Origin of the sequence: Paenibacillus sp. J23TS9 (assembly GCF_018403225.1) — a bacterium.
Lineage (GTDB): Bacteria > Bacillota > Bacilli > Paenibacillales > Paenibacillaceae > Paenibacillus_AQ.
The window spans coordinates 1,898,756-1,956,426 of sequence record NZ_BOSG01000001.1 but is presented as its reverse complement, the minus strand read 5'-3'; the positions used below and the strand labels follow the sequence as shown (position 1 = coordinate 1,956,426).

Below are 57,671 nucleotides of genomic sequence, written 5' to 3'. Positions count from 1 at the left end.
TTACCCATGCTGCCTTAATCCAAATGAGAAATGACGGAAGGGTAAAAGCGCTGCTGAATACGGATGATTTTCGAATATCTGCCATTAAGACCTATCTCAGACTTGGCTTCGTTCCGAAGCTCTCGCATGAAAGCCATGAGCCGAGATGGAAGGAAATAGCCAATCAGTTACAAGATCCTGAAATGAAAAGAACCATAACTGCGAGCATTTAACATCTCCGGGAGAACATTCAACCGCATTCCATGAATCCTGAATCAGCAGTAACCACCTTGGAAGAAGGCTGGGAACGGATTGAAACGGTAAAAGCCACCGGAAAGCATTACATGAGGGCCGAAAATTACTGCTTTATTTTCAGAATATAGGATGCGCTGATCTCTAAGAAGGTCATGTACGCCATCAGAATACGAATGTTTGAAGTGCTTTTCAAGGAGGAGTAGTTTTATTCCGCAGAATTATAAATATAGAGGTGTTGCATGAATAAAGAAGGTACTTTTTTTAGATTATTAAAATACATGGGCAGATACAAGCTGCTGTATGCCGGGCTGATCCTTACCATGCTTGTGAGCATCGTGCTGGATCTTTCCGTTGCCTGGTTCTTGTCACTCATTACAAATGCAGCAGTGAAATTTGAAGTAGACCGCTGGCCTATTCTGATTCTCATGGGTGCGGGAATGCTCATTTGCTTATGCCTGATTGCTTATTTCGATACATATCTCAAACAAAAAGCATCACTCAAAATTAGAAACGATATCCGCCGGGATACAATGGAGCATGCTTTACGTCTACCCCAGTCCTATTACGACCAGCATCATACAGGAGATTTGCTTGCTCGTTTTACAAGCGACAATCAGGCGGTAGGTGAAGCGAGCGGCAATGTGATTATGGCTTTGCTTAAAAATCCGCTGCTTGCCCTTTGCGCTTTTATTTATTTGCTGAGCATTCATTGGCCGCTCGCATTAATCACGATATCCATAGGTCCGCTCATGATTTTGGCTGGAAAAATGTTCGGTGAGGTCATGAGAAAGAAGGGCATACACCTTCAGGAAGCGATGGGGAGGTCAACCTCTTTTCTGCAGGATGTTCTCGGTGCCAGTATTTTATATAAAATATTTGGTCTTGAAAAGAAAATAGCCCATCAATATCGACAGTACAGCTCAGAAATTTCAGAGATTGAACGCAGTCAGGGCAAAATCCAGGGGGCCGCGAATTCGGTATCTCAGGGAATTGCTAATCTAACCTTTATCATTGCGATTTTGCTTGCCGGATTTTTTGTTGCCAAAGGGAGCCTCGAGGTGGGGGCCATGCTTGCATTTATACAGCTAATGAACTATTTGGTCCATCCGTTTTCCGCGCTTCCTGCTTTGTGGTCCGGTATGCAGCAGGCTTTAGCCGGGGCTGAACGGATATTTCAGGTGATTGATTTCCCTAAGGAGTATACGGAGCTTCCGCAAGAAAGCCACGCCAAAACATCTTTCAGCGAATTGGCTGTTTCTAATCTGGGGTTCTCCTATACGGATTCTGTTGACGCCCTTGCTCTTCGTGATGTTCGATTCCATGTGTACGCAGGTCAAACGATAGCGATCGTGGGAACCAGCGGAGGAGGCAAATCCACGTTATTTAAATTGCTGATGGGACTATATATCCCCACAACAGGATCGGTCGAAATTGATGGAAGGGACAGAGAGACTATAGGATTACGGGAATACAGGAATTATTTCTCTCTGGTTCCGCAGGAGTCGGTTCTTTTCACGGGATCGATACGGGATAATATGATGGATGGCAATCCGTCGGTGAATGAGGAGCAGATGATCGCAGCTGCCAGACAAGCCAATGCGTATGATTTTATTATGAAACTGCCTGATGGCTTTGAGACGGAGATTGGGGAAAGAGGTTCCAGACTGTCCGGCGGCCAGAAGCAGCGGATTGCCATTGCAAGAGCTATTTTGAGGGATGCACCGATACTTCTGCTCGATGAAGCTACGTCTGCGCTGGATAACGAATCCGAGAGGGTTGTGCAGGAGGCATTGACAAAGTTGATGGTTGGAAAAACGACGCTCGTCATTGCTCATCGTCTGTCAACGGTACAGAATGCGGATTTGATATTGGTGATGGAAAATGGGCAGCTTGTGGAAAAAGGCACGCATGACGCGCTGCTATTAGCTGGAGGAAGATATCATACCCTTTACCATTCCCAGATGGAAAAGGATGAGCAACGTTTAGTGATGGAAATATAAATAGGAGATCCCCCTCAAATGTCTAAGCCATTAGACTCTGAGGGGGATTTTTATGTTATTGCCCAGTTATACAGTTCAGGTTGAACAGCACATTCTTTGCTGTATTAATTCAGAAATTGTATAAACTTATCTGGATTGGTTCGTATATATTGACTAATTCGATGAAGGCTATCATCAAATGCAGCACAGAATTTTTCGAATAAGAGAGAGATTCCTGTGTGTAAAGTGTCCGGAGGGGACGAGGTAAGAGCCGCTTCGGTTTCTTTAAGAACTTCAATCATTACGGCTTCTTCAAAAAAACGTAAGCCTGCAGTGATCCCTGACCAATAGTCGGGCTCTTGCAAAAAATAATTCATCCATAATTGATAATCCTGCTCAGAATTCCTGGCAGGGTAGAGCAGCCTGAACATGAACAGGGATTGCTGGGCTTTGTTCAGTTTGTTAATCCGTTCTGCCTTCAATGATGGATGCTGACCGCGAACTTGTTGTATCGTTGGCTCAATGCAAGCCATCATAAGCCCCACGCCATCCAACTCTTCAAATTCCTGCTTCGAAAGTTCCACTAACAACATATAATCACTCTCCTCGATCTAATATTATTTTCAATTGATTCATAAGTCAATCTAAAACGCAAAAAAAATACTAAGGTTTTATTACAGCAACTGACGATTCAATGATTTGATCCAGCACTTTATTCAGTTGATCCGTTACATTTGCTTCAGAAATTCCTTGTGCTTCGAGCTCCTGCTTCGTTTGATCCAAATAAGCCATGCCTTGGGAAACAGATCCCCAAAATTGCATAGCCATCAAATGGGCATCTCCTTGTCGGATCAAACCTTGAGCGATTCCTTTTTCTATGGTTTTGGTCATCTGCTCCATAAAACTTTTGACCCATTTGAATGGTGGAATTTCATCGGGATTGTACAACAAATGCAAGTCCAGGCCAATTCTCATGTAAAAACGGGAAATTTCCGGTCTTATGATTACACGTTCGCATACGGTCCTGGCATAGCTGCCGAACAGCTCAAAAACAGGTATTTCTTGTTCAAAGAATACCTGGGTATATTGCTTGGATTCTTCCATCATGTATTCATAAAGTTCACGGAACAAATTTTTTTTGTTCTTGAAATAGTAAAAAACAAGTCCGTGCGCAAGCCCTGCTTGATTCGCGATATCCGCCATCTCAGAAGCTGCATAGCCTTTATCGACATAAACACGGATTGCTGCATTCAGTATTTCTTGCTTCCGTTGATTGCGTATTTGTTCATTTTGTTCCTTTGTACGAGGAGACATAGACGACTCACCTTATTTCTTTGACTGTAGGGTGCTTGTCGAAATTATAGAAAATACAAACTTTGTTGTCAAACTTTAGACATTGCGCTTGATGCGTTTTATAACGGATCGCACAGCTATGCTGCAGCCTCTATTGTCTTCATCAGATCAGGTTGGCAATCTGTTCCTTCAGCTTATCAGCCGATGCATGGAATTGCGCCAGTTCCTGGTCGTCCAGCTTCAGATCGAGGATTCCCCGTACACCTGATCGATCTACGATGCAAGGAACGCCCATATATACATCCGATACACCGTTGTAGTTGGTGAGGAGCGTTGATACATTAAGCACTGAGCTTTCATTCTGCAAAATGGAAACAATGATTCGGTCAAGCGCTAACGCAATCGCATAGGAGGTAGAGCCTTTTGCATTGATAATCTCATAGGCGGCATTTTTTGTCCGATTAAAAATATCCGTGCGTTCTTCATCTGTAAATTCGAGTCCAATCCCCGCGACGTTGGCAATACTCCAGAGGGGAAGCTCCGAATCCCCGTGTTCACCAACGATGTGGGCATGAATACTGCGCGGGTTGATCTGTTTATTCTGGCCAATCAAATACCGGAAACGAGCACTATCGAGTAGAGTGCCTGATCCCATAACCCGATGCACGGGAAAGCCGCTCTTTTTGAGTGTGACATAGGATAGGATATCCACCGGATTCGTGGCGACCAGAATGATGCCGTGATCATTGAACTTCACGATGTTTTGGATAATATCATCAAAAATAGCTGTGTTTCTCTTTAACAGATCCAGACGGGTTTCTCCTGGACGTTGATTCGATCCGGCGGCAATGACAATGATATCCGCATCCTTACAATCACTGTAATCGCCGGCCCACAGTTTCACTCCCCCCGCAAATGGAAGACCATGGTTCATATCGAGTGCTTCCCCCAGCGCCTTCTCGTGATTAGCATCAATCAATACCATCTCTGATACTCGCTCTCGCAAAAATAAGGTGTATGCGGTTGTCGAGCCTACGGCTCCCGTTCCGATAATGGCGACACGCGTAGGGCGTTGTGATTGGATGGATGTCATTGTTTTTATCTCTCCTTTGATGAATGATCGTTTTTTCCATAAAATCCATCTTTAATATAAAACTAAACATATCTCCGCTATTTGAATAAAGATCGATGTGATACAGAAATACGCCAATACTGCTGAATCAGATTGCCATTTTCAGTTTCATCGCATAAAGTATTGCAGCTTTAACCTTGGGACTGCGCGTTGTTGACACATTTCAGACACAGATGTATAATTCTCATTGTTGAACAACTGTTCAAAACGTACGTTCAAAACAAACGTTTAACGGAGCATCAAATTTCTATTGAACTGGATTTCTTTTTTATTATGATCGTTAAATTGCCCATTTTAAACCGCATTAACCATTAGACGTATTGATGTCTGCATGAAATTGACGCTATGCCAAACTAATGGTACGTTAAACATGCTTTAATTTGAACAACTGTTCAAAAGCAGAGGATGCATTAAATTAATAAAGCAGATTGCAGGCAGATGGGTGGTTTAACCTTGAAAAATAAAGAAGAAATCAAAGATAAAGACGTGAAAGTCGTTATTCTAAAGGCAGCTAAGAAGCTGTTTGCCCAAAAGGGCTTTGAAGGTACAACGGTAAGACAAATTTGCGATGAAGCTGGTGTATCCTTAGCTCTCGTATCCTATCATTTTGGCGGCAAGGATAATGTATTTTATGCACTGTTCGAACCACTAAGACAATATTTTGCCGAGATGAGCTATGAGCTTGTTGATCCCGTTTCCGATCTGCGTGTGTTCATTGAGAAGTTCGTGGAATACCGCTATGAGGAGAGACATTTGATCAGTATTCTTCAGCAGGAACTTATGATGAAAAGTCCAAGAGTGGAAAAGCTGACGTATGCTATTTTCCCGACTTGGGACCAACTTCGTCTTATTTTGAACACAGGCATGAATCAAGGAAAGATTCCTTTTCCTTCGATTGAGTTTGCTGTGAATTTCACGATGGGAACGATCATATCCTCTATGCTGGACCCGTATCTGAATCCGATGGAGAATCGGCAGGAAGTACCTTCGCAGCAAGCAGCCAACCTAACCGTACAGTTTATTTTTAAGGGATTAGGTATTGATTCCGAGTAAATATTTATTGAGGAGCTGACATCATGAAAGCAGCACACATCTATGGCGCTAGAGATATCCGGGTGGAAGAGATTGAAATTCCAGCATTGAAACCGGGTACGGTAAAGGTAAAAGTGGAGTTCGCAGGTATTTGCGGAAGTGATATGCATGAATATTTGGCTGGCATTTATCCCATTCGCAAGCAGCCTGTGCTTGGGCATGAATTCTCAGGCGTGGTCACTGAGATAGGCGAAGGCGTAGAGGGGATCATGATTGGAGACAAAGTCGCGGTGGAGCCTCTTATTCCATGTGGACACTGCGTAAATTGTAAAAGAGGCATGGTCAATCTCTGCACCAATTCTCAAGGCTACGGCTATTCCTTGTCAGGTGGATTCGCTGAATACGCAGTTGCCAGACAAGAAAATGTATTTGTTCTGCCCGATAATATGAGCCTAGAGCTGGGCGCGTTGGTTGAACCAACGGCGGTTGCCGTGCATGCGGTGCGTCAAAGCCAGCTGAACCTGGGAGATAATGCAGCCATCTTCGGTGCAGGGCCGATTGGTCTGCTTCTTCTGCAAGCGGTAAAGGCTGCCGGCGCAGGACGGATTTTCGTAGTCGAGGTATCGGAAGAACGCCGTGAGAAAGCGCTCGAGCTTGGAGCAACACATGTGATTAATCCGGTTACGACGGATGCCGTTCAGCTTATTAACGAATTAACAAATGGTGGTGTAGACGTAGCTTATGATGCAGCGGGCGTTCAGGCCACATTCGAGTCGGGTATTCATATTGTCAGACCTGGAGGGGAATTTAAGATCGTCAGCTTATGGGAAAAACCAGTGAACTTCAACCCCAGTCTCATCGTGAAAACAGAAGCAAAAATCAGCGGCTCATATGCATATAATAACTTATTCCCTGAGGTTATTAACCTGCTTGCAAGCGGTACGATCGATGGAAATGCGGTGATCACCAGTAGGATTGCACTTGATCATATTGTGGAAGAAGGATTTGAACAGCTGACCAAAGACCGTAAGCAATGCAAAATACTTGTGAATATGAATCTGTAAGTATAGAAGAAGATAAAAGGCCGAGAACGAATGTTTTTCGTTCCCGGCTTTTTATTTTATGGTATTATATGGATGCCCGAATTAAGTGAATGGAACTGAATCATGAACAGGGAAGAAATCGATAAGCCATAAAGGGGCTCTCCATTATTTATGGAGAGTTCTTTTTTTGTTGTTGGCTATAAGTGATCCGAACAGCTGTGAGCAAATAAACCGGACAATTGCATATGATTGAAATTAGGCAGCAAAAGAATCGGATTTTTTAACTGTTTCTTATCACCTCATCTCCTGACATATGGTACAATTTTCATGTTGCAGTGTCTTTACATAAAAAGATGTAGGCATTACAGCATTTTACTTAAGGCGGAAAATTGTAGCGTGATTCTTTATAGAGTAGTCCGATTACAGAGTAAGCCTTTGAAGAGTGTAATGAAGTGAAATATAAACGTAATAGGAGGGAAAGACAAAATCAAAATCAAAATCGAATGGAACCGATCCGGGAATACAACGTAGGTATAATGCAATGCAGTGATAACGGATTCACATCGCCGATGAGATAACCGTTGACTGGAAATCATATGATGCCGATAACAAGGTGCAAACGCAAAGCATACGGTTCAGATTTGCATGGATATGATAGTGGCCCAGAACCACTTATTTACTTCCGGATCTTTATGGAGGTAGAGGAGGAGTAAGTATTGAATCAAACGAAGTACATAAAACTAGTGGGTCTTATACTAGGTGTTTTGATTGTGAATATCCTAGTGCTCTCGCCCGGCTTTTTAGGGGTGGAGATAGGCAGAAATGCTCTCTCTACAGCATTTGCAATAACATTGCTGATCGCCAGCGCATTAGTCCTTCTATACGGGAGCTATGTCTTACTTTTTAAACAACCCGTTGTTTTGCCTGTAAAAGAAGTAAAAACACATGAGGACTATGTGGAGGCATTGAATCATTACAGACATGTGAAAACGCTTGAGGAAGACATAATCTTTGCCTTAGAGCAGTTGGAACGGTTGAAAAAAAAGAAGGCCACTTTGCTGAATGTTCTAAATCAGAGATTCGATGCCTCGGAGTTAAGTTACAAAAAGTTTGATTCCGTCACATATGAGGTAGAAAAGCTATTCTATCTTAACGTTAGAAGTATCCTGAACAGGCTGGGTGTTTTTGATGAGTCGGAGTACTTGAGTGTCATGAGTCAAAAGTCCACAAAGTTTTCCAAGGAGCTTCTTCAAGAAAAAAGGAACGTCTACAACGATTATCTGTCTTTCATGAAAAGTTCTCTGGATACGAACGAGGAAATCTTGTTGAAGCTGGATAAGCTGCTGCTCGAAATATCCCGCCTGGATAGTTTAGAGCCGGGGGATATTGATAATATGCCTTGTATGCAGGAGATCGACTCATTGATTAAGCAAACCAAATTCTATAAGCAATGAGAGGTGCAGAGTATGGCAAAAAAGAGTAAGTTTTTCCTAATATCCGGAATTTTATTGGTAATCGTATTTGCCCTTGTTTATGTGGGGGTCACCCTGACCTCAAATTTAGGGAAGACCAAAACGCAGGTGACAGCGGCTGATGCAGCGAAACGATTAAACAAGCTTTACTCCAATATCTCGGTGTCTATGGACACGCCGATCAAGGGACAAATCGACCTTAATCCGGTAGATGTGGCTGACTCCTTGCCGGAAATCTCCAAGTTCCCGATTACCGTGAACAACACGACAAATAATTTTGTGGAGATTTTCTCATCCCCTGAAAAGGGAGGTACTGGCGTTGACGGTTGGTTAACTGAAGTAGCCAACGAGTTTAACAAGGCTAATATTAATGTGAACGGAAAACCAGCGTCTGTTAAGATTCGTAATATCGCATCCGGAACTGGCGTTGATTATATTAAATCCGGCAAATACATCCCCGATGCGATTACGCCTTCCAATGAATTATGGGGCGAAATGATCAAGGCCAGTGGCGTCAAGACTCAGCTCGTTACTAAACGGCTTGTCGGAAATGTTCCGGGGATTGTGTTATCGAAGGCAAAATATGATGCATTAGTAGAAAAATACGGATCCGTGAATGTCAAAACAGTGACCGAAGCGATCGCAAACAATGAGTTTTCCATGGGATATACGGATCCGTTTGCCAGCTCTACAGGTTTAAACTTCCTTGTAACTGCACTTAATACATTCGACAGCTCGAATATTTTGGGTGATAAAGCCGTTCAAGGATTTGAGAAATTCCAGGCCAATGTACCATTTACTGCGTCCACCACCATCCAAATGCGCGATGCGGCTAAATCGGGTATGCTTGACGGGTTTGTTTTGGAATATCAAACGTTTGTTAACGCATCGGACTTGAAGAGCGGTTATGTTTTCACTCCTTTTGGTGTGAGACATGACAGTCCGCTGTATGCTTTAGGCGATTTGCCGCAGGAGAAGCTGGATGTCATTAAGAAATTTGCAGACTTTGTTGCTCAGAATAAATATCAGAATACAGCAAAAGAAAAGGGCTTTAATAGTCTGGAAGAATACAAGTCAGAACTGGCTGTAGTGGATGGCAACCTTCTGTCTTCCGCGCAAAAGTTATGGAAAGAAAAGAAGAATGGAAATAAAGCCATTGCAGCTGTATTTGTAACGGATGTTTCAGGCAGCATGGCGGGTGAACCATTGAATCGCTTGAAAGAATCTTTGCTCAAGGGTCAAAAGTTTTTAGGGCGAGATAATAGTATTGGACTTGTTTCTTATTCGAGTGACGTAACCATTAATTTACCGATTGGAAAATATGACACGAACCAGCAGTCCATGTTCGTCGGAGCCGTGGACAGTCTCCAAGCGAGTGGAGGTACGGCTACATTTGATGGTATCGTGGTCGCTTTAAAAATGCTTGAGGATGAGTTAGCTGTAAATCCAACGAGTAAGCCTTTAATCTTCGTGCTTAGTGATGGCGAAACCAATGAAGGGCATACGCTAAAAGACATCAAAAGTTTAGTTGAGACCTATAAGGTTCCAATTTATACGATCGGTTATAACGCCAACATTAAGGCGCTTCAAAGTATTTCGAGCATTAACGAGGCAGCTAGCATTAATGCAGATACTGATGATGTCGTCTACAAGATCGGAAACTTGTTTAACGTTCAAATGTAATAAATGCCTATTAGAGGAGGAATACGATGTCATTTTCAATGGAAGTAGCAAGCCCGGAAGAGATTAAGGCAGCGATTGAACAAGAGGTAAAGCCCGTTCCTGAGGAAGTCGCGAAGCTGCAGGAGCTGGCAGACTCCAACGTCGCAGCGATTATGGATCTGGATGTCGAGTCGCTTGAGAAGCGGAAAGAGATTCTGCAATCCATCGATAGTTTTGGCCTAAGTACAATGAAAATATCCTCGGATAAAAATGCGCTGTTACAGGTTTCAGTCGGTAAACTCTCAAAAACGGGAGATGAGGGCGGTGATGTTGCCAAAGGGCTGACTGAATTGAATATCCAACTGAGAGACCTGGACCCAAGCGTAGTTGACTTTGCTAAAACGGGATTTCTCGGCAAGCTCTTCAATCCGCTCCGTGCGTACTTCCTTAGATTCGAGAAGGCAGATAGCGTCATTGCAGATATTGTGGTTTCTTTGGATAAAGGAAAGCAGACGCTTAAAAATGACAACACAACGCTGGAGATTGAGCAGCAGACGCTTCGGGATTTGACTAAAAAGCTTCAAAAGGAAATTCAGCTCGGGGGATTGATGGACGAATCGATTGAATCGCAAATCGAGGCGGCCAAAGCACGTAATGAAAGCCCCGACAAAATCCGTTTCATCACGGAAGAAGTGTTATTCCCGCTCCGTCAGCGGGTTATGGACCTGCAGCAGATGCTGGTAGTCAACCAGCAAGGGATCATGGCCATCGAAGTTGTCATCAGAAACAACAAAGAACTGATTCGTGGAGTAGATCGGGCTAAAAACGTTACGGTCTCCGCGCTGAAGATTTCCGTTACTGTTGCAAGTGCTCTCTACAATCAAAAAATTGTCTTGAAGAAAATTGAACTCTTAAATCAAACCACGAATGAGCTGATTTCCAGCACGTCCAGAATGCTGAAAAATCAAGGGGCAGAGATCCAAAAGCAAGCACTTCAAAGCAGTATCTCGGTAGACACATTAAAACAAGCCTTTTCGGATGTGTTGTCAGCCTTGGATTCCATCAGCACCTACAAGCAGGAGGCTCTCCCTAAAATGCGGGATACAATCAATCAGTTCCGTGAAATGGCGGATAGTGGTGAAAAGCAGATTCAGCGATTGGAGAGAGGCCACAAGCTAGGTCTATAAGAGAACATTTACAGTCATAGATATAAAACCCCCATAATCTGCGATTATGGGGGTTTTATGTTTTCCAAATCAACAATATATAGATTTTATATATATGTATTAGAAATAATATATTATTTCTAAATGTCTTGTATCAGTATACTTAGGGTACATCAAGGGGGTGCTGATATAATGAAGATGCTTAGCATGAAAAAAAGTCTTCTGTTGTTGGTTGGAGTATTAAGTCTATTCCTCTCAGCTGCTTGTTCAAAGGAGAGCGGGGGAGAGCTTAAGGAAGCTCAAAAGATCAATGTAGAAGTGAATACTGTCCAAACTGTGCTTATACCCGGTCGTGCAATTCTCATAGATGCCCATTTGACCAATGGAAAGCAGCAAGTTAATGATGCCAGCGAAGTTAGTTTTGAAATTTGGGAAAAGAATAGTGTGAAACATGACACGATTACGGCAACTTCTTTGAAGGATGGTACTTACCGGATCAAAACGATGTTTTCAGAAGGCGGCGTATACTACGTAAAAGCCCATGTTGAGCATAAGGATACCAACATGACAACAGCTGAACAAGAATTGATCGTTAATGAGGATGAATTCAGTTAACTGACATTTTGGAGTGGGGCCGCTATAAGGTGCCCACTTTTTTGTTTTCATCAAGGCCATATTACTTTGGTACAAAATGGATTAATGTGAGTCATTCTCTTCTATAGGTTTATCTTTTTGCGCTATTAAAATAAAATCCCGGATGAATCCTTCAAGGGAATTTTTATCACGGGAACAAAGAACAATTTTATTCGTGAAACGGACTCCAATAACGTCCACCACAGCTAGTTCCATGCGTTTGATATATTGGCTTGCGATCAGAGATGAAACAAAACTCACCCCATACCCAGCGACCACGGCTTGAATCGTTTCATTGAGCCCATTAAATTGCAATTCGATCTTTGGCGCACTCACGTCATTTATTTTGCATAATTCAAAAAGTCTTTTTCTCGTAATACTTCCTTCCTCCCGCATGATAAAAGGTTCTTTCATCATTTCTTCGATGGAAATTTGCTTGTTCGCATACTTATGACTTGGGGCGACCACAAACTTAAATTCGTCTCTATATAATTCAATACAATGAAGGGATTGAGTATTAGGATTCGTAATTTCACCATTACCAAAAATAGCGATATCTGCTTCGTAATTCATCAATCTATCGAGTGCATGTTGTGAATTCACAGTTGAAATTTCCACTTCGACCTCGGGATATTTTTGTTTGAATAACGAAGCCCATTTGGGGATCAGTACGCTTGTTGCAAGATAATTACCGGTGATCCGCATTTTTCCCCTCGGATGATTATGGTAATCCTCAATCATAACCTCAATCTGGTCCGCTAAATTAAATAATTTCTCCGTGGGTTTAAACAGCTTTTGACCAAAAGTCGTTAGTACCAGGTTTCTGCCCTTTTTTTCAAACAAAATCACATTATATTGTTTCTCGAAACTTCGGATTTGAGCTGAAATGGCAGGTTGACTGATATTCAGCCTTTTTGAAGCTTCCGTAACACTGCCAGCGAGTGCAACATGGTAAAACAACATCATGGCATGCAAATTAATGGACAAACGGCTCACCTTCTATACATTTTGTTAATACATAACATAAAACAAATATTATTATTTTATACTGATCTCGTATCTCTATATCTGTGATATCGCTAAATTGGATGGCCCAAATTGATGATTAAATGGTTGGTGTCATGGGACGGACAATTCATTATAATGAGATTTGCTTGTAAAGGAGCTCATTTGGGAGGGGAAACATGCTCTGGTTAATGGTTCTTGCCGTGATCGTAATGATCGTCGGGTTTATAGTAACGATGATGATTGGTGAGTCGAAAGAGAATAAAAAGGAAAACTCCAATTATTTTAAGTTTACAGGAAAAAAGTGGATGCACCTCAGTTGGATTTATGTCCTCTGTACTGTCATTCTTGCCATCATTATGATTGTTGTATGGAAAAATTAGAAAACGATACGATGAAATGAAAAACAACCGCGGAGTTATCTAGGCTCGGCGGTTGTTTTAGTAGTTGTCTTAATTGTCGTTGTCTCTGAGGTTAGCAGGATAAGTTCTCGCAGCGCTTTCGCGAACCTTGCAATTCCAGGGCCTATTTCTTCTGCTTTCGGTCGTGCAAAAGTAAACCTGACGAAGCCCGAATCCGAGCCATAAACACTGCCAGGTACGAAAACGACTCCTTGTTTAATGGCTTCTTCCAGCAGTTTAGAGTCATTGACTTCGGGAATCAGCTTGCACCACATATGATGTCCGCCTTGCGGAATATTGAACTGAATCAAATCCGGCAGTTCTTTATTTAGTGCCTCCACAAGCAAATCTCGTTTAAAAAGAAGCTGCATTCGCAGGCGTTCCAAATGTGGTTCGAAGTACGACGATTTTAAAAACTGTTCTGCCACTTGCTGAGGGATCACGCTTAGGCCGAAATCCATCTGCTGTCTGGCATCTGCCAGCCTCTCCACAATAGAATGCGGAGCGACCATCCATCCAATACGAAGGCCGGAAGCTGCGATTTTGGAGAAAGAGCCGATATAAATAATGGAACCGATCGCATCCATTGATTTGAGCGGGGGCCGAGGGATTCCTTTATAATCCGTTAAGCTATAGGGATCATCTTCTACGATAGGGAGTCCCAGCTCGCTTGCGATTTCAAGCAATTGGCTCCGTCTTTGATCACTGAGGAGCGTGCCCGTCGGATTATGAAAATTAGGGTTAGTGAATATCATTTTAATCCGATGTTTCTTGTATAAGGAACGGATCTCCTCAGGACAGACCCCATCACGGTCGACAGGGAGACGGAAGAGACGAAGCCCTGCGGATTGAAACATGGGAAGCGAGTAACTATATGAAGGATCTTCAATCGCAACAGCGTCTCCTGGGGACAGTAAACATTGAGTAATCAGATATAGCGATTGTTGAGATCCGGATGTAATTAAAATAGATGATTCCGTCGTCTGGATCCCGCGATATTGATCTAGATATGCTGCAAGTGCTTGTCTGAGAGGAACATAACCTTGAGGGTTAACATAACCCAGATAAGAAGGATATGGATGCCCGCTCATCACCTTCGTGATTTCATCCAATGGTGCTAAATCCCCCGACAATTCCCCACTGGCAAAATCAATAAGCGACGGATTTTGATTCAGCGCTTCACGAATCCTTCGCAAGAACGGCAAGTTAGGCAAAAAGCTCCCGCCTTCGGCATACCGCTTCCAGTTTGGTGTATGCTTGGGCGTAGCTCCCCATTTGGTGTTGCTAACACGAGTTCCGCTGCCTGATCGACTTTCAATAATGCCCATCGATCGAAGCTCTGCGAAGGCTGAAATGACAGTGCTTCGGTTTACTCCGAGTTGTTCAGCCAGCTTTCTTTCCGATGGAAGTAAACTGCCCGGCGGAAATTCACCGTAGGAGATTCTTTGTTCGATATGGTCTGCTATTTGTTCATAAAATGGTTTTTTGTTTTGGCGGTCGGGCTTCCACATGATCTTTCACTTCCCTTGGTTGCAAAAATAATATAACAGTGATTTTCATCATATCACTAATTTTAAATTATTTTGCTGCCGGTTTTATATTAACCATGACAAATGTTAATGGATTCCTTGAACATGGATGATATGTATGAATATGAATTGGATGGATGGACTTCCGCCGTCATTAGTCATCCTCTTAATTTCTTTCTGCCCAATCGCCCACGTAGGAAGGCTATCAGCACATAATACAGAGGAATACCATTGATCATCACCCAGAAAGAAATGAAACCAAGTTCAGTCATATCCTTCTGAAACAAAGTGGTATTCCTTGAGTATTGAACTGCCGCAACGGTTGCTGTTCCTGCCAGAAGGGTTATTAAAGGTTTGTTCTCCTTAAACTTCAGAAGATGGCCAAGGCATGTTACTCCTACGTAGATCAGAAAAGCATCATGAACAATCATGGATGTAGCCCACAATCCAATGAACAAGGGATCCGCATTGCCGATTAGCCCGGTAAACGACGTACTTCGTATCAACTGAAGGACGGGGTATTTGAGCTGACTGGCGTAATGATTGCCGAAATTAAGCAGTACGAGCAGCCATGTTAACAGGACGGCAAATATGACAAGCGAATTCGCTAATAGTAGATTTCGGAGGGTGTTTTTATCAAATTTTAGTTGAGGCATAATGAACAGGAATATGAACCATTCACCATTCCAGGATATCACGCTTATGACATCAGAAAAGACGTTATGGAAATCATGATTGGTTACGAATGCCGGCAGCATCTGATAATTTGCATCTCCAGTGAATATCACTAAGATGAATATGATCCCGAGAAGAATAACGATAAATGTACCATCTGCAATATATACGAGCGTAGAAAATCCCCAACGGGCCGTGATCAAAATAACGATACCGATGAGAAGTAAAAGGAACCAATCTGGAGTCTCCCTCATATAGGCGCTCCGATAAAACATAGTGAACTGCTCCATATCCAAAGATACGTAATAGACACTCCAAAATACCAAAATGAGAAGAACTGCCCGATGACCCCATTTGCCTGAAATCTTCTCCCCAAAAGCGGTCCAAGCTTGCCCCGAAGCCATCTTACCCAGTTGGTAAGTGCAGAGGATTAATCCGAAATTAATGGTTCCCCCGATGAGCACTGCGATCCATCCCAGATATCCAGATGTAACAATGAGTGGTGGAATCATAAAAGCCAGCGGCATCGTTAGCATATAGATACAAGCAAACCGAAAAATTTGAAAAGATGTCGTGCGCATGAATACACCATCCTTTAGAAATAGTTATCGTGCTCCTGTATCATATGGATCATATCCAACCAAACAGATAAATAATCAATCGGTTTGGAGAAGGCCACCAGGGAATGACATTAGCTGCCGTATTCCATGCAAGGAGAAGCGAAAAAAGCCACCAGAATGCTTTTTTATGATTTGAAGATTTGTTTTTGATCTGTCTCCATTCGAAAGCAGCAAATAATGCAAAGCTAATGGCGATCATGATGGTACATCCTTTCTGGCAGAAGTAACAGCACTGATTTTCTAAGGCTGGTTGGTGATATTGATAACATCCACGTTGGCTTTGATTTGAACATGATTTGAAGTTCTATAATATTCAGGCCAGTTTTCATGTACTCTTTTCCAATACCGGGGATATTTCCATTCCAGAAGTAGTCCCAACTTTAGTACATCGGATCCCGATTTCTTGGTCATGCGCAGTGCGGAATTCAGCTCACTTTCAATCTTCGAATTGAGTAGATTTGTAACGATATGGCTTACTTCCGTATCCTTTCGCTGCTTTGAGTCTTTTTTATATATCATGTTTCCGGAGGTTTTGAGATGTATCATAAATCTCGGACCTTGTTTCGTCATTCTCACGCTTTTTGTGAATTTGAAATTATCAAATAATACACTTGCGCGGCTTTCACCGCCATCCCAAGTAACCGTATATGCTTGTCTTCCCAGCCGGCCTGCATTCCAAGCAATGGCTCTGGCCTCCTGGGATGGAAGAGTTCCTGTCAGCTTATCACCCTGGTATAGAGCAGCGCCCTTAATTCCTGCCCATTTCTCAGTTTTACCTTCACTAGGTATAGGCGTAAAACCAATCGACATTAAATTCGTGGCAAAACCGACCTGTGAGTAGCGAGCTATCAGACATTCCTTCACCTTGGTACTGAAAAAGTTATGCTGTAAGTTCATTTTACGAAGAACCTCTGCCGGCATTTGTTCATAGAGTGGTGTTAATTCAGCTACGTCCTTGGCCTTTCCCTCGGCTGTAGTCAGGAAAGAGCTAATATGGAAATTGGGCTCTTTTTCGATCCAGTCAAGTAAATCCCCGATTCCATCATTCGCAAAATCCTGGCCTACCATGATTTCACGGGTATGTCCAAAATTCAAACGCCTTGTAAGATCCTTTTGTATTGTTCGCATGGTGTCCGGTATCGTAATGTCAGATCTTGTGATCATGGCATAGGGTTTTCCGTTTGCGGCAGCGCTCCCAGCCTGCTGACCAGCCATCATACGGTTAGGTAAAGGACTGCTGATCGTCACCTCTACCGTTCCGGGCTTTTCACCTTTATCTACATAAATAGCAAGTACGAAGATTTGTTCATTCACTTCGATCTTGGACCAGCATCCGCTCTGGAGCAGTAAGATGACAAATACGATAAGCCATTTCAAAGACTTCATTTCTGCTTTTGTCTCCTTGTATTTCGAGTAGCATAAGCGCTTGGTCTGTTCTTCATGTCAGGGGAAGGGACACGAACAAATACATCTTTCCATTCCTTGAGTACTAATGGTGCAAAGGGCTGCATATACGGGGTGCCAAACGATTTGAGATTGACGAGATGTCCAAATACAATAAATGCTGCAATGAATACACCAATGAGGCCTGTGGTTCCACCGATAATAAGAAGCGGAAACCGAAGCAGGCGCAGAGCAAGCCCAAGTTCAAAGTGAGGGATGATATAGGATGCAATCCCTGTGATAGAGACAACGATGACCATAGGAGTGGAAACGATGCCGGCCTGTACAGCAGCTTGTCCGATAACAATCGCTCCTATAATGGATATGGTTTGACCAACAGGCTTGGGAATACGGGTACCCGCTTCGCGGAGCCCCTCAAAGGTCAGTTCCATAATAAATGCTTCCGTCAATGCTGAAAATGGAATATTCTCACGTGCTGCAGTGATGGTCAGAAGCAGAGCCGTCGGAATCATATCTGTCTGGAAAGTCGTGATGGCCACATAAAGTGAGGGAAGCAGTATGGATATTAATGAGAAAAATATTCTTACGATTCGGATCCAACTGGCGGACATGTAGCTCTGATAATAATCCTCAGAGGATTGCATAAGAGAGAGTAATGTGACGGGCACGAGAAGAGCAGACGGCGTCCCATCCTGCATGATTCCGATTCTTCCTTCCAGCAAAGAAGCTGCGACCGAGTCTGGGCGCTCTGTATATTGAAACTGGGGGAATGGCGTTCGATTCCCTTTCTTCATTTGTTCAGCGGTATAACTGATACCAAGAACCGCATCGATATCGATCTTGCGTATTTCCTCATCCAAATCCTGTACAATGTCCTGCTTACACAATCCTTCGATATACACGAGATAAATGATGGTTTTTGTGTATGTACCAACCTCATAACGGACGGTCTTGAGATCAGGATGTTTAATTTTATGTCTTAATAAAGAAAGATTTGTGTCGATATCCTCGATAAAAGCTTCCTGGGGACCGATAACAACGAGCTCATTTTGGGATTCTGAAACGGATCTTTTTTCGTATTTCACAAGATCGAACATGTAAATTTTATTCGCTTCATTCAGGCATAGCAGCACTTTACCCTGGACCAATTGATTGATTGCATCCTCAGGAGACTGAGCCAGCACGGAATGCAGCGGAAACAGACTGCCATTATCCAGCCTGCTTACAAAGTTCTCCTCATGTTGTTCTGCAGCCGCTTCTTGAATAAGAACATAGGCAATCCGTTCCTGCATTACAGGGACATTAATGATGGAGGCGATATAAATAAGCACAAATGAATGACCATGAATGAGGAAATTCTGATAGTCAACATCTTCATTTGCTGCGAGCTGCTCTTTAACTTGATCGATCATAGTTACGTGCTTAGCCATTCACTCTCACGACTCCTGCCAAATCAGTAATATGTATTTGTATATAGAATCCCGGAAAAAATTAGAAATTATACAAAAAAAGCCTGAGAATTCAGACTTTTTTATGTACATGCATCAACTGGGTGATCTTGTCCAGGTTCGTAACTATCGTACCGCCAATAATGGTGATCATTCCAATAATCGAAAACCACGTTATCGTTTCATGATAGAGTATGCTCCCGGTTGCCAATGCAATAATCGGGGATACATACAGCCAAGTTGATGGAAAGACTGGATTGGTTTTGGCGACAAGCCAATAAAAGATACTATGCCCAGCCATAGAACCTACAATGATCAAGTATAGTAATGATCCTATTGCATTTGGATCCAGCATCTGTTGTATGTGCACTTGTTCCGTGAATAAGGATAGTAACAGCAGCAGTAGTCCGCCATAAATCATTTGTGCTGCATTCAATGCAATAGGCGACACATTCGGTAATCGCTGAATGACCCGCTGCGAGTACAAAGCTCCCGAAGCATAGCAGATTTCTCCAATTAAAATAGCGATGCCTCCCATTAGCCACCAATGATCGGAAGCGGCAGAAATTGAAAGATCCGAAAGCATCAGAAGGAAAACGCCAGCAAATCCTATCATGCAGCCTAGGGCGGAACGAAGGGTTGTCTTTTCACCTAGCACGCTCATCTGAATTAACATGATCATGAGCGGTCCAGTGGCAGACAATACGGCAGCAATGCCAGATGAAACATACTGCTCAGCCCAGTAGAGCATCGAGAATGTACCGAAGGTTAAACCTAATCCTGTCAGCAGCATTTCTTTCCGCAGCAGGAGAGCGAAGCTAGCCTTTTTCCTCCACACCATCCACAACAATAGAACTAGACCTGCCACAAGAAATCGTAGGCCTGCTGAGAAAAATGGAGGGGACGAGGCGTTAATCCCTACTTTTATGGCCAGGAAAGTGGTCCCGAAGATGAGGCACATCAGTAAATAGTTGAATAAAATCATGAATTTCTCCCCCTTCTGTAGTGTTTACATCGTACGAGATGCACAACAGAACAGATGATACTTAATAGAACAGATGGGAAGAATATAGTGTACAATTGGATTACAGAAAAGGAGGGGGAAAATGAAGAATTCGGCAGCGGACAAGCAACTGCTATACCTGCAGGTGTATGAACATATACTCTCCCGGATTCAACGAGGCGAGTGGCAGACACATGATAAACTGCCTTCCATTCGCATGCTTGCAACGGAATTGAAGATGCACCGGTTGACCGTGTTTCGCGCATATCAGCTGCTGAAAGAGAACGGAAAAGCTTACGTAAAAGAAAAATCCGGTTACTACGTAAATTCTCCGACCACAGAAAACGGGAGAGAATTATTGAATTCTCATCCTCGTACCGACAATCGTTATAAAAACGACATATCCGAGATACAGCGGATTCCGGCTATCTACCAGTTCTCTCAAGCCTTGATCGATCCGAATTTATTGCCAAATCTCTTTCTGTCTGATTATGTGAAAAAAGTGTTTGATATATATCCCAAAATCATGGGTACCTATTCCACTGTACAAGGGGATGTCGAACTGCGCGAAGTACTTAGCGGTTATATGATGCAGCGTCTAAAAGTGCAGCTGTCAGCAGATGAACTGCTCATTACTTCCGGTGCTCAACAAGCCATTGATCTGCTGGCTCGATTATTCATCAGACCCTTAGATACGATATTGGTTGAACGTCCAACCTATAGCGCAGCACTCGATATTTTCCGTGCGCAGGGAGCGAGATTTCTTTCCGTAGATATCACTCCAGATGGATATGACCTGAATAAAGTAGAACAAATCATGAAGGATCACCATCCGCGCTTTTTCTATATGAATCCAACCTTTCATAACCCTACGGGCTACACGGTTCCTGCAACTCAGCGCAAGCAGCTTGTAGAGCTGGCGGAACGGTATCAATGCCTGTTAATTGAAGATGATGCTTTTCATGATATGTACTTTGATGAAATGCCTACCCAATCCTTGTTCACCTATGATACGGATGGTTGGGTTGTCTACCTGAGCAGCTTCAGCAAATATGTAGCACCTGGCTTGAGAGTCTGTGCGATTGTCGGGCGCAATATCGTCATAGAACCGCTCATTACCTTAAAGTCGCTCGTTGATAATGGCTCTCCTCTAGTCAATCAGAAGTTGTTCCTGCATTATTTTGGATCCGAAAGGATGCAACAGCATCTCCACAAGCTTAGGACAGCGTTGCAAATCCGCAGAGATATCATGGAGCAGGAGCTGTTACACACCGGCTGGAATTGGACAACTCCGAATGGTGGTCTTAATTTGTGGGTTGGAACTGCCTCAGTCCATATCCGTGGACAGCTTGTGGGAAAGCTGCATTCAGGAGCAAATCTCTTTTGTTCCTGGAAGGATGTTTGATCCATCGGGCGATATGAATTCCAGGATACGTTTATGCTATTCCTTTGTAAATGAAGAGCAGATAAGGGAGGGGATTAGGAGATTAGTGAAAATAGCGGCGGATTTAAGGGGATAAATCAATCAGCTTCGGAAAGAGAAAAACTCAGCAGTTTCACCTGAGTCACTTTGATTGAAAAAGACGACACTACATAGGCTTTGCAGTGCCGTCTTTTATACATTGAAATATAAGCTATCCCGTAAATTCTTGAACCCATTCATTGTTATAAAAAGCAATTCCGATATGGCTATAACCGTTGTTAAGAATATTGGCTTTGTGGCCAGGACTATTCATCCAATCATTCATTACCTGTGTAGGTGTGGTTTGTCCTTTTGCAATGTTTTCTCCAGCGGTCTTGTAGGTGATGCCGAACTCCTTCATCATATCGAAAGGAGATCCATGGGTTGGTGAATTATGGTCAAAATAATTGTTGTCATACATGTCCTGTGCCTTAGCCATTGCCATCTTAGACAATTCGCCATCCATACTCAGAGAGCTTAGGCCGGCTTTAGATCTTTCTTTATTCACCAAATCCAGCACCTGCTGAGCGAACTGGGATGAATCCTTAGTGCTTTCCGTAGTACCTTGCGTACTACCTTGTGTATTTCCTTGTGTATTTCCTTGAGTATTTCCTTGCTGCGCCTGTCCTGTGGAACCTGTACCTGTCGGTGTTCTTTCCACTGTACCTGTCGGTGTTCTTCCCACCGTTCCGGTCGGTGCCTGATTCACCGGATTGCCCGTTGGTGTTTGGTTGGCTGATTTGTTACCGGTCGGTGCTTGAATCAAATCGAGAAGCTCCGATGGAATCCCGTTACCTTTTGTTGTAATCCTCGATGTTGCGGTTGATGATGCTTGTGTAATGACTGCATTTGGAGAAACCCGATGAGCATGGGTTGTAGTTCGGGATTGATTTGTAATTCGAGTTTGATTTGGAATCATTTGTTTCTGCGTTGCTTGCTTTTGGCTAACTTGCTTTTCTGATATATGATTAGCCGAACAGCCAGTTGCCAAAATACATACTGCTAAGACGATATACTTGACCATGACCAACCTCCTCGGTAAGACAAATTAGTGAAGCCACCGGATTTAAGATTTCCAGCATGGCCTTTGTTTATTCTTCATTTCGTTTTGTTCTTTCGGGTTCCATTCATGATAAAATACAACGTGTAGAGCTGAAAGAACACTGCAATTACGAAATGAAAGCAGGAGGCGGATTCATGTGAATCTTCAAGGAATCATCCCGATATTACGGATATTTGATGAGAGAAAGGCTAAAGAGTTTTACATGGACTACCTTGGCTTTACGTTGGATTGGGAACACCGATTCGAGCAGGATTTTCCTCTATATCTCCAGATCTCAATGAGTGACATTAAACTGCATCTTAGCGAGCATCATGGGGATTGCAGTCCAGGCTCTGCGATCAGAATCGAAGTTCATGGAATTGAAGAATTACACAAGCGTTTGATTGGTAAGCAGTATAACTACTCCAGACCGGGTTTGGAGAAGACGCCATGGCAAAGTAAAGAAATATGTGTGATTGATCCTTTTGCCAATAAAATCATCTTCTATGAGAATCTTATTCAGGAGTTATAATGTTTTTTTCTGGTGTCCCCATAATAACGGAATCCCTGGGAAGCAGCAGCGCAAATAAACCAAGAAGCGGTAGGAAAGCACAGACCTGAATCATCAAGTTGACTCCGTGTGTATCCATCAGCCTGCCCATGACAACAGACCCCAGACCACCCATGCCAAAGGATAATCCAAAGAATAATCCCGCAACCGTTCCAATATGTCCCGGAAGCAATTCTTGAGCATAGACAATAATGACGGAGAAACCTGACATTAATATGGCTCCGATTACTGCGCATAAAATAATTGAACCTACCGGACCCGCATAGGGAAGCAGGAGAGAGAATGGAGAAGTACCCAGAATCGAGAACCAGATCATTTTCTGGCGTCCAAACCGGTCAGCCAGCGGCCCTCCCAAAAATGTTCCAACCATACCGGCAAACTGAAGGGCAAAGATACATATTTGTGCATTTTTTAATGGCAAATGATATTTGTCCATGTAGTAAAAGGAATAATAGCCAGTCATGCTTGCGAGGTAAACAAATTTTGAGAATAACATGAGAATCAAAATTCCGAGAACATAGACGATAAACCGCTTGCTGAATTGAATGGGTCTCTTGATGTTATTGGAGCTGTGAGCTGCCTCTGCTGGCCGGGTTTGACGGCTATACCAGCGGCTTATCCCCCATTGCAGCGCTATACCTAGGCCTGCGAGCAGGATAAACCACAGAAAGCCAAGCTGTCCCTGCGGGATAATAATAAAAGCCGCCATGAGCGGGGCGAATGCCTGCCCGGTATTGCCTCCAACCTGGAATACGGACTGGGCAAGTCCCTTGCGCTGGCTCATCGCCAAATGTGCCACCCGTGAGGATTCCGGGTGAAGGACCGATGAACCGATCCCGATTAGAGCTGCCGAGATAAGCAGGGACCAGAACGAGGGCGATAATGCCAATCCCACCATGCCAAGTAAGGTGAAAAACATGCCAAGCGGCAGCAGCAGAGGCAGTGGACGGCGGTCAGTATAGTATCCGATGGCTGGCTGGAGAATGGACGCCGTGATATTTAAGGTAAAAGCGACCCATCCGATCTCTGTATAACTGAGCTGCATCTTTTGCTGGAAAAACGGGAAAACAGCGGGCACTACCGACTGCATGGCGTCATTCAGCAGGTGAGCTGCGCTTACGCCCAGCAGTACGGCAAGTGCGGCATTTTTTGTTGTATCTGCGATTATGCCTTGTTGTGACATCTCTTCACATCCTCTTTTTTTAACCATATTAGCGGATTACCTTAGGATGTGCGTTGCGATTATTGCTTTTGGCCCAAGCAATTTATGCTATAATTGGGCAGGGTGAGGACCAATGAGAATAGAGATGATACTGCCACAGCTGGAAATACATAAGATTTCAAATTCTTTTGAAAACGTAACACATGCCCATGAAGATCAATATCAAATGACAATCCCTATCCAGGGTACCTGTCATTTTACGTATGAAAATAAACAATTGGCGCTGCCGCCTGGTGATGGGCTTATTCTGCATCCGCAGGATAGGCATTCTTTTCATATCGGTTCCGGGGATAGTGTCATGATCATACGAATCAAGGACCAAAGCTTGTATCCCAAAACAGCAACGAAATGGCGAGAGCTTGGATTGAGGCAGCCCTTTGATCAAGCTAAGGTGAATGATAATGTTCAAAAATGGACTGCGGAAATGCTCGGATTGGGCCAGATAGACACCATGGCTGTTGAGGAGATGGAATATCGGATTCTTTTGGAATTACAGGAATGGATATGGGGAGCTTCTAATAGATTACCGATATTACCGGTTAACGCGGTTTCCGATCCGCATTATTCCCGCGTTCTCGATTACATTCATGCTCATTTCACAGAGCAGATGAACATCGGTACACTGGCAACCATGGCGATGCAAAGTCGGTTTCATTTTATCCGTTCCTTCAAATCCATAACAGGACTAACCCCTTATCAATATGTGCTGCACCTTCGTGTTGAAGAGGCTATGAAGCAATTGAAACGTTCCGTAATGACGGTAACCGAGATCAGCTTCCTTTTGGGATTCTCCAGCACGAGTCAATTTTTTCGCGTTTTTTCGAAAAGCGTTGGCATGACACCTGAACAGTTCCGCAAAGAAAAGCGATAAACAAGGTTGATCCTAAACAGAGCTTAACAAGCTCTGTTATTCTTGATGAGGAAATTTCGGCATCCCTATCAACTGTTTCAGTTTACTAGAGTTATCTTAAAGAAACTCCCTCAGATCAGCAGAAAGCCGAGTGAGGGGGTTTTTTCCATTTCTATCCGTACACATGTTGTTGACATCTTTTTGATATAGTAGTTACATCCATAGATCATCCTTTTATAAATTGTAGGAGTCTGGGCTAAAATCGATTCAATATAGGTGGCTATAGAATAAAAATGGAGATCTTCATGAAAAAAACAAAAATTCTCATTATCGAAGATGAGGAACCAATAGCGGATTTACTTGCTTACGGGCTTTCCATGGAAGGCTTTATAACGCGGACCGCTGGCAGCGGAGCCGAAGGGATGAAGGAGCTGGAACAATTTAATCCTGATCTTCTCCTTCTCGACTGGATGCTACCGGATCAGAGCGGACTGGATATATGCAAAAAAGTGACCACAAACTACAATATTCCAATTTTCATGATAACCGCTAAATCAGATATAACCGATAAGGTGCTCGGCCTTGAATTCGGCGCGGATGATTACATAACGAAGCCTTTCGATTTACGGGAAGTCGTTGCCAGGATTCGTACTATTCTTCGGCGGCTCGACCAAGCCAATCAAGGAGACAGAGAAGTAGAAAAAGAAAATGTCATCCGGTTTAAAAATATCGAAATTGTCGCAGAAGAGAGACTTGTGAAAAAAGAAGGCATACTGGTAGACCTTACTCCCAAGGAGTTTGATCTTCTCATGACGCTATTCGGCCATAAGGGTAAAATCTTCACTCGCACAGAATTGCTTGATTTCATATGGGGCTATGATTTTGCTGGCGATACGCGTACGGTCGACACGCATATCCAAAGACTCCGCAAAAAACTTGATGCGAGTGATCTGATCACGACGGTATTTGGCATCGGCTACAAATTCGAGAAACAGGCGGAATAAGAGATGATTAGAACCATTAGGGCCAAATTTATCGTGGGCTTCTTTCTGATCTTCTGTCTCTCTTTTCTTATACTCAATCAGACCGTCAAGGAGATTATACGGACAAGTAATCAGAAGATTGTCACCGCTGATTTAACCGGGCTCAAGAACAACAGTAATGTGTATATACGCCAGGCATTTCTGATCAATCATTTCAAGAACAATAAGCTTTATTTTGGTGAGATGGCAGAAGAAATGGTAGATGAATTAAAACATGTCACCGCAAGTAACGTCAGCGCCTATACGGTCGAAGGCATTTTATTGTTTTCATCCGATCAGGCAGTGTTCTCCGGCCGGAATGACGACGATCTTAAACAGGCGATAGATGGAAGAACAGCTTATACCATTACACATGAACAGAACACGGGAACCGTCCTTTTCTCTTATCCGGTTATCATAGACGGTGTGAAGATAGGCATCTTGCGTTTCTCCAAAGACTTCAACCTGCTGTATAAACAAAGCGGGCGTATTTTGGATATCATTTTCTACATCGCGCTTGCGATCTTCACTGCGGCGTTTCTGTTCTCTTATTTGCTGTCCAGGCATATCACGATCCCATTAATTAAGCTAACCCGGGCTTCTACAGAGGTTAAGAACGGCAACTTAGATGTTCGAATCGATTTCCAGCGAAAAGATGAAATCGGTCGTTTGGCAGTCAATTTCAACGACATGATCGACCGGATCAGCAGCCAGATCTCAACGATTGAACGGGATCGGGACCGTTTAAAGGATCTCAATGAGCAGGAGAAGCGATTTTTTGATAATGTCACACATGAACTTAAAACGCCGCTGACATCTATCCTGGGCTATGCCGAAATGATACGGGAAAAAGGAGAGGCCGATCGTGCGTTCTTCGATAAAGGAATGAATCACATTGTTGAAGAAAGCCGCCGTTTGCACAGTATGGTACTCAAACTGCTTGAAGTATCACATCGTAACTCGGGTGGTGAAGCTTTCGAAATGGTAGATACGTCAAAAATCCTGCATGATGTATGCGACTCGATGTCATTCCGGGCTAAGCGCTACAAGAAAAGAATCCTCTGCGAGATGGAGGAAAATCTGTTCGTGCACGGTCAAGCGGACAGGCTGCGTCAGCTCTTCATCAATATCCTTGACAATGCGATCAAATACAGCATGGCTCAATCAACAATCCGGGTTAAGGCAGAACTTCATGCCGGAACGGTTCGGTATATCTTCGACAACCGGGGAGAACCGATCGCCCCTGATCAGCTAGTTAATTTGTTTCAACCTTTCTATTCAGCAAATCAGAAGCTCAAGGAAGAAGGGAGCGTCGGTTTGGGACTTAGTATCGTTAAATCGATTGTCGATGATCACGCGGGGACCATCCGCCTTGTCAGCGAGAACGGTCATACGATCGTCTATGTGGACATTCCTTACATGAAGGCGGTGATTGTTTGATGACGAATAAGCGGTTTACACGAATGTCTACATTACTCCTGATTCTCATCGTCCTCATGTCCGGATGCACGAATGGCCAGCGTTCGGAGACCATCGTCATATCCAGCACAGAAGAAAATCACACATCAGATCAGGGCAGCCGGTCTTTCCAGGTGAAGACGATTTACCGTCTTCCTGACTCGGTAACAGATAATGATGAGATGCTCGGTTGGGCTGCTCCGGACACTGTCGTTGGTTTGTTCAAGATCGTCAGATCCTCTGAACGAATGAAACGGAATCTCCAAAGGATATCAATCCCATATGAACATCTAACGAACATACAAAACATGGACAGCAACATTCATTCTCTTGAATTGTCTCCAGATGGCAAGTACATCTCCGGGATCACAAAAAAACAAGACGGTGATTCGTTGACGCTGATTTCGTTGTCCGATGGACAGCGCAAAGAAGTGGCACGCTTTAACTCCCGGGAGCAGCAGCTTGTCCAGAAGCTCTCATGGTCAAGCGATAGCAGATATCTATGCTACCTGTTCACGGATGCAAACGGCAGACAAGAAAGCCTGGGGATTTATGATACAGAAGCAGACAGAGCCAAGGATTACCGTTTAACAGGTTTCGGGAATAAGGGTACTTTCACTGCGGTGAAAATATCTGATGATGGACGCAGTATGCTGTTTACCATGCTTCAGTCCAACCGAAAGAGCAGTGTTGTCTTGGGGATCATCAACGGGAGTGAAGTTGACGTCCAATACGAACATCAGACGGGCGGCGAGCAAATTGCCTGGCTTAACAATGATCAGTTCGTATACCTCGGAACAGAAGGAACCTTGTACGAATACGACCGACGAAACAGTGAATTATCCGTTCTGCTGGAGAACGTCGAACGATTCGAGTTTTCTCAGAATCGCAAATACATTGCCTACTCTCTGAATGAGAAGGATTCCATTTTTGCCGGCAAGCTGCAGGGTAAAAATATCCTGTACGAGGAGCCTGTCTATCATGGAATCGATCCTTCGCAAATGTTGTGGAGTCCCGATAACAACAGTCTTCTTGTCATTGGCCAGAGAATATATTCCCGATTGTCGCGCGCGCCGGCGGTGGCGAGCCCTATAGATCATCAACCATTCATTATTAAATTCCAGTAGTCAGGCACCAGATTATGAATAAAGTTTCTTCTCTATTGCCTATAGTCCGAACATTAACGAAAGGCCGAACGAAAACCCGTTCAGTCTTTCGTTTTTTTTATTTGGAGACAATTTGTTTACAAGTAGGTGAAGTTTTGGCGACATCGCCTCTTTATATTGGAAAGAGTAGATTGTTTATGGCATAAGAGTTCATATAATCGATCTGTTTTTCTATGAGTGAAACCAGGAGGAAGTGTGATATGAAAAGATTCGGAATAGGAATTCTAGCAAGCTGCTTTCTGACTCTCTCTCTGACTGCTTGCGGGAGCGGCAGTACTAGCACGGGGACAGTCAGCAATGATGCTGCCAAGGGCTTAAACACGGACGTTAAGATTTCAGAAAAAAATGATAACAGCTCGTCTACAGGCGGCAAAAAGACGATTGTCTTCTCGACATTTTTCCCGGATGCGAGGTTTCAAGAAGCGAAGAAGAAATATGAGAAGCTGCATCCCAATATTGAGATCAAACTGGAGGAGGTCAAAACCGATGACTCCCATTTGGAGGCAGCAATCAATAAGTACGTAACTACCATGAATACGGCAATGCTGGCTGGCAAAGGTCCCGATTTGCTTCAAATGGATTTACTGCCTACAGACAACTACGCCAAGCATAAGCTGCTGACCGATCTGAGCCCGATGATGGATCAGGATTCGGCATTTAAGAAAGAAGATTACTTTAGCAATATTCTGGATAATGTCCGAACCGGCAATGCGCTTTATAGTATGCCGCTCTCTTTCTTCCTGACTGGCTTTGCCGGAGACGAGAACGTGATTACGAAAACAGGCGTTTCAGTTGATGACAAATCATGGTCTTGGGTTGATTTCATGAAAACCTCGAAGCAATTGGTTGCTTCAAAGGCGTTTCCCTACGCATTGGCATACGGCGACCCCGAATACTTATTGGCTGATATTGTAATCGATAATTACTCCTTATTTGTGGATGCAGCCAGCCATAAGGCCAATTTTGAATCGGCCTCCTTTACAGGTCTGATGAATCAGGTGAAGTCGATGTACGACGATAACATTGTCAGATCGGATGGCCGCGTCAATGCTTATTTTAGCGACATCCAAATTAATTCTCCATGGGACTATCTTGTTAGTCTGAGAGAAATCGGCGAACATACAAAGCTGTACATCAAACCTCATGCTCAGGACACGACAGATGGCGGTTATTTCAGGACTTACCGGGATATTAGCCTGACCTCAAATTCCAAGGTGAAATCTGAGGCATGGGATTTCCTGAAGTTCATGATGTCGGAGGAGATTCAAACCCCTCCCACAACCGCAGGATTTCCAATCAATAAGAAAGTATTTGCCAAACAGGTCCAACAGTTGAAAAAAGAAGGAACGATCCAAGCGTATCAGGAAGGCCCATTGCATGGACTGACTTTTAAAGTCGACCAAGCCAAATTGGATCAATTGGAGAGCTTTGTTAACGGAGCGATTCATCATGCCGATTCCAAGTCGGACAAGGTGCGGGAGACCATCATCAATGAGTCAAAAGCTTTCTTTGCCGGACAAAAATCTGCGGACGATGTCGCCAGGATTGTCCAAAATAAAGTGAACACTTATTTGAATGAATAGCAGCCGTTTCGTACTGCCGCGTAGAGACGGGTTAAAGGCGATATGGTTCCTAACGCCGAGTCTGGTCGGTTTTGCGTTGTTTTATATCATTCCATTCTTGATGGGCATCTATGAATCGTTCACAGACGGTTCGTTAGGTGGCACATTCGTTGGATTCGATAACTATAAGGAGGTCCTCAACAGCAGCTCATTCCGTAAGGCTTCAGCCAATACGCTGTTGTTTACCAGCATAAGCGTTCCGCTGCTCATTTGGTTATCGCTGCTTCTGGCATTGCTTTTGAACAAGTCCATGTACTTGCGTAATTGGCTCCGCAGCTCTTTTATCTTGCCGCTCGTCGTGCCTGTTGCATCCATCGTTATGTTCTGGCAAATTCTCTTCGATTGGAATGGGACCTTGAATGCATGGCTGCATCGTTTCCATTATGGACGGGTCGATTGGATGCAATCGAATGGGTCGATGAGCATCATTGTACTCATGTATATTTGGAAAAATATCGGCTACAACATGATTTTATTTCTAGCAGGTCTTCAATCCATTCCTAAAGATTATTATGAAACGGCACAAATTGAAGGGGCAAGCAGACCTCGTCAATTGATTCACATCACATTGGTTTACTTGACTCCTACGATGTTTTTCGTCGTTCTAATCTCGATAATCAATTCTTTTAAAGTGTTTCGGGAGACGTATTTGCTCGCAGGGGATTATCCTTATGACCGCATCTATATGATGCAGCACTACATGAATAACATGTTCTTCACGCTCGATATTCAGAAGTTGACTTCTGCTGCCACGCTTATGGTTGTCTGCATCATCATTCTTGTAACGGGTCTATTAAGCATCGAGCGTCGATTTCGGGATAATTTTGAGTGAACAGGGAGGGACATCATGAAAACAAAGCAGTGGATTCCAAGGCTAATGCTGACGCTGCTGCTGGGAGCAGCAGCCATCATGATGCTGGTGCCTATTCTGCTAACCATCACGAACTCCCTAATGACGGAGCAAGAGATAGGACAAAATTATGGTTTGATCGGACAAATGATTGATGTAGCTAAAGGTGGCGAAAACACGTTCATCAATCTCAAGTTGGTCCCCGATTGGATTTCTTTTGGACAATATGCTGAAGTGTTGATTTTATCTACAAAGTTCCTACAAATGTTCTGGAACTCAGTCGCAATGGTCGTTCCGATCGTTGCCGGACAAACCGTGGTTGCCTCGCTGGCAGCATATGCTTTTGCCAAGCTCCACTTTATCGGGAGAGACAAGCTGTTCATGCTTTATTTGATGACAATGCTTATGCCGTTTCAAGTGACGCTAGTTCCGAACTATCTGGTAATAGACAAGCTTGGGCTCATGAATCATGCCTCAGCAATAATACTGCCCGGCATCTTTGGGGCATTTGGCGTCTTTATGATGCGACAATTTATGGCGCATATTCCCGGAGCGTATTCCGAAGCTGCCATGATGGACGGAGGGGGACAATGGGTGATTTTTTGGCGCATCATTCTGCCGCTTGTCAAGCCCGGTCTAGCAGCTTTGATGGTTTTACTTTTTGTCGACTATTGGAACATGATTGAGCAGCCTCTCATTTTTCTGCAAGATTCCTACAAACAGCCCTTGTCTCTTTATCTTGCACAGATTAACAAAGATGCGCTGGGAATCGGATTCGCGGCTTCTGCACTATATATGACTCCAATGGTTCTTCTATTTCTTTATGCAGAGTCTTATTTTATTGAAGGTATCCAGTTATCGGGGATTAAAGGTTAGCTTAGGAGTGATTATCATTGCAAGAGGAGATATCAAAGTCAAGAAAACGTAAGGTTGGTCTAATTGCAGGCTTATTTATCGGGCTTCTGCTCATGCTGACTTTTGCAGGCAACACCTTCCAGGCTCTCACGCTGCCTAAGGTAATTACCTCACAAATAAAAAAGGGATCGCTTGTTCATTCTTACGAGGGCAGCTCGACAGTAAATCCGCAGGAGGAGAGAGAACTTACGAATCCCGCAGGCTGGAAGGTATCGAAGGTGCTTGTTAAGAAAGGAGAGGCCGTGAAGAAAGGTCAGTCTCTTATAAAATATGACGGAATTGAAATCAAGCAGCAGCTTGCCGATGAACAATCCGCTCTCAAGAAAAGTATTTTATCATTGGAGCAGCTTAAATATAGCGTGATCCTAGCTATGCAAGGAGAAGATGATGCCGCCAAAATAAGCGCCTCTGCGGCTTTGGAAACAGCAAAGGTTGATATGTCTACACAGCAGCTGCATATTCAAAATCTTAAAAACACGCTTGCTGCCAATCAGCAAATTGTGGCTCCCTTCAACGGGGTCGTCTCGGAGATTAGTGCGATTGAGGGGTTCAGCTCTAGCGGAGTTCCGGATATCAAGATTTCCAACGCTGAAAAAGGATATAAGCTCGAACTTCTCATACCTTCCGAGATGGCTTCGATGCTCAGCGTAGGTGAAGTTCTGGATAACCTGAAGCTTGATCGGGAAGATCATCCATCTTTAACGGGGAAGATCGAAAAGCTGGACGAGGCATTGAATTATCCGAATAACAGCTCCAATAGTTCCGATGCTAACGCACCTGTTAGCGCTATGTATCATCTAGTGATTGCTCTCGAGGACCATGAACTTCATGGGGGAGAGCGAGTGGAGGTCCAGATCATGAAATCAAAAGGTGAAGATCAGATGCTGGTTCCGAATAAAGCCGTTCACAAGGACAATCAAGGTGTCTATGTTTATACCATCAGTGAATCAGCAAGCCCATTAGGGAATGCATATTATGCCGTACGTACGCCGATAAAGATCTCTGATGCGAATGATGTATCAACAGCTGTGAGTGAAGGACTATTTGATCAGCAGGAAATTATTGTGGAGAACAGCGGTCTTATTATGGATGGGACACGCGTCCACAAATAGCTCTGAGATAGAGACTACACAATTTAAGAAATAAAACCGGAGGAGAACGAATGAGAAAGCATGGAACCAAATATATTGCTGTACTGTTAGGTGTTTTTGTCATTAGCCAAATATCGCCTTATCCGATCCAGGCTGCTTCTGTCCAATCTGGTACGAATATAACAGGAGTTTCAAACAGCAGCCTCGGGACGATTCAATTAAATTCCAAGATCAAAGCTACCCTGGAAGAAGTCAATATTTGGCCGCAGGCAACAGGCAATATTGTGACGTATACCTTGAACTACACGAATACAGGCAGCAGCAGCGTAAGTATGATGAATTTCTTTTCGAAGGTGGTATCTCCGGGGGGGTCAATTATTTTGGGTCATCCCATCACAAATGATGTATCGAAAAAAAATGTGTTATCCAAGGAGAGCGTACGGGTAACCTATTATGTCAATATGAAGCAATTAAATTCTCTTAAAGGTATGAAGTTCCCCGTGTATGTCTGGGACATCAATGCCAAAGATTATTTGAAACATGCAGGTACCTTTACACTGCCAGCTAATTATTCAAACGTGACGCCCATTGGAAAAAGCATAAATACCGCCATGAATAATAACCCGGTTACAGCAGGCAGCCAATCGCTGGAGATCTATAAATATAACGGAAAAGTTTATGCGAAGGTCGGATTCAACCTGACCAATCGGGGCAGTAAGGTATTTGAGGATCCGGGATACAAGGCATATCTGGTATCGGCCGGAGGAAGCATATTCAAACTGTCCATAAGCGGATCGCAGACGGATTATAAAATTCAGCCAAACGAAAAAAAGACCATATATTATGTGTCCGAGATCCCTTCTTATCTAAAAACCGATAATATGAAGATCCAATTCACGCAAAAGGATGAAGCATTGCAGCTGGAATACGCTGGTTCTTCGTACAAGCTTCCTGCAGCTGCTATGGCTAATTTAGTCGTTGGCAAGAATGCTGTTAAAAAAATCATGATCCATAACAATATCATCGAAACGGAGCTTCAAAATGCCAGTGTAACCAGTGAGGATGGCAAGGGGGATTGGTCATTTCAATTGCGTATGAAGAATACCGGCAATAAGGTGGTAACACTCCCTGATTACGATCTTGCCGTGAATTCCAGGATTGGAAAAAAGTTTCCGCTGGACTCCAAGGGATTGAGCGGTTTAGTGATAAAGCCTATGGAGGAGAAGATTATTCCACTCCATGTGCAGATTCCGCTGGAAGTTGAACAGAACACACTTCAACTCGAATTGATTGAATCTGTCTCCAAGGAGCTTGCAGGAAATACAGCAGGAGGGGGTACTTCGGAAGCGACAGGAACAAAGGAACCGAGTGCCGATATGAAGCTTCCCGTTGCGTATTTCACTATCCCATATGTCCTGCATACGGATGCACAGAAGGGACAAGTATACAGTGCGACGAATTCATACGGAACTTTCTCCTACAGTCTTCAATCGCTGCAGCGCCTTCCTTGGAAAGATGAGGATATCTTAGCAGCCAAACTGAATATTACCAACACGCAATCGACCAATCTATCGCTGCCCGACTTAAAGGGGATGATAAAGATAGATCATGATGATCTACCTGCAACCGAAATACTGATGGACAAGGGCGTTGCTGTATTGGGACCCGGACAGAGTACAAACATCAACGTTATCGCCCATATTCCGTACACCCAAGAATTTCACGACTTAAAGGTAAATCTATTTTCATCTGAAAAAGATGAGAAAATTCCATTTCTCACATTGAGTACACCGAGTACAATGAATGCTGTCGAATCGATTAAGCAAGGCGGCAGCTATGTCGTTTCAGGTCTAGGGAAACATGCTAAAGTTAACGAAAATAAAACGATAGTCTATGAGGGAATGAATTCAAATATCGTCTATACAGAAATGCTTCTTGGCAGTGAAGAGAAACGCCAAAGCAAGATGGCCCGTCTTCAGGCGTATTACAGAACAGCGGATGGACAGCTGTACGAAGCTGTATCCAGTCAACCGGACACGCCGGCAACACCGGACATTAAGCAATTCATTACCTTCTCGGCAAAACTTCCCAAATCAGCAGTAACTTCGGACCTCTCGCTATATCTTGGACCGGGAATTACCGGCAATAAATTTACCGAACCAGGAGAGGACCCGACAGGGTATATTGATATTTCAGCATTACGACTTAATCCAGCTGTGAGCCGACCCCAGACGAGTTTATCACAGGTTTCCTTGTATCCTTATCAACTGTCGGTACTAAATTCGAAAGGCTGGACAGTGGAAGGCAGCGACAGCTTGAATATCACTATGAATTATAACCTGCAGCGGGAAAATAGCTATGACATGGGGGAGTTTAATCATAAGCTGGTACTCAAGATGACGGACTCAACCGGTCAGTCACAGGAAAAATCCCTGAACATTGGCACCGATCTGACGGTAGGGAATTACAATACGTTCATGGCTACCTTCAGCAGCAATCAGTACAAGACATTGCGTGGAGGAGTCTACCGGTTAACCTTGTATGATGAGCTTATGGGGGAACGTATCGAACTTGCCAGTCAAGCCTATAATTTGTCCATCGAAAAAACACCGGATACCGAGAAATAACGATAAAGCATCTTCGGTTGTTTTTCTTATTGAAGCAGTGCAGTTCTCACAGCCCGATTCTTGTACACTCTAATTAAATTGAACAGCCTGTCATCTCATCAAGAGAAGACAGGCTGTTACTACGTGGTAACACTTCGTAAAGGAATGAGGCGCATACACATTATTTCCCGGCAGCGAAGCGTTCAATGATTTCAAAAGGCAGATGATCCGTGATTAAGCTTCCGTAGTAGGCGACATTTACGATACCTTCCTCATCAATCAGAAATTCAGCCGGGATCCGGTTGAAATTGGAGCCTTCCTCCGGCGTAAGCTTGAACCCGGCAGCCTCGACTTGATCACTAATCTTTTGATGGATACCCGGCTGCGATAATGTTGCCTTCGTCTTGGCTTCCGATGTCTCAACACTGTATAGCTTGTAGATTTCGGCTGCAGGATCGGCAATAAGGGAAAAAGGTGCGTTTTGTTGGCCCACATACCTGTGGAGATTAGCTTCGGGGGATTCGAATAATGCGATCACTTCCATTCCCTGCTGCTGCCATTCCGGATACCGCTGGATAAATTGATGCACACGCAGATTGCACAGCGCACAAGCAGAGTTACGGAAAAAGGCAAGCAATATTTTGCGTCCGCGGTATTTTTCTAGTGTAATACACTCGTTGTTCTGATCTGTCATTTGGAAAAAGGGAGCTGTGTCCCCGTGCTGAAGCTGATGATTCATATGGTTTTTCCTCCTAAATTTCGGGTCATTGGCGTTAACGCCTACAACCTAATTTAGCAGGTGAAAAGCGATTCCTCTGTGACTTAGTCACCAAGTGCTTCCAGCTTGGTTCTCTGGTCAATTTTCACCCAGCCCCGTCCTGTCTGAACCCATCCATTTTGCTTAAACCGGAGCAGCGTTCGGGAAACGACCTCACGTGCTGAACCAATCTCCTCAGCCAATTCCTGATGTGTTGTATGAAGAAGCGGCTGATCCTCTGTGGTAACCCGAAGCAGGGCTTTGGCTAGTCTCATTTCAAGCGGCATGAATTGTTTCTCCTGCAGCATATCGACCATCCGGAGCATGCCTTCAAGGAGCCCTCCAAAAATGGTTCTGCGAATGAGTTCATATTCCTGTACCCAACGCAAGAAGCTGCTTTTGAGAACAAATAGCACATCTACGTCGCATTCAGCGATCAGAGAGCCCGGATAATCGCGTCCACTTAACCCGCTGAGTACCATCAGCGAACAGACCTCTCCTGCGGAGAGCATATTTAATACCGATTCATTTCCGTTTTCATTGATAACCGTAATCCGGGCTGTCCCGCTAAGCAGAAACATGCCGTATATTGCCGCATCTTCGCGGTGAAATATTCTGGATTTGGCGGGGAAACGCTGTACGAAAGGTTGTGCCTCTGCCCATTCTTCCGGCTGCAGAGCGCTAAAGCATGGGAAAATGTCCAGCAGGTTGGTGTCTTCAATCCCCGATATTGTCATTTTTATGTTGTCCTTTCTGTACATGCTTGTATGAATAAGGAGTTACTACGACTATTCTAGAATACTATAGATCCGCTTGGAAGAGCAGCATGCGTTGGTATGACGTATACAGGTCGCGCACTGCGCACCTTTCTGTATAAAATGACAGAAAGTTCATTGTGAGGATAATTTTCATTACAGTATACTTAGTGGTCAATTAATAAAATAATTTACATATAATATTAATATAGTATACTTTATACTAAAATCGAATAGTCGACGTTTGGTGAATGGTAGTCATTGTTATAATTGATACGTAAGAGAGGAGCGATTAATCCGTGACAAATAAGCTGTACGAATTATTTGTTGAACCGACTCCGGCCTTTCGAGGTAAACCGTTCTGGTCATGGAATGGCAAGCTTGATCAAGAGGAGCTGCTTCGCCAAATACAACATTTCAAGGAAATGGGCTTCGGAGGTTTCTTTATGCATTCACGGACAGGGCTGGCTACCGAGTACTTGGGTGATGAATGGTTCAAGCTCATCAACATTTGCTCGGAGGAGGCTGAGCGGCTTGGCCTTGAAGCCTGGCTTTATGACGAGGACCGATGGCCAAGTGGCTCGGCAGGCGGCATGGTCACGCAAGAACCAAAGTATCGCTTGAAATTCATAAGGCTGGAAGTCATTCCAGTTGAGCAGTTTGTCTGGAAAGATCATATGTTTGCGGCTTTTCAGTGTGATGTGGAGGGCATGATTTTCACTAACTGTACGCAGATGGAAAGGGATCAGGACAGTGGTCAGCATACGGGTCGGACCATGCTTGCTTTCTCTCTGGTAGAGCAGGAGAAGGAATCATTTTATAACGGTTATACATATTTGGATACTTTGAATCGTGAAGCGGTCGACCGCTTTCTTGAAATAACGCATGAACAATACAAGGCCAAGAGCGGAAAGCATTTCGGCAAATCTATTAAAGGTATTTTCACCGATGAACCGCATCGGGGAGCGTTAATGGACGGGTTCGGAATTCAAAATGAGAACGGGCATTGGCACGCACCTTGGACATATTCGCTTTTTGAACAATTTCAGTCCGTTTACGGTTACGATCTCATTTCACGTCTTCCTGAATTATTTTTATTACCCGAAGGAAAAGAGCTTTCTCAAGTAAAATGGCATTACGTAGATCTGATTCAGGAAATGTTTCATGATAGTTTTGCTAAACCAATGAAGCAATGGTGTGAGAGCAATGGTTTGATTTTGACTGGCCATACTTTACATGAAGACAGCTTAACCGCCCAAACAGCAATGGTTGGATCTCTGATGCGTTTCTATGAGCATATGGGTTATCCCGGTGTCGATGTACTAACAGAAGGTAACGTGAATTATTGGATCGTCAAACAATTGTCTTCGGCAGCCAGGCAGTTGGGCAAGACCTGGATGTTATCTGAGCTATATGGGTGCACAGGCTGGCAAATGCCCTTCGAAGGACATAAGGCCGTCGGCGATTGGCAGGCGCTGTTTGGCATTAACTTACGATGCCATCATTTATCCTGGTACACGATGGAGGGGGAATCCAAACGCGATTATCCCGCCAGCATATCCCATCAATCGGCCTGGTGGCATGAATATAGTTATGTGGAAACCTATTTTTCAAGATTGGGTGTGATTATGACAAGTGGGCTACCGGTATGTGATCTGTTGGTTATCAATCCGGTTGAAAGCTTATGGGGACAGATCTATCCGGGATGGTCTAGAGGATTATCGGCCGTATCACGCAAGGTTCAGGAGCTTGAACAAAGATATCAAGACAATTTTCATTATCTGGCGGGTGGGCAAATCGATTTTGACTATGGCGACGAGGAAATGCTGGGACGTTTATATAATATCGGTAAGGACAGAGATGGCAGTGCTGTGCTGCATGTCGGCCAAGCGGCTTATCGGGCCGTGCTTGTGACGGGAATGATGACCATGCGCAGATCCACACTTCAAATACTCAAGCAATTTCGGGATGCGGGTGGAACTGTTATTTTTGCAGGCGACGCACCGGGGCATATGGATGCACTTGCTTCTGACGAAGTGATTCATTTTGCTAAAAGCGTGAAGCATATTCCCTTTGATTGTAATGAATTGCTTACCACATGCAGAGAGGCGGTCCGGACTTGGGTCACTATTCGGGACGCGGCGACGGGAGCATCCATTCCTGATATATTCGCACAGGTACGCAAGGATAAGGAGCAAACGTATATTGTACTGATGAATATGAACCGAGGGGAGTGGCATAGGAACGTTGTTATAAGCGTCTCAAAGCCAGGTTTTATTGAGGAGTGGAATTGCCAAACCGGTGAAAGAGGACATATTACTACCAACCTGCATGAAGGCGCCAATGAATGGATTACGGATTTCGCACCGGTTGGAGAGCATGTATATGTCATCGATGAAACGTATGATCAGTCTCTGCCAACAGTAACCCGCTACGTAAATGTTGACTCGTTAAATATCGCAGAGCGGTTTAAATATCGGTTAAATGAACCGAATGTTCTCGTGCTGGATAGGGTTACTTATCGGTTGGGTAAAGAAGAGAAGACAAATGAACCCATGGAAATTCTGAAAGCGGATCGGCAAATTAGAACCACATTACAGCTCCCCTTTCGGCATGGTGAAATGATTCAGCCTTGGTTTGTAGAAAAGTCCGGCCAGTCCAAAACAAATTTGAAGCATCCGCTTGTGCTGAGCTATCATTTCCATGTTCATGAAATTCCTGACTCACCCATATATCTTGCCCTGGAAAGCCCGGAGTCCTTCCAAATCAGCATGAACGGAGAAGCGATCGATGGCAAGGACACCGGCGATTGGTGGGTTGACCGCTGCTTCATCAAAATCCCGCTTCCGGCAGGAAATCTTCACGAAGGAGAAAATGTACTTGAGCTCCAGGTGATGTTCCACCAAGGCATTCATTTGGAAGCCATTTATTTGTTAGGAGAGTTCGGCGTCAATATCGAAGGTAATATTTGCACGATGATCAAGCAACCAGATACCCTCAAGCTAGGCTCTATTACGGAGCAGGGCTTCCCTTTTTACGGGGGGATAATCACCTATATTCCAATCATCGGAGATGAGGAGCAGTATGAGCAGTTTAGTCCGAAAACGGGAGAGAATCATGACAGCAGGACAATCATTTCTTTCCCTGCCTTTGAAGCGGGCTGTATAAAAGTTCGTCATGGTGAAGATGATCGCATCATTGCATGGCAGCCTTATGAAACTGAGCTCATCCGGAAGAATGGTTCATTTTCACAGCTGCAATTTGACCTGATCCTAACAAGAAGAAACACGTTTGGTCCATTGCATCAGCTTCCGCTGCTGACATCAAGCTATGGTCCTGGAAATTGGACGACGGAGGGAGACAGCTTCACCGAGGGGTATGTACTGCTGCCTACGGGATTATTATCCCCACCAAGATTGATCAATCAGAGGGCTATAGACTCACTGTAACATATCGTTTCTACACGACATTTGATTCATTTGCCTTCATTGGGGAAGTATGATGTCATTGTAATGGCCGTAACAAGTGAATAGCTTATCTCAAAAAAGACGTGCGGTATCTTTCAGCGTCTTTTTTTATGTTCATAAGAATATAGAGATTGATACCACTACAAATAAATTAATGTGATGGTATATTTATATGGAGTGCTTTATTTAAAAAAGAAGGTGTGATCCAGATCAAGTTATTGTTTATTTGCAGCAGGAATAAGTGGAGGAGTCTTACAGCTGAAAAGGTTTTTGAACAATATCACATGTATGATGTTAAATCCGCTGGGACCGAAGACAACGCAAGAATCAAAGTGAATTCAGGTCATGTGGGATGGGCAGACTTGATATTTGTCATGGAGAAAAAGCATGAACGAAGACTGAAAGACAAGTTTGGACAAGAATTGAATGCTAAACAGATCATACGACTAGATATTCCTGATGAGTATACTTTTATGGATGAGGAACTGATTGAATTGCTGAAAATAAGAGTTTCCGAGTTTATTGAAGTTCCGGAGTGAATAGTTTGTAGTGATTTGAAATCACATTATTTTATATGGAGAGGAAGTATAATCATGAAATCTCCTGGGGGCTCCATGTTTCCTTACTATTACAAAGGTGGTGAAATTCACTGCCTAAAGTATGGAAGTAAATACCATAACGAAGAAAGTCTGTTCAAACTGATGGAGCAAGAACAAGAATTCATATTCAATATCAATAGAAAATTAAAGATCTGGGTAGATTTTTATAAAACAACGATAACTGACAAAGTTCTTCAAGAATTTATAAATCATCTGCAACGCATAAATGACCGGATAGATAAAATATCTATTGTTGGTTTAACAGGCTTTAATGTGTGGAGAATAAAAAGAAAAATAAAAAAATCAGGTATTAATCTCATCATTTCGTTTTATAAAGATCCTGAGGATGCAAAAACCTGGCTTATCCATGATAGATAAATACAACCATGCGAAAGGAATGAATATGGATGGAATCAACATTTCGTGAACCCGATCTTTCTTCGAGACCATTCTCTGTACAAGTACAGCGTGATATGCAAGCATCACCTCAAGTATTATTCAAGGCCTGGACAAAAGAATTCGACCGTTGGTTTGCGGCACCGGGATCGGTAATAATGGAGGGAAGCGTCAACTCCGTTTTCTTTTTTGAGACGGTTTTTCAGCCAGACCCACATAGCGATGAACAGCGTCATCCCCATTACGGAAGATTTTTACGAATTGAGCCCAATCATCTGGTTGAACTGACCTGGGTAACAGGCGAAGGGGGGACCAAAGGAGCGGAGACGGTTGTTACGGTGATTCTGGAGCCACACGGTAATGGAACAATCTTAAAGCTTACTCATGCGGGATTTCCCGATGAGGAGTCGAAGAGTGGACATGAGCAAGCATGGCCCTTTGTACTTGAACAACTTGATCAGCAGATGACATGAAGAAGTATAGGGATCATTGCAGCGAAAAACCCCCTTCACATCGGAAGACCGAATGAAGGGGGTTTTACAGTTAAGTAGGTAGCACAGAAACTTGTTTATTTGCCAAGAAAGCTCTTAATAAAGAAATCCAATTGATAATCCAAGCTCAGCGGATCGTTAAAGTAGAAAGACTTCGCATCGACTTCGAAGACATGGTTGTTCTTGACTGCGGGAATGTTTTTATACGACTCGGTCTTCTGGAATGAGCTGTCCTCATCTGCATTCTTACTGAAAATGACGTAGTCTCCAAAGTAATCTTTCAGAACTTCCGTGGATAAGGCAAGGTAGCCGTCCTTAGCGGTTGCTTCTTTGACATTCTTTGGCATATCAAGTTTGAATTCATTATAAAGGATCTCAGTGCCGCGTCCATAGTTATAACCATAGACGTAGAGCTGCTTATTGAACGTTTCTACAACGGAGACGGTCGCATCTGCACCGATTTTCGCCTTGATTTCTTCGCCGGCTTTTTGGGCACGCGCTTTGAAATCGTCGACCCAGGCTTGCGCTTCTTTTTCTTTATTCAACAGTTTGCCGATTTCGAGCTGCTGCGTTAAGTAGTCGACTTTTCCATATGTATAAGTGACGGTCGGAGCCATTTGCTTGAACTTATCGATATTTTTAATGTCTGAGAGTCCGATAATCAGATCCGGATTCAGCTCGATGATCTTCTCGAGACTTTCGTCTGAAACTGCCTCAACGTTCTTCAGCTGCTCAGCGAACCTCGGGTTAGTCAAGGACATTTCATCCGCTCCAACCAGGGGAACCCCAAGCGCCATGACGTTACCTGTTAAGAATCTCGTAAGCACAACGACACGCTGTGGATGCGTTGGAACCTCAACGGGTCCATTCTCGGACTGGTAAGTAAATGTGGCGGGTTCAGTAGAAGATGATGAATCTGTTGAGCCATTCGAGGAAGTTCCCTGTGACGTCTTGCTTTCGCTATTGGCGTCATTCTTAGTACCACCGCAAGCACTCAAAACAAAAATAAGTATAAAGACTAACAAGATGAAAGGCTTTTTCATATGTTGTTTCTTCTCCTCTAGCAATAGCTATGAATTTTTATGATAATGATAATCATTTTCACAAATATAATATCTATGCGGCATAACTGTCAATAGCTATGTAATGATTTTGCCAATGAGAAAAGCTGCTTATTTTGTGAGCAATCAAGCTTTGTTATAGCCATAGGCTATAGCTGGATATAGTTTATTCCAGTTACTCTATAGCTGCGGATACGTGATATCTTTCTTGTAACAAACAATTCGTATAGGAGTGTAACAAGATGGCGAAAAGTAGTGTTTTGGGATATCCACGTATTGGTGCAGATCGCGAATGGAAAAAAGCGCTCGAAGCGTTCTGGGCCGGCAAGCTCGAAGAATCAGAATTTCACAATCAACTGCAGAAGATCCGTTTGAATCATTTGCGTAAACAGCAGGAAAAGGGAATTGACTTCATCCCGGTAAATGATTTCAGCTATTATGATCATATTTTGGATACAGCAACAATGTTCGGAATTATCCCGAAACGCTTTTCTTATGAAGGCGGAGTCGTACCCTTGTCTGTCTATTATGGCATTGCCCGTGGAACGAAGGATGCAACAGCAAGTGAAATGACCAAATGGTTCAACACCAACTATCACTATATCGTGCCTGAACTCGATGGAGCTGTACCTACGATTACTGAAAATAGACCCCTTATTGCATATAGAGAAGCTAAGGAAAAACTAGGTATCGAAGGGAGACCGGTTATTGTAGGCCCGTTGACCTTCCTGAAATTATCAAAAGGATATGACGTTTCGGAGACTGATGCTTGGCTGAAGCGATTGTTACCGCTCTATGTACAGATACTTCAGGAGCTGGCATTCGAAGGGGTTCAATGGGTACAAATCGATGAACCTATTCTGGTAACAAAATTAAGTGAGGATGATCGTAAGCGACTCAAGACCATTTATGATACGTTTGCAGCGAAAGCGCCTAACCTGAATATCATGCTGCAAACCTATTTTGAATCTATAGAGAACTACTGTGACATTGTCCAGCTGCCGGTAAAAGGAATAGGTCTTGATTTCGTGCATGGATTGTCTGGCAATATCTCATCGATTAGAACATATGGTTTTCCTGAGGACAAGGTTCTGGGCGCAGGAGTTATCGATGGCCGTGGTATCTGGAAGGCATCTCTACGTGAGAAGCTTGTACTACTAAAAGAGCTTGCTGGAGTTGTAACGACTGATAAGCTAATCGTGCAGTCTTCTTGCAGCTTGCTGCATGTTCCGGTTACGGTGAAAAATGAGGCGAAGCTCTTACCTGAACTTAAGAATGCTCTCGCATTCGCTGATGAAAAGCTGGATGAAATTGCACTTCTGGCGAAAGCAGTCTCTTCAGGTGAGGCCACAATCGCAGACGAACTTGAAAAGAGTGAGAGTGTTCTTCAAGCGCTCAAACAATCGGATGAGCGCAACCGTAATGATGTCCAGAAAGCCGTAGCGACCATTAGTGTACAGAACCCGGTTCGTAGTCTGCCATTTGCTGAACGTCATATCGCTCAACAGAAAAAATGGCAATTGCCACTTTTTCCAACGACGACCATCGGCAGTTTTCCGCAATCTGTAGAGGTGCGCAAGGCTCGCCAAAGCTGGCGCAAAGGTGAATGGAACAACGAGCAGTATGCTGACTTCATCCGGAAACAGATCGATATTTGGATTAAGCTGCAGGAAGAGATCGGACTGGATGTTCTCGTGCATGGTGAATTTGAACGAACGGACATGGTCGAATTCTTTGGTGAAAAGCTTGCGGGATTTGCCTTTACACAGTATGGATGGGTACAGTCATACGGTTCCCGTTGTGTGAAACCGCCTATTATTTTTGGAGATGTAGCTTTCGAGGAAGCGATGACTGTCGAGGAAACCAAGTATGCGCAAACGAAGACGGATCGCCCAGTTAAAGGGATGTTAACGGGACCGATTACGATCATGAACTGGTCGTTCGTCCGTGACGACATCACACGCGAGCAAATCGCTTATCAACTGGCGTATGCGCTCAGACAAGAGGTAGAGGCACTTGAGCAGGCAGGCATTGGCATGATTCAAGTGGATGAGCCTGCGGTTCGCGAAGGACTGCCGCTTAAAGAAGAAGATCAAGCGGAGTATCTGGCATGGGCTGTTAAAGCGTTCCGTATGACTACGTGTACGGTACAGGACACGACGCAAATTCACACGCATATGTGTTATTGCGAATTCCATGACATGATCGATTCGATTGAAGCCATGGATGCGGATGTGATATCCATCGAGACATCCCGCAGTCATGGTGAGCTGATCCATAGCTTTGAGTTGAACACATACAAATTAGGCATCGGCTTAGGTGTATACGATATCCATAGTCCACGTGTTCCGCAGGTGGAGGAAATGACAAGTATGATCGAACGGGCTTTGCGAGTGCTTGATCCCAACCTTTTCTGGATTAATCCGGATTGTGGACTTAAAACTCGTGGAGTCGAGGAAACGGTCGATTCCTTGCGCAACATGGTTAAAGCGACGCAGATCGCTCGTGAGAAGCATACCTTAACAGTATAAAAGAGGTTAAGCAGATAAAAAGAATCTACTAGAATTAACAGTTAAACATTGACGGTATACCAAAGTCATTCGACTTTTTGGATACCGTCTTTTTTGTTTTTGCATGATCAATGCTCCCGATTTGCCTAATCATTGGTGCATTGTCCGCATAGTCTTGCTATGGTAACATCGAGTTAAGTAGCTTTTTGAATGTCTTTTTGAGTCGGTGCAGGGTAAATATCATAACAATTTAAAAGACAGGCCAAGGCATGGATAGTATAAGCATGCTTTGACCTGTTTTTATTTATTAATCAGCGGCATTTCATATGTTAAAAAACAAAATGAAATAAAATCAATCGTTTTTCTGGTCAGTCGCGTCTTACTATTAGGAATTTAAAACAGATGACTTCTTCCGTATACCGACACAAATAAGGAAGAGGGGGAACGGTGAATGGTGGAAAACACAATGAACGAAGTCAAAATGGCGAAATTGGAGTTGATAGACGAAGAGAGTTTCTTTGAACGCCTGTCCAGCGAACAACGCAAACTGTACTCGATTGCTTTCAGCTACCTGCGCAACGAAGCGGATGCCCTGGAAGTGGTACAGGAAGCGTCTTGCCGGGCATGGATGAAGCGTAAAAAGCTCAAGGACGAGCAATCCTTCACTCCTTGGCTAATCCGGATTACGATCAACTGCTGCATGGACGAGCTCAGACGAAAAAAACGCGTATTTCCAGTGGAAAAGCTGGAGGATGAAACAGCTCAGGAAATGAAAAGCAGTGATCGAATCGATTTAGAGCGGGCTATGGACCGGATGAAGCCGAAATACAGGCATGTCATCATGCTCAAATATTATCAGGACATGAAAACCGTCGACATTGCGAAGGTGCTTAAGAAGCCGGAAGGCACAATCAAAACCTGGCTGCGCGAAGGGCTTAAGCAGCTTCGGAAAGATCTGTAGTGATGAGGGAGGCGAATCGTACATGTTGGAAAAAGAAGAACGAGTCCTGATGCAGGATGCCAATGAAGTTAAAACGAATACCCAAACGATTCGGGAAATGAAACTTTCCACTGCCGTACGTTGCGGTGTAGCACAAGGGAGGAAGCGCGAGATGAGGCGCATCTATACTTACGGAGTGAGTGCGGTTGCAGCAGCTGCAGCAGCAATTGTCATTATATTTTCATCTATCGGGTCTCCGGCTGCAGTAATCGAAGAGAAGGTGATGCAAACGGCGAGCGCGAATAGCGTGACCGATTTCGAATTGTTCCGTCCCATTAGCCAAAGAGATCAAGGGTTTGGAGCGGCCATGGAGCAAGGCTTGATAAAGCCCATTAAACAAGGCGTGGAGAAAAACGGTTTCCGTGTAGACGTGGCCGGTGCCGTTTCGGACGGGCGCAAAGCTTTTATCATGTTTAGTGTACAAAATCACACGGAACATATAGCTAGCCCTATTGTTGACTCGTTGTACTTTGGAGATGTCGAAGCACCATCCTTTAGAGCAGAGGCGAAACATGCGAGGGGACGATCCGACATCGATCCGGGAGAAACGGCTTACTATGTATATACCACGGATCTTCTGCCTTCAGTTGATTACAGCAAGGACGCGAAGATAAGTGTAGCCCTATGGGATACCGTATCTCAAAAGTATCAGAAGGGCTTAAACATTGCGTTTGAACTGGATACCAAAATACTGAAGGACCAGGAACGTACCTATCATCCGACTCAATCGTTGACCGTGGACGGACAGCAAATAAACGTGAGCCAAGTGCAGTTTACACCGCTGAATACGTATGTAGATCTGGAATATGACAAGGCCAATGACAAGCAGATTTTTAAAGTGATTAGTCCGGTCGTCATCGGTAAAAGCGGCAGCAACATCGAAAAGCTATATTATCCGGAAGAAGTCTTAAAGGATAATACCAAAGCCACCCTGGTATTCAAGAACAGCAAGCTCGATCAGCTGGATACCACATCGCTGAAAATATTCGGCATTGCCGCCGTGAAAAAGGATCAATTAAAGGTTGTCGTCGATTTGAAGAAGAGACAAATCTTAGATGCTCCTGACGATTTGCTGCAAATCCTTCCACCTGATCAGGAAGCGGACGCAGAAGAAATTTATTTCTATCGCAAGCTTGAACAAGCCCATGTTGGAGATAGCTTCGGCATGTGGCTGGGCGATTTCACCGATGCCAAGGGGGAAAAGTATAAGAGGGTATCTCCGAAAAGCACCAGCCATGGAGGAACGACCTCATCAACTAAAGAAGACACCGTGGAAGATGAAACAGCTTATAATTTTGGAAAGGGAGCTCTCGACTATCCGCAGCCGCTCACGATTGAGGTCAAGCAGTACTGGATTCCGGTTATGGATACGCAAACCGTAGAGCTGCATTCAAAGCATTAGAATCCAGGAAGAAGAAAGCAGGATTATTGATGAACCGTATTGTAATATACGGACTAACAACCGGGTTCCCTTGGGAATTCGGTTTTTTTCATTTAATCCTTAATAGATTCAGTCAATAACATCAACAGATGACTCCTAAACCGATTGATAGCGGATTAAAGTGGCTTGAATTATTGGCTACGCTTCTGTTTTAGTGTTTCTTTTAGCTAGAAATTTAAGGAATATTTAATTTTTACCCCATTCCTTCTTAAATAGTCTTGCCTATGATTGTGACATAAAGAAGGAAGCTTGAACCAAGAAGGGGGTGATGAAGACGATCATGAAGAACTTGCTTCGTAAGGATATTTCAGTGGCATTCATGTTCCTTGTGCCAAGCGGTGCTGGATTTGCGATGTTCTATCTTATTCCGTTCATCATGGGAGTGATCTATTCCTTTATGGACAATACGATAGATGGCCATTTTGTAGGACTCGATAACTACCGCGAGCTGCTTGCGAGTAATTCCTTCCGTAAGGCAGCATACAATACCTTTTATTTTACCGCGGTTAGCGTTCCCCTCATGCTTTTACTGTCTTTAGGGTTAGCGATACTGCTCAACAAAAGTACATATCTCCGGAAATGGCTGCGGACTGCATATGTGTTGCCTCTAGTAGTACCTGTCGCTTCGATCATTCTTATCTGGCAGATACTGTTTGATTGGAACGGATACCTTAATGCCTGGCTGAGTAGGTTCGGTTACGCACGTGTCGATTGGATGAAGACTGATGCAGCCAGGATTGTGGTCATTGTCGTTTATTTATGGAAGAACATTGGATATAACGTTATTTTATTTTTGGCGGGACTGCAGCAAATCCCGAAGGATTATTACGAAACTGCCCAGATAGAAGGAGCAGGGCGTTTACGGCAGTTTGGTAATATTACACTTGTCTATCTAACATCCACGATGTTCTTTGTCGTCATCATGTCGATCATTAATTCATTTAAAGTGTTTCGGGAAACGTATTTGATCGCTGGCGATTATCCGCATGACAGCATCTATATGATGCAGCACTATATGAACAATATGTTCATGACGATGGACATTCAAAAGCTGACAGCGGCAGCTACCTTGATGTTCGGGTGTATTTTGCTGATCGTCTTGGGAATGTTCGCGCTTGAACGCCGACATCGACAGTTCATGGAATAGGAGGTGAGAATAAATTGCCGGTTGCCAGAGTATTGCAAAAAAGTGCGTTAACGGTCGTCCTGGGCGTTATTGCGGTCATGCTGTTATTCCCAATTGTGATCACATTCACAAATTCACTGATGACAGAAAAGGAAATCAATATGAATTATGGGCCAATCGGACAGATGAACGAAGCGGCTGCAGGCAAAGCAAATCCTTTTGTGAATTTAAAATTGCTGCCGGATAAAGTTTCCTTGGAGCAGTATGGCAAGTTGCTTCTGGACAACCCTAAATACCTGACGATGTTCTGGAATTCCGTATTGATGGTGGTGCCGATCATCTCTGGCCAGACCTTCGTCGCAGCACTGGCTGCATATGCGTTCTCCAAGTTGAAATTTCGCGGCAGGGATCCGTTATTTCTAATCTACGTCTTGACGATGCTCATGCCGTTCCAGGTAACACTGGTACCGAATTATATCATGGCGGATCAGCTTGGAATACTGAATAGTCCGAATGCGATTATATTGCCTGGAATTTTCGCAGCTTTCGGCGTGTTTATGCTCAGGCAGTTCATGCTGGATATTCCTTATGCCTACATCGAAGCGGCCAAAATCGATGGAGCTGGACACTTAAGAATATTCTTCAAAATTATTATTCCGATGATCAAGCCCGGACTGGCTGCATTGATTATTTTATTGTTCGTCGATTATTGGAATATGGTGGAGCAGCCGTTGATTTTTCTGGACGATGCGTTCAAGCAACCGCTATCGGTTTTTTTATCCAGGATCAATGCTGGTGAGCGGGGAATGGCTTTCGCTGCTTCCATGCTTTATATGGCTCCGATGGTCATGTTGTTTCTGTATGCGGAGTCGTATTTCATCGAAGGCGTTCAATTGTCCGGCATCAAAGGTTGATGTTGCTGAATGCTTACGAAGTAAACTTTCCTTCGGAAAGTTTTTAAGGAGACAAACGGGATATGGAGCTAGCGATTGATCGAAAACGCAAACGAATCATTCAGGTCGTATTCGTATTTTTTGTGGGGTTACTGTTGTTCTTTACATTGTTCAGTAACACACTGCAATCATTGACCCTGCCGAAAGTGGGAACGGAAAAACCGACGCAAGGAAGTATTGATTTTACGATCGAAGGTAGCGGTATTTTGCACCCGCTCGCTGAAGTTAAACTTTCGAATACTGCGAACTTAAAGGTTAAAGAGATTCTTGTGAAAGAAGGAGAGCTTGTTAAAAAGGGACAAACGCTCATCGTCTATGACACCAAAACGGCTGAACAAGAAGTGAAAGCTGAAGTAACCAATTTGGAAAAGCAGAAGATTGAACAACAGAATATTCAAGATCAATTCATTCAGTCGAATATGGAAGAGGATGAACTCAAAATGCGGAATGCAAGTCGCGAAATCGAAAAAGGTAAACTCGATATTGCTGCGCAGGAACGCAAAATTAGCCAGATGAGAGATCTTCTTACAAGTCAAAAGCAGTTGAGCGCGCCCTTTGACGGTATTGTAACAAAAATAAATGCCTTAGAAGGACTACCCTCCGCAGGGGAAGCAGATGTGATTGTATCGAACAGCAGTTTGGGTTACCGATTGGACATTACTGCCGATGCAAAGTATTTGACGAGCTTAGGGATCATGGTGGGAGAGGAGATTGAGGTTGAGGTTGGAGTCGATTCAGCACAGGGACAATCATCCCAAACCATCAATGGCATCATTGAAGAAATAGCGAATGCAGAGCCGCGTACTGACAGCACCTCAAGTGAAGAGACAGGTCAGACCATAACGATCCAACAGAAGAGGCTTCGTATAAAAGTCACTAACCCTGAGCTGAAAGGAGGTGAACATGCGTCGATCAAGCTCGCGAAACGCTCACTTCAAGAAGGATGGCTCATTTCTAATGATGCTCTTCATCAGGACCGCGATGGCTTGTTTGTATACAAAGTCGAAGAACAGCGGGGAGCACTCGGCAATGTTTTCGTTGCCCGCAAAGTCCGGATTGAGACCAGTGAAACGAATGAGAAAGAAACGATGATTCAATCGGATAGCATCTATGAGGAGGACATGATCATATTGGAAAGTAGTGAACCTTTACAAGATGGAGACCGTGTTCGTTTGCAATAGTTAAGTATATAAATAAAAATTGTTGGAGGAATTCATACGATGATAAAGAAAAAGTGGCTTTTTATGTTATTTATGGGTGCATTAATGACAGCGACGACAGCATGCGGAACCGGAGGCAGCGGAAAAGTCGAAAGTAAAGAAAAGCAGACAACCAAAGGCGGGAAAACCGTTCTCACCTTATCTATACAAGAATCAAACCCATTCTATCAGGCATTAGAGAAAAAATTTGAAGCTAAATACCCAAATATCGACCTGCAGATCAAATCCTATAAGAACATGGGAGAAAAGTGGGAACCCAATGATTATGAGAAATACAAAAAAACGACGAATACTGCCATATTGTCAGGGAAAGGGACGGATATTATCGAAGTAGGCAATTTACCTATCAATGAATACGTAAGCAAACAGGTTCTTCTGAACATGAACGATTACTTGGAACAAGACAAAACACTGAACAAGAGCGATGTACAAATGGGCGTATTGAATGCTATGAAGTTAAATGGTGGTATCTACACGGTTCCTTCGGGATTTTCCTTGAGAGCTTTCATTGGCGATGGGGATGTTCTTAAGAACACTGATGTGAAGATCGATGAAAAGAACTGGTCTTGGAAGGATTTTGGAGAAATTTCGAAAAAACTCATGCAAAGGGCCGGGAAGGGCAATAAGGATCAGCGCTATGCCTTAGCGAACAATCCGCCGGATGTGATCCTTCAGGAAATGATTGTGGAAAGTTACACACAGTTCGTTGACATTGCCGCAAAAAAGGCAAATTTCGACTCCCCCGCATTCGTGGAACTAATGCAGCAAATCAAAAAAATGTTTGATGAAAAAATCGCGACTTCGGCTCCAGCGGATATTGGTAACCAATTATTTTATTCTGCAGTGATAACATCTCCAGCAGATTTAATCGATGGCCCGCATTCGTTTTTTGATAATCCGAAACTGCTTCTAAGGCCGCATGATGGACAAGCCACAGGCGGTATGAGGATCATCCCGTCAACTCAGTTCGCAATACAAGTCAAATCTCCGGCTAAAGATGAAGCGTGGAAATTCATGACCTTCTTATTATCGGAAGAAGCGCAATCACTGCAGGACAGAGCAGGATTTTCGCTTTTGAAATCTGTCAACGAGAAGATGTTGAACGACATTCAGGAAAAAGTTAAAAGCGGCGCATACAAGCTTCCTAATGGAAATACAGCCAAGGTATCCGACGAAGAATTTACGCAGTTTAAACAACTTATTAATTCCGCGGATCAATACGCGAGTCTGGATGGTAAAGTGATTTACATTGTAGGAGAAGAGTCTATTTCATTTTTTAGCGGACAGAAATCTGCGGAAGAAGTGGCCAAGCTTATTCAGAACCGGACGACAATTTATTTGAACGAATAGAAAGCATGGAAAAATAAAAGGCAGCCACCCCGTGAGCTGCTTTTTCCAAGAAACAGGGAATTAGGCAGCCTCAATTTAATGCTTGAAATCAGGGAGGGGAATTCATGAACAAACGCATCAACACGTATGCGGTAGTTCTGCTAGGCATCATAGTTTTAAGCCAGTATATCGCTCACGACGCTAACGCAGCATCCTCGGGAGTTTCACCGGTCACGAAATCTACTACCGCAGCATTCATGCTGGACAAACTCGGCTCTATCACTCTGAAGAGCAATGTCAGTGTGAAGCTGACGGATATGGACGTTTTTACGCAGCCGGGCGGTAATATTCTTACTTATACACTTATTTATAGCAACGGAACGAGTAATAGAGTAGATCTTATCGATTATTTCACGAAGATCACCACGACCGGCGGGACGGTCATACAAGGAAAATCTGTCACAATTGATGCCGGCAAAAAAATGGTTCCCGCGAAGAGCAGTCAAACCGTCACTTATTATGTGCATATTGGGAAGGCAATAAAATTAAATGGAGTCAAGGTTTCCATCTTCGGGTGGGACTTCAATAGCGCCAACTATCAGAAAAGGCTGGGTGTTTTCACGACTCCAGGCGGCTATACATCGCTAGTCCCTCAAGGCCAAAGTCAGAAGATCATGATGAATAATCTGCCTGTAACGACCAAAGCAGAGAGCCTTCAAAAGATTCAAATGAATGGAAAAGTATACATGAAGATAGGTGTAAGTCTCGCTAATTTGGGCACAAAAGTTCTAATCAATCCAGACTATAAAGCGTACCTGAAGTCATCCGGTGGTTCGGTATTCGAGCTCAAGCTGGAGGATGCCAGCAGCAATTACAAGGTGCAACCACAAGAGAAGAAAACAATCTACTATCTGGCAGAAGTTCCTTCTTATATGAAAACAGATAATATGACACTGCAATTCGCTTACGAAGACCCGACTTTGAAAATGAATCTTCCAGTTAAATCTTTTAAGCTTCCCGGTTTAAAAGCTGCCGATTCAGCCGTAGCGGACTACGCCGTGAAGAAAATTTTTATCGCCAATAATGCGGTAGAAACGCAGCTAAAGAGTGCAGCCGTGTATGCGGAGAACGAATCCGCAAAATGGAGTCTGCAATTCCGTATTAAAAACCTCGGTAATAAATCGGTAACTCTGCCTGCTTATGAGCTTGCCATTAAAGCCGCTGAAGGTTTCAGTATTCCGGTGAATTCAAATGGGCTTGCTAATTTAACGATAAAGCCGCTCGAAGAGAAGATCATTGATCTCAGCGGGGTTGTGCCATTAAAACTGAATCAAAGTGCCTTACAGCTCCTCTTAACAGAGCCCTCTATAGACGGTAAGGTTGTTTTTCCAACCGCATATTACAAAATACCTTATTCCCAGGAAAGCAATAACACTTTGGGAATAGAGTATTTAATCGAGAATAATCATGGGAAGTTCGGCGTTAAGCTTGATTCTATTCAGCGGTTGCCTTGGGCAGAGGGAGATCAAATCACGGCGAAAATCAGCATTCGTAATGCATCTCTCAATACCGTACAGCTGCCTACACTCCAAGCTCTAGTCAAAGCAGGAATGAACGATCTAAGCGGTACAGTCCAGATTGTGACCAAAAACACCCTTACGTCTCTAGCTCCTTCTGAAACGACAGAGATGTACGTGCTTGCAAGGGTGCCTTATTCATATAGTTTTAGTCAATTGAGAATTATTTTGCAGGAAACCTCTGGAGATGATGTTACGAAGTTCCTCTCTATGAACACGAATGCAGTGAATACCATGATGAATACCGTTAAAGCAGGCGGCTCTTACCATATCAATACGAACGGCCAAAAAGCAGAGGTGAAGGAACGCCGGTCAAATGCGTATAGTGATAACAGCTCAAATTTGATATATACAGAACTAGAAACGATCAGTGAAGAACCACGTCAATCCAAACAAGCACAGCTCGTGGCTTATTATAAGACACCTGATAATCAATTTTATGAGGCCAAAGTTAGTCAATCGTCCAATTCCACAATTCCCAATGGCAAGAATCTGGTTACGGTGTGGAGTAAGATTCCACAGAATGTAAATACGTCGGACCTGGTACTGTATATTGGTGAGGGGATAGCTGAAGATAAGTCGACAGAATCACCTGGTTCCATGACGGGATATATCAATGCGGTGGGGCTTTCACTTAATCCTATAGCTGCTAAACCTTCGTCTAATTTGAAAAATGTGGATCTATTCCCTTACAACCTTTCGATTACCAAAGCAGAGGGCACCCTTGCTGAAGGTTCGGATACAATCAATACAGTCATCAATTACAGCCTCACTAAAAATAATGAATACGAGACAGGTACTTATGAGCATAAACTTGTCTTAGAACTCACCGACTCGTATGGACAATCGACAGAAAAAACGTTAACATTCGGAACGGATTGGACTATCGGAAATAATAAATCATATTCAACAGCATTAAATAGCAGCTTATACAAAAAATTAACCGGAGGCTCCATCCGCATGAACTTGTATGATGAGTTCCAGGGCCGAAGAATTTTAATGGGCAGTCAATCTTATCCAATTATTTACGAAAAAGCACCTAAAGAAGTGAATGAATGACAACGGCAGCGTAAGCAGTGGAAGTACCATCGTTGAAAATAGCAATCCAACATTAACACTCAAAAGAAGTAAGCCTAGTCTTAAGACCAGGCTTACTTCTTTTATAATTTCAGGAAGCACTGCCCGAATTCCTAATCATGTAAGAAGGTTTCAAGCGTTGCAGCAAGAAATATAATAAAAATTAAATTGGGGATGTGTCGATTTTGGCGTCAGCCGTTCGTCGTCTTCATAGTAGCTCGGATATCTTAAGAAAGAGCAGCTCAATCCATAACAAAAATAACTGGAATATAAAAGGAGAGATACAATGTACGCAGTAACTTCAAAAGATGGTACCAAGATTGCATATGACAAGGTTGGTCAAGGGCCGGCACTCATACTGGTAGCAGGTGCGTTCAGCTACAGGAAATTTCCTGGGCAGGTACAGCTGGCGAATCTATTGTCCGAGCAATTTACAGTCTACAACTATGACCGCCGTGGCCGCGGGGATAGTGGGGACACACAGCCATATGCCATAACCCGCGAAATTGAGGATCTTCAGGCAATGATTGACGAAGCTGGCGGCTCGGCATATGTATGGGGATTGTCATCCGGAGCAGTACTTGCCCTTCAAGCAGCAGCGAGCGGAGTAAATATTACGAAGTTGGCATTACATGAACCCCCATTTGTAGTTGATCCTGCGGACCGCATAGTACCGACTCATTTCTTCGGACATGTTTCCGAACTTATTGCCGATAATCGCCGCGCCGAAGCCATTAAGTACTTTATGACCAAAGGAATGGGCGCACCCTCGTTCGTCATCGGCATGATGCGCCTGATGCCGGGAGTATGGTCTAAACTCTTGGCCGTTGCACACACTCTTCCCTACGATGCAGCTTTGCTCGACGGGTATATGGATGGGAAGCCACTACCTGCCAATTCATGGAGCGAAGTGAAAATACCAACACTGGTACTGGAAGGCACTGAGAGTCCAGCCTCCTTGCGTCATGGCGCCCAGGCACTGGCGGGCATGCTCCCCCATGCGCAGCTGTTGAGTAAAAAGGGACTCGGCCATACCAAGCAACTCAATACAAAAATCATTTCATCGGAGTTGAGAGCTTTTTTTAATGAAAATTTCTAATTCTGGATGTCGATCCAGTCGAGATTGATTCGTCGTATATGTAGAAGCGGACTTACACGGGTAATATTCACACCGGTATACGATGCTTTACTATAAATTAGGAGGAATATACTTATGAGATTTATGATGATTGTCAAAGCAACAACAGATTCAGAGGCCGGAGTTTTGCCCAGCCAGGAGCTTATTGACGCCATGATGAAGTATAATGAGGAGTTGGTAAAGGCTGGTGTACTGCTCGCTGCCGATGGTTTACAGCCCAGTACAAGCGGAATTCGAATTTCCTATCCGGAGCCCGGGGGCAAACCGAAGGTTATTGATGGCCCGTTCACAGAGGCAAAAGAAATGATTGCGGGATATACGCTGATTGAAGTTAAATCCAGAGAAGAAGCCATAGAATGGGCGCTGCGTATGCCGGACCCCCATGGAAACGGCCAAGGTCAAATTGAGCTAAGACAAGTGTTCGAGGCGGAGGACTTAACGGATAATCCGGAATCTTTGGCGAAAGAAGCAGCACTGCGCCAGCAGGTTGAGGAGCTGAAAAAGGCGTAATTTTGTCACGCATTTCTAAACGGAATGACAACATTATGAAAATAATAAATTAATAAAACGTCCCCATCCACTTTTAAATTAAAGTAGGTGGGGATTTTTTTGTGGAACTAGATTGAAAGATTGGGCCATAAAATCATTTTGCGACCCTTTCCCAAACCCAAATTACAGAGTATAATTTCTCGTTGTGCAATTATGCATAATGGATGGTAGAGAGATTTATTTTGTGATGCATGCTCCTGAGATAGAATTGGAACCTTTCTAAAATTAGGAAATGGGTTAAGAGTATTACAAAGAGCTATCAGGGAGTCGACATCATGAGGAAGGAGAATGGAACATATATGAACAAACGATTCGTTAATAAGAATGGACCTATATTTTTATTTAGCTTTGTCCTGCTTCTGAAAAGTGCCGTGGCCTGGTTTGTCGTTTTTAACGATGGTCCCAGTTGGAGCATTGTGTTTACCGAAATCCCCTTTTTTATTATTGTATTTAGTCTGATCGAATGGTTTGCAACGAAACGGAAGATCTTGTATTACATGATCTCCAATTTATTTATAACTTTGATTTATTTCGCTGTTCTGATGTATTACAAATATTATGGTGTCATAGCGACCTACCATGCCTTGCAGCAAGCGGATAAAGTCACGAAAGTGGGA

The 57,671-nt window shown here is 43.7% G+C and carries 49 protein-coding genes and 1 pseudogene (2 of these 50 running past the window's edge); 35 read left to right on the top strand and 15 right to left on the bottom strand.

The window, feature by feature from the left end; genetic code table 11:
• Both KJS65_RS09220 and KJS65_RS09215 read left to right on the top strand, forming a co-directional pair.
• Positions 1–212, top strand: partial view of a GNAT family N-acetyltransferase gene (locus tag KJS65_RS09220; RefSeq protein ID WP_213649559.1) — the end only. It extends 346 nt beyond the left edge of the window; 212 of the gene's 558 nt are visible here — the last part of the coding sequence; the start codon falls outside the window, past its left edge; its stop codon occupies positions 210–212.
• A 261-nt stretch (positions 213–473) separates the two neighbouring features.
• On the top strand, positions 474–2,234 hold the full coding sequence (locus tag KJS65_RS09215; RefSeq protein ID WP_213649558.1) for an ABC transporter ATP-binding protein: 1,761 nt from the start codon (positions 474–476) through the stop codon (positions 2,232–2,234).
• 104 nt (positions 2,235–2,338) lie between these two features.
• Here KJS65_RS09215 and KJS65_RS09210 read toward each other — a convergent pair whose 3' ends face one another.
• The 3 genes from KJS65_RS09210 to KJS65_RS09200 all read right to left on the bottom strand — a co-directional run bounded on the left by KJS65_RS09210 (position 2,339) and on the right by KJS65_RS09200 (position 4,599).
• Positions 2,339–2,806, bottom strand: coding sequence for a hypothetical protein (locus KJS65_RS09210; RefSeq protein ID WP_213649557.1), 468 nt, complete (start codon positions 2,804–2,806; stop codon positions 2,339–2,341).
• A 70-nt stretch (positions 2,807–2,876) separates the two neighbouring features.
• Entirely contained in the window at positions 2,877–3,527 is a 651-nt protein-coding gene (locus tag KJS65_RS09205; RefSeq protein WP_213649556.1) for a TetR/AcrR family transcriptional regulator, read from the bottom strand.
• A gap of 142 nt (positions 3,528–3,669) precedes the next feature.
• Complete coding sequence (locus KJS65_RS09200) at positions 3,670–4,599, bottom strand: L-lactate dehydrogenase (RefSeq protein ID WP_213649555.1); 930 nt, start codon at positions 4,597–4,599, stop codon at positions 3,670–3,672.
• A 492-nt stretch (positions 4,600–5,091) separates the two neighbouring features.
• Here KJS65_RS09200 and KJS65_RS09195 point away from each other — a divergent pair, with 492 nt between their 5' ends.
• From KJS65_RS09195 to KJS65_RS09170, 6 genes are all read left to right on the top strand, one after another.
• Positions 5,092–5,691: a TetR/AcrR family transcriptional regulator gene (locus KJS65_RS09195; RefSeq protein ID WP_213649554.1), complete on the top strand. Its 600-nt coding sequence runs from the start codon at positions 5,092–5,094 to the stop codon at positions 5,689–5,691.
• Between the two features lie 23 nt (positions 5,692–5,714).
• On the top strand, positions 5,715–6,734 hold the full coding sequence (locus tag KJS65_RS09190) for a 2,3-butanediol dehydrogenase (protein WP_213649553.1): 1,020 nt from the start codon (positions 5,715–5,717) through the stop codon (positions 6,732–6,734).
• A gap of 695 nt (positions 6,735–7,429) precedes the next feature.
• Positions 7,430–8,167, top strand: a complete 738-nt coding sequence (locus KJS65_RS09185; RefSeq protein ID WP_213649552.1) for a hypothetical protein — start codon at positions 7,430–7,432, stop codon at positions 8,165–8,167.
• Positions 8,168–8,179: 12 nt separating this feature from the next.
• Positions 8,180–9,868 (top strand): vWA domain-containing protein, encoded by a 1,689-nt coding sequence (locus KJS65_RS09180; protein ID WP_213649551.1) that lies wholly within the window; start codon positions 8,180–8,182, stop codon positions 9,866–9,868.
• Positions 9,869–9,894: 26 nt separating this feature from the next.
• Positions 9,895–11,034, top strand: a complete 1,140-nt coding sequence (locus KJS65_RS09175) for a toxic anion resistance protein (RefSeq protein ID WP_213649550.1) — start codon at positions 9,895–9,897, stop codon at positions 11,032–11,034.
• A gap of 171 nt (positions 11,035–11,205) precedes the next feature.
• Positions 11,206–11,628 carry a FixH family protein gene (locus KJS65_RS09170; RefSeq protein ID WP_213649549.1) on the top strand — a complete coding sequence of 141 codons (423 nt, stop codon included), beginning with the start codon at positions 11,206–11,208 and terminating at the stop codon, positions 11,626–11,628.
• Between the two features lie 81 nt (positions 11,629–11,709).
• Here KJS65_RS09170 and KJS65_RS09165 read toward each other — a convergent pair whose 3' ends face one another.
• The gene (locus KJS65_RS09165) at positions 11,710–12,633 is read right to left on the bottom strand and encodes a LysR family transcriptional regulator (RefSeq protein ID WP_244864452.1); all 924 of its coding nucleotides are present in this window, start codon (positions 12,631–12,633) and stop codon (positions 11,710–11,712) included.
• Positions 12,634–12,830: 197 nt separating this feature from the next.
• Between KJS65_RS09165 and KJS65_RS09160 the strand changes: the two genes are divergently transcribed.
• Complete coding sequence (locus KJS65_RS09160; RefSeq protein WP_213649548.1) at positions 12,831–13,034, top strand: hypothetical protein; 204 nt, start codon at positions 12,831–12,833, stop codon at positions 13,032–13,034.
• 35 nt (positions 13,035–13,069) lie between these two features.
• On the opposite strand, the gene pdxR is transcribed toward KJS65_RS09160, so the two are convergent.
• The 6 genes from pdxR to KJS65_RS09130 all read right to left on the bottom strand — a co-directional run bounded on the left by pdxR (position 13,070) and on the right by KJS65_RS09130 (position 19,713).
• Positions 13,070–14,563, bottom strand: a complete 1,494-nt coding sequence (pdxR, locus tag KJS65_RS09155) for a MocR-like pyridoxine biosynthesis transcription factor PdxR (protein ID WP_213649547.1) — start codon at positions 14,561–14,563, stop codon at positions 13,070–13,072.
• Positions 14,564–14,739: 176 nt separating this feature from the next.
• Entirely contained in the window at positions 14,740–15,837 is a 1,098-nt protein-coding gene (locus KJS65_RS09150) for a GerAB/ArcD/ProY family transporter (protein ID WP_213649546.1), read from the bottom strand.
• A gap of 49 nt (positions 15,838–15,886) precedes the next feature.
• Entirely contained in the window at positions 15,887–16,075 is a 189-nt protein-coding gene (locus KJS65_RS09145) for a hypothetical protein (protein ID WP_213649545.1), read from the bottom strand.
• A 41-nt stretch (positions 16,076–16,116) separates the two neighbouring features.
• Positions 16,117–17,262 (bottom strand): Ger(x)C family spore germination protein, encoded by a 1,146-nt coding sequence (locus KJS65_RS09140; protein WP_213649544.1) that lies wholly within the window; start codon positions 17,260–17,262, stop codon positions 16,117–16,119.
• A complete protein-coding gene (locus tag KJS65_RS09135; RefSeq protein ID WP_213649543.1) occupies positions 17,259–18,710 on the bottom strand; it encodes a spore germination protein in 1,452 nt (483 codons plus the stop codon). Before KJS65_RS09135 ends, KJS65_RS09140 begins: the two co-directional genes overlap by 4 nt.
• Positions 18,711–18,801: 91 nt before the next feature.
• Positions 18,802–19,713: a DMT family transporter gene (locus KJS65_RS09130; RefSeq protein WP_213649542.1), complete on the bottom strand. Its 912-nt coding sequence runs from the start codon at positions 19,711–19,713 to the stop codon at positions 18,802–18,804.
• Positions 19,714–19,834: 121 nt separating this feature from the next.
• Here KJS65_RS09130 and KJS65_RS09125 point away from each other — a divergent pair.
• A pseudogene (locus KJS65_RS09125) lies at positions 19,835–21,251 on the top strand (aminotransferase-like domain-containing protein).
• Between the two features lie 114 nt (positions 21,252–21,365).
• Here the strand turns inward: KJS65_RS09125 and KJS65_RS09120 are convergent.
• Positions 21,366–22,217: a CAP domain-containing protein gene (locus KJS65_RS09120; protein ID WP_213649541.1), complete on the bottom strand. Its 852-nt coding sequence runs from the start codon at positions 22,215–22,217 to the stop codon at positions 21,366–21,368.
• A gap of 175 nt (positions 22,218–22,392) precedes the next feature.
• Here KJS65_RS09120 and KJS65_RS09115 point away from each other — a divergent pair, with 175 nt between their 5' ends.
• Complete coding sequence (locus tag KJS65_RS09115) at positions 22,393–22,767, top strand: glyoxalase superfamily protein (protein ID WP_213649540.1); 375 nt, start codon at positions 22,393–22,395, stop codon at positions 22,765–22,767.
• Here KJS65_RS09115 and KJS65_RS09110 read toward each other — a convergent pair.
• Complete coding sequence (locus tag KJS65_RS09110; RefSeq protein WP_213649539.1) at positions 22,751–23,989, bottom strand: MFS transporter; 1,239 nt, start codon at positions 23,987–23,989, stop codon at positions 22,751–22,753. The two genes, KJS65_RS09115 and KJS65_RS09110, sit on opposite strands and share 17 nt — an antisense overlap.
• A gap of 112 nt (positions 23,990–24,101) precedes the next feature.
• Between KJS65_RS09110 and KJS65_RS09105 the strand changes: the two genes are divergently transcribed.
• The 9 genes from KJS65_RS09105 to KJS65_RS09065 all read left to right on the top strand — a co-directional run bounded on the left by KJS65_RS09105 (position 24,102) and on the right by KJS65_RS09065 (position 35,629).
• Complete coding sequence (locus tag KJS65_RS09105; protein ID WP_213649538.1) at positions 24,102–24,899, top strand: helix-turn-helix domain-containing protein; 798 nt, start codon at positions 24,102–24,104, stop codon at positions 24,897–24,899.
• 284 nt (positions 24,900–25,183) lie between these two features.
• Complete coding sequence (locus KJS65_RS09100; protein ID WP_213649537.1) at positions 25,184–25,882, top strand: response regulator transcription factor; 699 nt, start codon at positions 25,184–25,186, stop codon at positions 25,880–25,882.
• A gap of 3 nt (positions 25,883–25,885) precedes the next feature.
• Positions 25,886–27,340 carry a sensor histidine kinase gene (locus KJS65_RS09095; protein WP_213649536.1) on the top strand — a complete coding sequence of 485 codons (1,455 nt, stop codon included), beginning with the start codon at positions 25,886–25,888 and terminating at the stop codon, positions 27,338–27,340.
• On the top strand, positions 27,340–28,485 hold the full coding sequence (locus KJS65_RS09090) for a hypothetical protein (RefSeq protein ID WP_213650717.1): 1,146 nt from the start codon (positions 27,340–27,342) through the stop codon (positions 28,483–28,485). The genes KJS65_RS09095 and KJS65_RS09090 overlap by 1 nt, the downstream gene beginning before the upstream one ends.
• Before the next feature lie 239 nt (positions 28,486–28,724).
• Entirely contained in the window at positions 28,725–30,107 is a 1,383-nt protein-coding gene (locus KJS65_RS09085) for an ABC transporter substrate-binding protein (RefSeq protein ID WP_213649535.1), read from the top strand.
• Positions 30,100–30,978 carry a carbohydrate ABC transporter permease gene (locus tag KJS65_RS09080; RefSeq protein ID WP_213649534.1) on the top strand — a complete coding sequence of 293 codons (879 nt, stop codon included), beginning with the start codon at positions 30,100–30,102 and terminating at the stop codon, positions 30,976–30,978. Before KJS65_RS09085 ends, KJS65_RS09080 begins: the two co-directional genes overlap by 8 nt.
• A gap of 15 nt (positions 30,979–30,993) precedes the next feature.
• Positions 30,994–31,872, top strand: coding sequence for a carbohydrate ABC transporter permease (locus KJS65_RS09075; protein ID WP_213649533.1), 879 nt, complete (start codon positions 30,994–30,996; stop codon positions 31,870–31,872).
• Positions 31,873–31,889: 17 nt separating this feature from the next.
• Positions 31,890–33,023 (top strand): efflux RND transporter periplasmic adaptor subunit, encoded by a 1,134-nt coding sequence (locus KJS65_RS09070; RefSeq protein ID WP_213649532.1) that lies wholly within the window; start codon positions 31,890–31,892, stop codon positions 33,021–33,023.
• Between the two features lie 50 nt (positions 33,024–33,073).
• Entirely contained in the window at positions 33,074–35,629 is a 2,556-nt protein-coding gene (locus KJS65_RS09065; RefSeq protein ID WP_213649531.1) for a hypothetical protein, read from the top strand.
• Positions 35,630–35,789: 160 nt separating this feature from the next.
• On the opposite strand, the gene KJS65_RS09060 is transcribed toward KJS65_RS09065, so the two are convergent.
• Positions 35,790–36,347, bottom strand: a complete 558-nt coding sequence (locus tag KJS65_RS09060) for a peroxiredoxin family protein (RefSeq protein ID WP_213649530.1) — start codon at positions 36,345–36,347, stop codon at positions 35,790–35,792.
• 83 nt (positions 36,348–36,430) lie between these two features.
• Positions 36,431–37,102 (bottom strand): Crp/Fnr family transcriptional regulator, encoded by a 672-nt coding sequence (locus tag KJS65_RS09055; protein WP_213649529.1) that lies wholly within the window; start codon positions 37,100–37,102, stop codon positions 36,431–36,433.
• 317 nt (positions 37,103–37,419) lie between these two features.
• On the opposite strand from KJS65_RS09055, the gene KJS65_RS09050 reads away from it, so the two are divergent.
• The 4 genes from KJS65_RS09050 (at position 37,420) to KJS65_RS09035 (ending at position 42,055) form a co-directional block, all read left to right on the top strand.
• Positions 37,420–40,569, top strand: a complete 3,150-nt coding sequence (locus KJS65_RS09050; protein WP_213649528.1) for a glycosyl hydrolase — start codon at positions 37,420–37,422, stop codon at positions 40,567–40,569.
• Positions 40,570–40,796: 227 nt separating this feature from the next.
• Positions 40,797–41,126, top strand: coding sequence for a low molecular weight protein tyrosine phosphatase family protein (locus KJS65_RS09045; RefSeq protein WP_213650716.1), 330 nt, complete (start codon positions 40,797–40,799; stop codon positions 41,124–41,126).
• Between the two features lie 54 nt (positions 41,127–41,180).
• Positions 41,181–41,564 carry a hypothetical protein gene (locus KJS65_RS09040; RefSeq protein WP_244864451.1) on the top strand — a complete coding sequence of 128 codons (384 nt, stop codon included), beginning with the start codon at positions 41,181–41,183 and terminating at the stop codon, positions 41,562–41,564.
• 29 nt (positions 41,565–41,593) lie between these two features.
• A complete protein-coding gene (locus KJS65_RS09035; protein WP_244864450.1) occupies positions 41,594–42,055 on the top strand; it encodes an SRPBCC family protein in 462 nt (153 codons plus the stop codon).
• Positions 42,056–42,150: 95 nt separating this feature from the next.
• Here the strand turns inward: KJS65_RS09035 and KJS65_RS09030 are convergent, their stop codons facing one another.
• The gene (locus KJS65_RS09030) at positions 42,151–43,116 is read right to left on the bottom strand and encodes an iron-hydroxamate ABC transporter substrate-binding protein (protein ID WP_213649527.1); all 966 of its coding nucleotides are present in this window, start codon (positions 43,114–43,116) and stop codon (positions 42,151–42,153) included.
• A 260-nt stretch (positions 43,117–43,376) separates the two neighbouring features.
• On the opposite strand from KJS65_RS09030, the gene metE reads away from it, so the two are divergent.
• From metE to KJS65_RS08975, 11 genes are all read left to right on the top strand, one after another.
• Positions 43,377–45,665: a 5-methyltetrahydropteroyltriglutamate--homocysteine S-methyltransferase gene (metE, locus tag KJS65_RS09025; RefSeq protein ID WP_213649526.1), complete on the top strand. Its 2,289-nt coding sequence runs from the start codon at positions 43,377–43,379 to the stop codon at positions 45,663–45,665.
• A 430-nt stretch (positions 45,666–46,095) separates the two neighbouring features.
• Positions 46,096–46,605 carry a sigma-70 family RNA polymerase sigma factor gene (locus KJS65_RS09020; RefSeq protein ID WP_213649525.1) on the top strand — a complete coding sequence of 170 codons (510 nt, stop codon included), beginning with the start codon at positions 46,096–46,098 and terminating at the stop codon, positions 46,603–46,605.
• 22 nt (positions 46,606–46,627) lie between these two features.
• Positions 46,628–48,046 carry a DUF4179 domain-containing protein gene (locus KJS65_RS09015; RefSeq protein ID WP_213649524.1) on the top strand — a complete coding sequence of 473 codons (1,419 nt, stop codon included), beginning with the start codon at positions 46,628–46,630 and terminating at the stop codon, positions 48,044–48,046.
• 319 nt (positions 48,047–48,365) lie between these two features.
• A complete protein-coding gene (locus KJS65_RS09010) occupies positions 48,366–49,232 on the top strand; it encodes a carbohydrate ABC transporter permease (protein WP_213649523.1) in 867 nt (288 codons plus the stop codon).
• Between the two features lie 14 nt (positions 49,233–49,246).
• Positions 49,247–50,125 (top strand): carbohydrate ABC transporter permease, encoded by an 879-nt coding sequence (locus KJS65_RS09005; RefSeq protein ID WP_213649522.1) that lies wholly within the window; start codon positions 49,247–49,249, stop codon positions 50,123–50,125.
• 62 nt (positions 50,126–50,187) lie between these two features.
• Positions 50,188–51,345, top strand: a complete 1,158-nt coding sequence (locus KJS65_RS09000) for an efflux RND transporter periplasmic adaptor subunit (protein WP_213649521.1) — start codon at positions 50,188–50,190, stop codon at positions 51,343–51,345.
• A 39-nt stretch (positions 51,346–51,384) separates the two neighbouring features.
• The gene (locus KJS65_RS08995; protein WP_213649520.1) at positions 51,385–52,734 is read left to right on the top strand and encodes an ABC transporter substrate-binding protein; all 1,350 of its coding nucleotides are present in this window, start codon (positions 51,385–51,387) and stop codon (positions 52,732–52,734) included.
• Positions 52,735–52,838: 104 nt separating this feature from the next.
• On the top strand, positions 52,839–55,349 hold the full coding sequence (locus KJS65_RS08990) for a hypothetical protein (RefSeq protein WP_213649519.1): 2,511 nt from the start codon (positions 52,839–52,841) through the stop codon (positions 55,347–55,349).
• A 304-nt stretch (positions 55,350–55,653) separates the two neighbouring features.
• The gene (locus tag KJS65_RS08985) at positions 55,654–56,466 is read left to right on the top strand and encodes an alpha/beta fold hydrolase (protein ID WP_213649518.1); all 813 of its coding nucleotides are present in this window, start codon (positions 55,654–55,656) and stop codon (positions 56,464–56,466) included.
• Positions 56,467–56,580: 114 nt separating this feature from the next.
• Complete coding sequence (locus KJS65_RS08980; protein ID WP_213649517.1) at positions 56,581–57,015, top strand: YciI family protein; 435 nt, start codon at positions 56,581–56,583, stop codon at positions 57,013–57,015.
• A gap of 338 nt (positions 57,016–57,353) precedes the next feature.
• Positions 57,354–57,671, top strand: partial view of an LTA synthase family protein gene (locus tag KJS65_RS08975; protein ID WP_244864449.1) — the 5' portion only. Its footprint extends 1,539 nt past the window's final position; 318 of the gene's 1,857 nt are visible here — the first part of the coding sequence; its start codon is at positions 57,354–57,356; the stop codon falls past the right edge of the window.

What these genes read in the sequence shown, in the direction of transcription:
- KJS65_RS09065 (WP_213649531.1), top strand. Translation starts at nt 33,074, where the DNA reads ATGAGAAAGCATGGAACCAAATATATTGCTGTACTGTTAGGTGTTTTT.
- KJS65_RS09040 (WP_244864451.1), top strand. Translation starts at nt 41,181, where the DNA reads ATGAAATCTCCTGGGGGCTCCATGTTTCCTTACTATTACAAAGGTGGT.
- KJS65_RS09210 (WP_213649557.1), bottom strand. Translation starts at nt 2,806, where the DNA reads ATGTTGTTAGTGGAACTTTCGAAGCAGGAATTTGAAGAGTTGGATGGC.
- KJS65_RS09035 (WP_244864450.1), top strand. Translation starts at nt 41,594, where the DNA reads ATGGAATCAACATTTCGTGAACCCGATCTTTCTTCGAGACCATTCTCT.
- KJS65_RS09140 (WP_213649544.1), bottom strand. Translation starts at nt 17,262, where the DNA reads ATGAAGTCTTTGAAATGGCTTATCGTATTTGTCATCTTACTGCTCCAG.
- KJS65_RS09135 (WP_213649543.1), bottom strand. Translation starts at nt 18,710, where the DNA reads ATGGCTAAGCACGTAACTATGATCGATCAAGTTAAAGAGCAGCTCGCA.
- KJS65_RS09180 (WP_213649551.1), top strand. Translation starts at nt 8,180, where the DNA reads ATGGCAAAAAAGAGTAAGTTTTTCCTAATATCCGGAATTTTATTGGTA.
- KJS65_RS09190 (WP_213649553.1), top strand. Translation starts at nt 5,715, where the DNA reads ATGAAAGCAGCACACATCTATGGCGCTAGAGATATCCGGGTGGAAGAG.
- KJS65_RS09060 (WP_213649530.1), bottom strand. Translation starts at nt 36,347, where the DNA reads ATGAATCATCAGCTTCAGCACGGGGACACAGCTCCCTTTTTCCAAATG.
- KJS65_RS09200 (WP_213649555.1), bottom strand. Translation starts at nt 4,599, where the DNA reads ATGACATCCATCCAATCACAACGCCCTACGCGTGTCGCCATTATCGGA.
- KJS65_RS09095 (WP_213649536.1), top strand. Translation starts at nt 25,886, where the DNA reads ATGATTAGAACCATTAGGGCCAAATTTATCGTGGGCTTCTTTCTGATC.
- KJS65_RS08995 (WP_213649520.1), top strand. Translation starts at nt 51,385, where the DNA reads ATGATAAAGAAAAAGTGGCTTTTTATGTTATTTATGGGTGCATTAATG.
- pdxR (WP_213649547.1), bottom strand. Translation starts at nt 14,563, where the DNA reads ATGTGGAAGCCCGACCGCCAAAACAAAAAACCATTTTATGAACAAATA.
- KJS65_RS09175 (WP_213649550.1), top strand. Translation starts at nt 9,895, where the DNA reads ATGTCATTTTCAATGGAAGTAGCAAGCCCGGAAGAGATTAAGGCAGCG.
- KJS65_RS09075 (WP_213649533.1), top strand. Translation starts at nt 30,994, where the DNA reads ATGAAAACAAAGCAGTGGATTCCAAGGCTAATGCTGACGCTGCTGCTG.
- KJS65_RS09215 (WP_213649558.1), top strand. Translation starts at nt 474, where the DNA reads ATGAATAAAGAAGGTACTTTTTTTAGATTATTAAAATACATGGGCAGA.
- KJS65_RS09055 (WP_213649529.1), bottom strand. Translation starts at nt 37,102, where the DNA reads ATGACAATATCGGGGATTGAAGACACCAACCTGCTGGACATTTTCCCA.
- KJS65_RS09145 (WP_213649545.1), bottom strand. Translation starts at nt 16,075, where the DNA reads ATGATCGCCATTAGCTTTGCATTATTTGCTGCTTTCGAATGGAGACAG.
- KJS65_RS08985 (WP_213649518.1), top strand. Translation starts at nt 55,654, where the DNA reads ATGTACGCAGTAACTTCAAAAGATGGTACCAAGATTGCATATGACAAG.
- KJS65_RS09020 (WP_213649525.1), top strand. Translation starts at nt 46,096, where the DNA reads ATGGTGGAAAACACAATGAACGAAGTCAAAATGGCGAAATTGGAGTTG.
- KJS65_RS09080 (WP_213649534.1), top strand. Translation starts at nt 30,100, where the DNA reads ATGAATAGCAGCCGTTTCGTACTGCCGCGTAGAGACGGGTTAAAGGCG.
- KJS65_RS09110 (WP_213649539.1), bottom strand. Translation starts at nt 23,989, where the DNA reads ATGTCACAACAAGGCATAATCGCAGATACAACAAAAAATGCCGCACTT.
- KJS65_RS08990 (WP_213649519.1), top strand. Translation starts at nt 52,839, where the DNA reads ATGAACAAACGCATCAACACGTATGCGGTAGTTCTGCTAGGCATCATA.
- KJS65_RS09015 (WP_213649524.1), top strand. Translation starts at nt 46,628, where the DNA reads ATGTTGGAAAAAGAAGAACGAGTCCTGATGCAGGATGCCAATGAAGTT.
- KJS65_RS09010 (WP_213649523.1), top strand. Translation starts at nt 48,366, where the DNA reads ATGAAGAACTTGCTTCGTAAGGATATTTCAGTGGCATTCATGTTCCTT.
- KJS65_RS09120 (WP_213649541.1), bottom strand. Translation starts at nt 22,217, where the DNA reads ATGGTCAAGTATATCGTCTTAGCAGTATGTATTTTGGCAACTGGCTGT.
- KJS65_RS09030 (WP_213649527.1), bottom strand. Translation starts at nt 43,116, where the DNA reads ATGAAAAAGCCTTTCATCTTGTTAGTCTTTATACTTATTTTTGTTTTG.
- metE (WP_213649526.1), top strand. Translation starts at nt 43,377, where the DNA reads ATGGCGAAAAGTAGTGTTTTGGGATATCCACGTATTGGTGCAGATCGC.
- KJS65_RS08980 (WP_213649517.1), top strand. Translation starts at nt 56,581, where the DNA reads ATGAGATTTATGATGATTGTCAAAGCAACAACAGATTCAGAGGCCGGA.
- KJS65_RS09090 (WP_213650717.1), top strand. Translation starts at nt 27,340, where the DNA reads ATGACGAATAAGCGGTTTACACGAATGTCTACATTACTCCTGATTCTC.
- KJS65_RS09170 (WP_213649549.1), top strand. Translation starts at nt 11,206, where the DNA reads ATGAAGATGCTTAGCATGAAAAAAAGTCTTCTGTTGTTGGTTGGAGTA.
- KJS65_RS09085 (WP_213649535.1), top strand. Translation starts at nt 28,725, where the DNA reads ATGAAAAGATTCGGAATAGGAATTCTAGCAAGCTGCTTTCTGACTCTC.
- KJS65_RS09150 (WP_213649546.1), bottom strand. Translation starts at nt 15,837, where the DNA reads ATGCGCACGACATCTTTTCAAATTTTTCGGTTTGCTTGTATCTATATG.
- KJS65_RS09130 (WP_213649542.1), bottom strand. Translation starts at nt 19,713, where the DNA reads ATGATTTTATTCAACTATTTACTGATGTGCCTCATCTTCGGGACCACT.
- KJS65_RS09000 (WP_213649521.1), top strand. Translation starts at nt 50,188, where the DNA reads ATGGAGCTAGCGATTGATCGAAAACGCAAACGAATCATTCAGGTCGTA.
- KJS65_RS09205 (WP_213649556.1), bottom strand. Translation starts at nt 3,527, where the DNA reads ATGTCTCCTCGTACAAAGGAACAAAATGAACAAATACGCAATCAACGG.
- KJS65_RS09100 (WP_213649537.1), top strand. Translation starts at nt 25,184, where the DNA reads ATGAAAAAAACAAAAATTCTCATTATCGAAGATGAGGAACCAATAGCG.
- KJS65_RS09160 (WP_213649548.1), top strand. Translation starts at nt 12,831, where the DNA reads ATGCTCTGGTTAATGGTTCTTGCCGTGATCGTAATGATCGTCGGGTTT.
- KJS65_RS09105 (WP_213649538.1), top strand. Translation starts at nt 24,102, where the DNA reads ATGAGAATAGAGATGATACTGCCACAGCTGGAAATACATAAGATTTCA.